The 57,496-nt window shown below is 70.4% G+C and carries 52 protein-coding genes and 1 tRNA gene (2 of these 53 running past the window's edge); 29 read left to right on the top strand and 24 right to left on the bottom strand.

The window, feature by feature from the left end:
- On the bottom strand, positions 1–15 hold the 5' portion of the coding sequence (locus tag G531_RS0103245) for a dynein light intermediate chain family protein (RefSeq protein WP_026926150.1). Its footprint begins 600 nt before the window's first position; 15 of the gene's 615 nt are visible here — the first part of the coding sequence; the start codon lies at positions 13–15; the stop codon falls past the left edge of the window.
- A complete protein-coding gene (locus G531_RS0103240) occupies positions 12–479 on the bottom strand; it encodes a GyrI-like domain-containing protein (RefSeq protein WP_051214981.1) in 468 nt (155 codons plus the stop codon). Before G531_RS0103240 ends, G531_RS0103245 begins: the two co-directional genes overlap by 4 nt.
- Positions 480–615: 136 nt before the next feature.
- Between G531_RS0103240 and G531_RS0103235 the strand changes: the two genes are divergently transcribed.
- From G531_RS0103235 to G531_RS0103225, 3 genes are all read left to right on the top strand, one after another.
- The gene (locus G531_RS0103235) at positions 616–891 is read left to right on the top strand and encodes a hypothetical protein (RefSeq protein WP_026926148.1); all 276 of its coding nucleotides are present in this window, start codon (positions 616–618) and stop codon (positions 889–891) included.
- 120 nt (positions 892–1,011) lie between these two features.
- Positions 1,012–1,593 carry a hypothetical protein gene (locus G531_RS0103230; protein ID WP_145978742.1) on the top strand — a complete coding sequence of 194 codons (582 nt, stop codon included), beginning with the start codon at positions 1,012–1,014 and terminating at the stop codon, positions 1,591–1,593.
- Between the two features lie 110 nt (positions 1,594–1,703).
- Entirely contained in the window at positions 1,704–2,327 is a 624-nt protein-coding gene (locus G531_RS0103225) for a TetR/AcrR family transcriptional regulator (RefSeq protein ID WP_026926146.1), read from the top strand.
- Positions 2,328–2,336: 9 nt separating this feature from the next.
- Here the strand turns inward: G531_RS0103225 and G531_RS0103220 are convergent, their stop codons facing one another.
- The gene (locus G531_RS0103220) at positions 2,337–3,125 is read right to left on the bottom strand and encodes an enoyl-CoA hydratase-related protein (RefSeq protein ID WP_026926145.1); all 789 of its coding nucleotides are present in this window, start codon (positions 3,123–3,125) and stop codon (positions 2,337–2,339) included.
- Between the two features lie 141 nt (positions 3,126–3,266).
- On the opposite strand from G531_RS0103220, the gene G531_RS0103215 reads away from it, so the two are divergent.
- The gene (locus tag G531_RS0103215; protein ID WP_026926144.1) at positions 3,267–4,028 is read left to right on the top strand and encodes a 3-hydroxyacyl-CoA dehydrogenase; all 762 of its coding nucleotides are present in this window, start codon (positions 3,267–3,269) and stop codon (positions 4,026–4,028) included.
- Between the two features lie 13 nt (positions 4,029–4,041).
- Complete coding sequence (locus G531_RS0103210; RefSeq protein WP_026926143.1) at positions 4,042–5,157, top strand: CaiB/BaiF CoA transferase family protein; 1,116 nt, start codon at positions 4,042–4,044, stop codon at positions 5,155–5,157.
- On the opposite strand, the gene G531_RS0103205 is transcribed toward G531_RS0103210, so the two are convergent.
- Both G531_RS0103205 and G531_RS20115 read right to left on the bottom strand, forming a co-directional pair.
- The gene (locus tag G531_RS0103205) at positions 5,154–5,486 is read right to left on the bottom strand and encodes an AzlD domain-containing protein (RefSeq protein ID WP_026926142.1); all 333 of its coding nucleotides are present in this window, start codon (positions 5,484–5,486) and stop codon (positions 5,154–5,156) included. The genes G531_RS0103210 and G531_RS0103205 overlap by 4 nt on opposite strands.
- Complete coding sequence (locus G531_RS20115) at positions 5,483–6,163, bottom strand: AzlC family ABC transporter permease (protein ID WP_051214980.1); 681 nt, start codon at positions 6,161–6,163, stop codon at positions 5,483–5,485. The genes G531_RS0103205 and G531_RS20115 overlap by 4 nt, the downstream gene beginning before the upstream one ends.
- Positions 6,164–7,521: 1,358 nt before the next feature.
- Between G531_RS20115 and G531_RS0103195 the strand changes: the two genes are divergently transcribed.
- From G531_RS0103195 to G531_RS26615, 6 genes are all read left to right on the top strand, one after another.
- Complete coding sequence (locus tag G531_RS0103195; protein WP_145978741.1) at positions 7,522–9,453, top strand: hypothetical protein; 1,932 nt, start codon at positions 7,522–7,524, stop codon at positions 9,451–9,453.
- 216 nt (positions 9,454–9,669) lie between these two features.
- A complete protein-coding gene (locus G531_RS0103190) occupies positions 9,670–11,490 on the top strand; it encodes a hypothetical protein (RefSeq protein WP_026926140.1) in 1,821 nt (606 codons plus the stop codon).
- A gap of 11 nt (positions 11,491–11,501) precedes the next feature.
- Positions 11,502–12,647: a DNA replication/repair protein RecF gene (gene recF / locus G531_RS0103185; protein ID WP_026926139.1), complete on the top strand. Its 1,146-nt coding sequence runs from the start codon at positions 11,502–11,504 to the stop codon at positions 12,645–12,647.
- A gap of 41 nt (positions 12,648–12,688) precedes the next feature.
- Positions 12,689–13,291, top strand: a complete 603-nt coding sequence (locus tag G531_RS0103180; protein WP_081683781.1) for a DciA family protein — start codon at positions 12,689–12,691, stop codon at positions 13,289–13,291.
- Positions 13,292–13,336: 45 nt separating this feature from the next.
- A complete protein-coding gene (locus G531_RS0103175; RefSeq protein ID WP_051214988.1) occupies positions 13,337–14,854 on the top strand; it encodes a CCA tRNA nucleotidyltransferase in 1,518 nt (505 codons plus the stop codon).
- Positions 14,855–14,898: 44 nt separating this feature from the next.
- The gene (locus tag G531_RS26615) at positions 14,899–17,064 is read left to right on the top strand and encodes a heavy metal-binding domain-containing protein (protein WP_169515870.1); all 2,166 of its coding nucleotides are present in this window, start codon (positions 14,899–14,901) and stop codon (positions 17,062–17,064) included.
- A 34-nt stretch (positions 17,065–17,098) separates the two neighbouring features.
- Here G531_RS26615 and G531_RS20105 read toward each other — a convergent pair whose 3' ends face one another.
- The 6 genes from G531_RS20105 to G531_RS0103135 form a co-directional block, all read right to left on the bottom strand.
- Entirely contained in the window at positions 17,099–18,448 is a 1,350-nt protein-coding gene (locus G531_RS20105) for an MFS transporter (RefSeq protein ID WP_051214979.1), read from the bottom strand.
- Positions 18,449–18,455: 7 nt separating this feature from the next.
- A complete protein-coding gene (locus G531_RS24320; protein WP_051214978.1) occupies positions 18,456–19,310 on the bottom strand; it encodes a DUF4253 domain-containing protein in 855 nt (284 codons plus the stop codon).
- A gap of 44 nt (positions 19,311–19,354) precedes the next feature.
- The gene (locus G531_RS0103150; protein ID WP_245630510.1) at positions 19,355–20,209 is read right to left on the bottom strand and encodes an ABC transporter ATP-binding protein; all 855 of its coding nucleotides are present in this window, start codon (positions 20,207–20,209) and stop codon (positions 19,355–19,357) included.
- Positions 20,184–21,071 carry an ABC transporter permease gene (locus G531_RS0103145; protein ID WP_245630509.1) on the bottom strand — a complete coding sequence of 296 codons (888 nt, stop codon included), beginning with the start codon at positions 21,069–21,071 and terminating at the stop codon, positions 20,184–20,186. Before G531_RS0103145 ends, G531_RS0103150 begins: the two co-directional genes overlap by 26 nt.
- Before the next feature lie 117 nt (positions 21,072–21,188).
- The gene (locus G531_RS0103140; protein WP_026926134.1) at positions 21,189–21,878 is read right to left on the bottom strand and encodes an RNA polymerase sigma factor; all 690 of its coding nucleotides are present in this window, start codon (positions 21,876–21,878) and stop codon (positions 21,189–21,191) included.
- 131 nt (positions 21,879–22,009) lie between these two features.
- Entirely contained in the window at positions 22,010–22,939 is a 930-nt protein-coding gene (locus G531_RS0103135) for an NAD-dependent epimerase/dehydratase family protein (RefSeq protein ID WP_026926133.1), read from the bottom strand.
- A gap of 155 nt (positions 22,940–23,094) precedes the next feature.
- Between G531_RS0103135 and G531_RS0103130 the strand changes: the two genes are divergently transcribed.
- On the top strand, positions 23,095–23,790 hold the full coding sequence (locus G531_RS0103130; protein ID WP_026926132.1) for a TetR/AcrR family transcriptional regulator: 696 nt from the start codon (positions 23,095–23,097) through the stop codon (positions 23,788–23,790).
- Positions 23,791–23,805: 15 nt separating this feature from the next.
- On the opposite strand, the gene G531_RS0103125 is transcribed toward G531_RS0103130, so the two are convergent.
- From G531_RS0103125 to G531_RS20095, 3 genes are all read right to left on the bottom strand, one after another.
- Entirely contained in the window at positions 23,806–24,744 is a 939-nt protein-coding gene (locus G531_RS0103125) for an AEC family transporter (protein ID WP_026926131.1), read from the bottom strand.
- 70 nt (positions 24,745–24,814) lie between these two features.
- Positions 24,815–25,474: a response regulator gene (locus G531_RS0103120; protein WP_026926130.1), complete on the bottom strand. Its 660-nt coding sequence runs from the start codon at positions 25,472–25,474 to the stop codon at positions 24,815–24,817.
- Entirely contained in the window at positions 25,449–26,810 is a 1,362-nt protein-coding gene (locus tag G531_RS20095; RefSeq protein WP_162143134.1) for a sensor histidine kinase, read from the bottom strand. Before G531_RS20095 ends, G531_RS0103120 begins: the two co-directional genes overlap by 26 nt.
- Positions 26,811–27,246: 436 nt before the next feature.
- Here G531_RS20095 and G531_RS0103110 point away from each other — a divergent pair, with 436 nt between their 5' ends.
- Genes G531_RS0103110 through G531_RS0103100 form a run of 3 tightly spaced genes read left to right on the top strand, consistent with a single transcriptional unit; the run spans position 27,247 to position 29,204 of the window.
- Entirely contained in the window at positions 27,247–27,759 is a 513-nt protein-coding gene (locus G531_RS0103110) for an FAS1-like dehydratase domain-containing protein (protein WP_211221755.1), read from the top strand.
- 20 nt (positions 27,760–27,779) lie between these two features.
- Positions 27,780–28,343, top strand: a complete 564-nt coding sequence (locus G531_RS24315) for a MaoC/PaaZ C-terminal domain-containing protein (protein ID WP_051214976.1) — start codon at positions 27,780–27,782, stop codon at positions 28,341–28,343.
- 9 nt (positions 28,344–28,352) lie between these two features.
- Complete coding sequence (locus tag G531_RS0103100) at positions 28,353–29,204, top strand: hypothetical protein (RefSeq protein WP_026926128.1); 852 nt, start codon at positions 28,353–28,355, stop codon at positions 29,202–29,204.
- A gap of 35 nt (positions 29,205–29,239) precedes the next feature.
- Here the strand turns inward: G531_RS0103100 and G531_RS20085 are convergent, their stop codons facing one another.
- The 4 genes from G531_RS20085 to G531_RS0103080 all read right to left on the bottom strand — a co-directional run bounded on the left by G531_RS20085 (position 29,240) and on the right by G531_RS0103080 (position 33,644).
- On the bottom strand, positions 29,240–31,096 hold the full coding sequence (locus tag G531_RS20085) for an FAD-binding oxidoreductase (RefSeq protein WP_245630508.1): 1,857 nt from the start codon (positions 31,094–31,096) through the stop codon (positions 29,240–29,242).
- Positions 31,097–31,107: 11 nt separating this feature from the next.
- Positions 31,108–31,935, bottom strand: coding sequence for a lysophospholipid acyltransferase family protein (locus G531_RS20080; RefSeq protein ID WP_035757079.1), 828 nt, complete (start codon positions 31,933–31,935; stop codon positions 31,108–31,110).
- Positions 31,936–32,044: 109 nt separating this feature from the next.
- Positions 32,045–32,815 carry an SDR family NAD(P)-dependent oxidoreductase gene (locus tag G531_RS0103085; protein WP_026926127.1) on the bottom strand — a complete coding sequence of 257 codons (771 nt, stop codon included), beginning with the start codon at positions 32,813–32,815 and terminating at the stop codon, positions 32,045–32,047.
- A 31-nt stretch (positions 32,816–32,846) separates the two neighbouring features.
- Positions 32,847–33,644, bottom strand: a complete 798-nt coding sequence (locus G531_RS0103080) for a deoxyribonuclease IV (protein WP_026926126.1) — start codon at positions 33,642–33,644, stop codon at positions 32,847–32,849.
- Between the two features lie 144 nt (positions 33,645–33,788).
- On the opposite strand from G531_RS0103080, the gene G531_RS0103075 reads away from it, so the two are divergent.
- The 4 genes from G531_RS0103075 to G531_RS0103060 all read left to right on the top strand — a co-directional run bounded on the left by G531_RS0103075 (position 33,789) and on the right by G531_RS0103060 (position 36,457).
- A complete protein-coding gene (locus G531_RS0103075) occupies positions 33,789–35,189 on the top strand; it encodes an FAD-binding oxidoreductase (RefSeq protein ID WP_145978740.1) in 1,401 nt (466 codons plus the stop codon).
- Positions 35,190–35,280: 91 nt separating this feature from the next.
- Complete coding sequence (locus G531_RS0103070) at positions 35,281–35,541, top strand: hypothetical protein (RefSeq protein ID WP_145978739.1); 261 nt, start codon at positions 35,281–35,283, stop codon at positions 35,539–35,541.
- On the top strand, positions 35,538–35,783 hold the full coding sequence (locus tag G531_RS0103065; RefSeq protein WP_026926123.1) for a hypothetical protein: 246 nt from the start codon (positions 35,538–35,540) through the stop codon (positions 35,781–35,783). The genes G531_RS0103070 and G531_RS0103065 overlap by 4 nt, the downstream gene beginning before the upstream one ends.
- A gap of 71 nt (positions 35,784–35,854) precedes the next feature.
- Positions 35,855–36,457 carry a hypothetical protein gene (locus tag G531_RS0103060; RefSeq protein WP_026926122.1) on the top strand — a complete coding sequence of 201 codons (603 nt, stop codon included), beginning with the start codon at positions 35,855–35,857 and terminating at the stop codon, positions 36,455–36,457.
- A 164-nt stretch (positions 36,458–36,621) separates the two neighbouring features.
- Here the strand turns inward: G531_RS0103060 and G531_RS0103055 are convergent, their stop codons facing one another.
- Positions 36,622–38,139, bottom strand: coding sequence for a cobyric acid synthase (locus tag G531_RS0103055; RefSeq protein ID WP_026926121.1), 1,518 nt, complete (start codon positions 38,137–38,139; stop codon positions 36,622–36,624).
- Positions 38,139–39,518: a protoporphyrinogen oxidase gene (gene hemG / locus G531_RS20075; RefSeq protein WP_035757074.1), complete on the bottom strand. Its 1,380-nt coding sequence runs from the start codon at positions 39,516–39,518 to the stop codon at positions 38,139–38,141. Before hemG ends, G531_RS0103055 begins: the two co-directional genes overlap by 1 nt.
- 101 nt (positions 39,519–39,619) lie before the next feature.
- On the opposite strand from hemG, the gene G531_RS0103045 reads away from it, so the two are divergent.
- From G531_RS0103045 to G531_RS0103035, 3 genes are read left to right on the top strand one after another with little or no spacing between them, the layout of a single operon-like run.
- Positions 39,620–40,936, top strand: coding sequence for a hypothetical protein (locus tag G531_RS0103045; RefSeq protein ID WP_026926120.1), 1,317 nt, complete (start codon positions 39,620–39,622; stop codon positions 40,934–40,936).
- Positions 40,933–41,568: a hypothetical protein gene (locus G531_RS0103040; RefSeq protein ID WP_026926119.1), complete on the top strand. Its 636-nt coding sequence runs from the start codon at positions 40,933–40,935 to the stop codon at positions 41,566–41,568. Before G531_RS0103045 ends, G531_RS0103040 begins: the two co-directional genes overlap by 4 nt.
- Positions 41,565–42,233: a hypothetical protein gene (locus G531_RS0103035; RefSeq protein WP_026926118.1), complete on the top strand. Its 669-nt coding sequence runs from the start codon at positions 41,565–41,567 to the stop codon at positions 42,231–42,233. The genes G531_RS0103040 and G531_RS0103035 overlap by 4 nt, the downstream gene beginning before the upstream one ends.
- A gap of 15 nt (positions 42,234–42,248) precedes the next feature.
- On the opposite strand, the gene G531_RS0103030 is transcribed toward G531_RS0103035, so the two are convergent.
- A complete protein-coding gene (locus G531_RS0103030; protein WP_145978738.1) occupies positions 42,249–42,944 on the bottom strand; it encodes a hypothetical protein in 696 nt (231 codons plus the stop codon).
- Positions 42,945–43,195: 251 nt separating this feature from the next.
- Here G531_RS0103030 and gyrB point away from each other — a divergent pair, with 251 nt between their 5' ends.
- From gyrB to G531_RS0102995, 7 genes are all read left to right on the top strand, one after another.
- Positions 43,196–45,253: a DNA topoisomerase (ATP-hydrolyzing) subunit B gene (gene gyrB / locus G531_RS0103025; RefSeq protein ID WP_026926116.1), complete on the top strand. Its 2,058-nt coding sequence runs from the start codon at positions 43,196–43,198 to the stop codon at positions 45,251–45,253.
- Between the two features lie 102 nt (positions 45,254–45,355).
- On the top strand, positions 45,356–48,001 hold the full coding sequence (gene gyrA, locus G531_RS0103020) for a DNA gyrase subunit A (protein WP_035757070.1): 2,646 nt from the start codon (positions 45,356–45,358) through the stop codon (positions 47,999–48,001).
- A complete protein-coding gene (locus G531_RS24310) occupies positions 47,998–49,092 on the top strand; it encodes a DUF3566 domain-containing protein (RefSeq protein ID WP_051214974.1) in 1,095 nt (364 codons plus the stop codon). The genes gyrA and G531_RS24310 overlap by 4 nt, the downstream gene beginning before the upstream one ends.
- A gap of 79 nt (positions 49,093–49,171) precedes the next feature.
- Positions 49,172–49,245: transfer RNA gene (locus G531_RS0103010), tRNA-Ile, on the top strand.
- An 86-nt stretch (positions 49,246–49,331) separates the two neighbouring features.
- On the top strand, positions 49,332–50,447 hold the full coding sequence (locus G531_RS0103005) for a hypothetical protein (protein WP_145978737.1): 1,116 nt from the start codon (positions 49,332–49,334) through the stop codon (positions 50,445–50,447).
- 267 nt (positions 50,448–50,714) lie between these two features.
- The gene (locus G531_RS0103000; protein WP_026926113.1) at positions 50,715–52,628 is read left to right on the top strand and encodes a GH25 family lysozyme; all 1,914 of its coding nucleotides are present in this window, start codon (positions 50,715–50,717) and stop codon (positions 52,626–52,628) included.
- A gap of 31 nt (positions 52,629–52,659) precedes the next feature.
- The gene (locus G531_RS0102995) at positions 52,660–53,610 is read left to right on the top strand and encodes a pirin family protein (RefSeq protein ID WP_051214973.1); all 951 of its coding nucleotides are present in this window, start codon (positions 52,660–52,662) and stop codon (positions 53,608–53,610) included.
- 84 nt (positions 53,611–53,694) lie between these two features.
- On the opposite strand, the gene G531_RS0102990 is transcribed toward G531_RS0102995, so the two are convergent.
- The 3 genes from G531_RS0102990 to murJ all read right to left on the bottom strand — a co-directional run.
- A complete protein-coding gene (locus G531_RS0102990; RefSeq protein ID WP_026926111.1) occupies positions 53,695–54,123 on the bottom strand; it encodes a hypothetical protein in 429 nt (142 codons plus the stop codon).
- A 125-nt stretch (positions 54,124–54,248) separates the two neighbouring features.
- On the bottom strand, positions 54,249–54,824 hold the full coding sequence (sigM, locus tag G531_RS20065) for an RNA polymerase sigma factor SigM (protein WP_245630507.1): 576 nt from the start codon (positions 54,822–54,824) through the stop codon (positions 54,249–54,251).
- Positions 54,825–54,913: 89 nt separating this feature from the next.
- On the bottom strand, positions 54,914–57,496 hold the 3' portion of the coding sequence (gene murJ / locus G531_RS24305) for a murein biosynthesis integral membrane protein MurJ (protein WP_145978736.1). 1,617 nt of this gene lie beyond the right edge of the window; only the last 2,583 of its 4,200 coding nucleotides appear in the window; the start codon falls outside the window, past its right edge; its stop codon occupies positions 54,914–54,916.

Here is a 57,496-nt window from a genome sequence, read left to right as displayed (position 1 = left end):
GATACCGCGGATCACGCCAGGTACCAGACCAGGTCCGTCTGCAGGGTGCTCGGGTCGCTCTCCCCGGTGGGTTCGGTGACATAGAGCTCGAGCATGTTCTCGCTCGGCTCCTGACCCTGGGTGACGATCCACTGGGCGAACTCCGGCCACGCCTGGCTCAACCCGTCGTAGGCGCCGAAATAGCTGGCCACCGCGACCTTGCCGGCCGGCAACTCGACCGGAATCACGTCACCGGAGGCCGTGCACGGGTCGGGGATCTCGAAACCCACCTCGAGGGTGACGGTCTCTCCGGGGACGCCCAGGTAGTGCCCGAAAGCGGCGCCCGAGGGGTCATGGCCCTGGGCACTGAGCACTTCGAGGACTTGGGTGAAGGCCCGGTCATAGAAGGGGCCGAGCTCGTCGCGACGGACGGTGTCCCGGACGACGGCGGCATGACTGGCAGTGCGATCGGTCACTTGCTGATTGCTCAGAACGCTCATGCAGCAATCCTAGGCAGCCCGGCCGACGGTGACCCCGCCGGTGTGACCGAAATTTGTTGTAAAGGTTCGATAAATACCCTTGACAAACTTTTGTTCGATTTGGAGTTGCCGTTTGTTGCCTTCTAGACTCAGCCGCATGCCTGCTGCTTCCTTCTCCGACGATGAATTCGATCGCTTCCTGAACGGCCTGAACGGTGGGTCGGACACGGTGCAGGTGCAGCCGCTGGAGGTCTACCCCGAAGAGATCCCGGCCCGCTACCGGCCCAAGCTGATGACCGCCGACGGCCGCCGGATCGACCCCGCCGTACTCACCGTGCAGTGGCAGGAACGGGGCCGGATGATCATGATCTCCATGCTCTCGGTCGCGACCGTCCTGCTGTTCCTGCTGATGGTGCTTGCGCTGCTGGGCTGATTCCGGCCGCTTACAGTTCGGCTCAGTGCGGCCTCCGGCCGCTTACAGTTCGGATCAGTGCGGCCTCCGGCCGCTTACAGTTCGGATCAGTGCGGCCTCCGGCCGCTTACAGTGGTCGCCATGACGCAGCCCCCCATGCAGCCCGGGCCCTATCCGCCCGGTCAACCGCAGCACTATCCCGCCCCACCGACCTATCCCGCATCTTCGGGCCATCCCCAGTGGCAGGGCTACCCCCGCCCGGGTTCGGTCGAGCCGGACGGCAACGCGTACACCATGCCGGCGGCTCCACCGATGGCTGTGCCGGGCGCCCCGGCGCCGCAGGCCCTGGGCACCCTGGTGCTGAACGTACAGGGCAGTGTGCTGACCCAGTCGTTCGTCCCGCCGACGCTGACCATCAACGGCAATCCGGTACGGATCGGCTACGGCCGCAACGTGATCCCGTGCCCGTCGGGCCGGCACCATCTGCAGGTCCACATGCAGTGGATGCGCCAGTACGGTCAGGCGGCCATGGATGTGAACATTGCCCCGGGCCAGACTGTCGAGGTCTTCTACGCCGGGCCGTACAACCAGTTCAGCACCGGCGCGATCGGCTTCCAGCAGCAGCGGCACGGGGGCGCGGGGCTGTTGGTCGGGATCCTGGTCGGCAGCCTTGCGCTGGTCATGCTGATCGTCCTGTTCGGCCTGGTGGCGGCGTCCTTCTGACCGCAGTCCCGGCACCGGCCCCCGGTCGTCATCCGGACCGGGATCATCGTCCGGAGTGAGCGTTCGCTCTATGCTGGCCCGACATGCTCGGTGAGCCGACAGGAGGGTCGATGACCGGCAGCGACCCGGATGACTGGCGGCACCAGGTACCGGCCAGCCTCAGCCCGATTCTGTCGGCGACCCTCGAGGTGCTGGTCGAGCGGGGATTCCACGGCGCCTCGGTACGCGAGATCGCCCAGCGCGCCGGCCTGACCGTACCGGCCCTCTACTACCACCACCACAGCAAGGAAGGGCTGCTGCTCGAACTGCTCCTGCAGATCGAGACGCCGATCGCGCGGTACGCCGAACTGGCCGCCGCGGACGGAGCCGATCCGGTGGAACGGCTGTCCCACGTGACCGAGTGCCTGGTGCTGTGGATGACCCGGCAGGCCTCCGCCGCGGTGGTGGACACCAGCGAATCGCGCTATCTCGGCGGCCCGGCCCGCGCCCGCTATGCCGAGGTCCGCGACCGGATCGAGATCGCCGTGCGCGGGGTGGTTGCCGACGGCGTGGCTGCCGGCGACTTCACCGTCGACGACGTGGCCACCACCGTCCGGGCCATCCTGGGCATGTTGCAGTCGATCGCTCGCTGGTACCGGACCACCGGGCCGCAGCCCCCCGAGCAGATCGCGGCCCGCTACGTCCGGCTGGTGCTGCGGATGGTCGGCGTCCGCGAAGTCGCGGCGCCGGGCTGACCGGCCCGCTCAGCCCGGAGTGTCGGTGAAGACCGCGGGCCGGCGCTCCCGGAAAGCGGTCACCCCTTCGACGAAGTCGCCGCCGCGCAGCAGCCCGAGCTGGCCGCCGCGTTCGGTCTCCAGGGCCGCCGGCAGATGCGGCAGGGTGGCCTGATTGATCGCCGCCTTGGTCCGGGCCAGGGCGGCCGCCGGGCCGCCGGCCAGGGTCGCCACCACTTCGGCCACGACCGACTCCAACTCCTCGGCCGGCGCCACCCGGGCGACCAGGCCGAGGCTCAGCGCCTCCGCTGCACTCAACCGCTCCGCGAGCAGAGCCAGTCGCAGTGCGGTACCGCGCCCGATCGAGGCGGCCACCAGAGCGGTCGCGCCCCCGTCGGGCATCAGCCCCACCCGGGCGAACGCGAGCTGGAAGTACGCCGCGGCGGAGGCCACCACCAGATCGGCGGCCAGCGCGAGGGAGACCCCGATCCCCGCACACGGGCCCTGGATGACCGAGACCACCGGCAGGGGTGAGCGGGTCAGCTCCAGCACCAGGCGATTGGCCGCATCCAGGGTCGGGGCGCCGGTATTGTCGGCGTCCGCGATCGCACCGAGGTCGGCCCCGGAGCAGAAGGCCCGGCCGCTGCCGCGCAGCACGATCACCCGATCCTCGGGATCCGGGGTGGCGACCGCCTGCGCCAGGGCGGTCAACGTTGCCTCATCGACGGCATTGAGGGTCTCGGGGGAATCGATGGTGAGCGTGCGTACGCCCCCCTCCCGCCGGATCGTCAGCCGCGCCTGTCGTACGGTCTCACCCACGGGTCCTCCTGTGTTCGGGTCGCTCGGATTCGGGTCGCAACGGTGCCCGGGAGCCCCGTTGCCGGACCCAGCGTACGTGCTAGCGTCGATCTAGCGCTCGCTAAGTGCCCAACGGGGGGCCGCGTGATGAGGGAGTTCTCGATGGATGTTTCCGGACAGGTAGCGCTGGTCACCGGAGGGGCGTCGGGCCTGGGCCTGGCCACCGCGCGGGCCCTGCAGGCCAAGGGGGCCAAGGTCGTGATCCTCGACCTGCCGACCTCGGCGGGCGCGCAGATAGCCCGGGAGAGCGGAGCAGACATCCGGTTCGCCCCGGCCGATGTGCGCCGGGAGGCCGACGTGGCCGCCGCGATCGGGGTGGCCGACGACCTCGGCGACCTGCGCGTGGTGGTCAACTGTGCCGGGGTGGGCGATGCCGCCCGGGTCGTCGGCAAGAACGGGCCGTTCCCGCTGGAGGTGTTCCAGCGGGTGCTGGAGATCAACCTGTTGGGCACCTTCAACGTCATCCGGCTGACCGCGGCCCGGATGCAGCAACTGGACGTGCTCGACGGCGAACGCGGCCTGATCGTCAACACCGCCTCGGTCGCCGCATTCGAGGGCCAGATCGGGCAGGCGGCGTACTCGGCGTCCAAGGGCGGCGTGGTGGCGATGACCCTGCCGATCGCCCGGGAGCTCGCCGCCACCCAGATCCGGGTGAACACGATCGCGCCGGGGCTGTTCGAAACCCCGATGCTGGCCGGGCTGCCCGAGGAGGCCCGGCAATCGCTCGGCCAGCAGGTGCCGCATCCCGCGCGGCTGGGCAACCCGCGGGAGTACGCGCTGCTGGTCACCCAGATCGCGGAGAACCCGATGCTCAACGGCGAGACCATTCGCCTGGACGGCGCGATCCGGATGGCGGCGCGATGACGGCCCGGGCGCGATGAACCCCGGGCCGCTGGCGGGCCTGCGGGTCGTCGAACTTGCCGGGATCGGTCCCGGCCCGCACGCGGCGATGGTGCTGGCCGATCTGGGTGCCGACGTCGTACGGATCGATCGCCCGGTACCGCCCGGGGCCGAAGCCGGGCCGGTGGACTGGCTGCTGCGCGGACGCCGGTCGGTGGCCGCCGACCTGAAGAGCCCCGCCGACCGGGACCTGGTGCTGGACCTGATCGAGCGCGCCGACGTGCTGATCGAAGGATTCCGCCCCGGGGTGGCCGAGCGGCTCGGGGTGGGCCCGGAGGACTGCCGGGTCCGCAATCCGCGGCTGATCTACGGCCGGATCACCGGCTGGGGCCAGGAGGGTCCCCGGGCGCACACCGCCGGGCACGACCTGAACTACCTGTCGCTGACCGGGGGCCTGTACGCCATCGGGCGCCGGGGCGAGCGTCCGGTTCCGCCACTGAACCTGGTCGCCGACATCGGTGGCGGATCGCTGATGCTGCTGATCGGCGTACTGGCGGCGCTGCTGGAGCGTGGCCGGACCGGTCGCGGCCAGGTGATCGATGCGGCGATGGTCGACGGGACCGCCACCGTCCTGCAACTGGTGCTGGGCTGGCGCGGGATGGGGCTGTGGGGCGATGAGCGCGGGACCAATCTGCTCGACGGCGGCGCCCCGTTCTACGACACCTACGCCTGTGCCGGGGGTGGCTATGTCGCCGTCGCGGCCCTGGAGCCCCAGTTCTACGCCGAACTGCTCGCGGGTCTCGGGCTGGCCCCCGGGGATCTCCCCGAGCGCGACGATCCGGCGAACTGGCCGGACCTGCGGGCAGTGTTCACCGCGGCGTTCGCCGCGCGGAGTCGGGAGGAGTGGACCGCGGTGTTCGCGGGCACCGATGCCTGTGTGACCCCGGTGCGCTCCTTCGCCGAGGCCGCCGAGGATCCGCATCTGGCGGCCCGGGGCAGCCTGGTCGAGTGGGGTGGGGTGTCGCAGGCCGCGGCGGCGCCCCGATTCTCCGAGCATCCCGAGCCGGCCGTGCCGACCCCGCCCCCGGCGCCGGGCGCCGACACCGCGGCCGTGCTGGCGGACTGGCTGTCCCACCCGCCGACCGATCGTTAGGCGGCGATCCCGGCCCAGCGGCCCAGCGCCGCCGCGGCGGCGCCGACGATCACCACCACCAGGTACGGGGCGCGCAGGACCAGGGCAACCGCGGCCGCCCCGACGGCGAGCAGGCGCGCATCCAGAGTGAGGTGGGTCCCGGAGACCACGGTGTTGGTGACCACCAGCGAGGTCAGCAGGCCCACGGTGAGGATCTGGCTGGCCCGCATCACCCAGGGTCGGGCCAGCCACCGGCGCGGCAACAGGTAACCGGCCAGCTTGGTGGCGTACGCGATCACGCAGGCGACTGCGATCCACAGCCAGACCTCGAGGTTGCCCAGGGCGTTCATCGGTGGGTCCGTTCGATCAGCAGCCAGCAGGCCACCGCTCCGGCCCCGGCGATCAGGATCGGTACGCCGGCCGGCACGAACGGCACGGCGAGCATGGTGAGGAAGGCGCAGACCACCGCCACCACGATCGGCTCGCGGCCCTTCAGCCGCGGCCACAGCAGCCCGAGGAAGGCGGCCGCCGCGGCCCCGTCCAGCCCCCAGACCTTGGGGTCACCCAGGGCCTCCCCGGCCAGGGCGCCGAGCAGGGTGAACAGGTTCCACAGCAGGTAGACGCCGACCCCGGCGGTCCAGAACCCGCGGCGGATCTCGGCCGGATCGGTCTGCGCGGTCGCGGTGGCCATCGATTCGTCGATGGTCAGGTGGGCCTGCAGCGGCATCAGGCGCGGCGAGGGGCGGCTCAGGGCGGACAACTGCACCCCGTAGATCGCATTGCGGACCCCGAGCAGGGAGGCCGCGGAGGTGGCCGCGGCCAACGTTCCGCCACCGGAGAGTACGCCGACGAAGGCGAACTGCGATCCGCCGGTGAACATCAGCAGGCTCAGCGCGCAGGCCTGGGCGACGCTGAGGCCGGCCGCCACCGCGAGGGCGCCGAAGGAGATGCCGTAGAGCCCGACCGCCACCGAGATGGACAGCCCCGACCGGACGGCAGGCGTGAGGCGGGTGGACGGCGAGGGCACCGCGTCACTCTAACCTGCATCGGTGGATTTGCTCGATCGGACCATATGTCTTTGTCTAAGGAAGACTCTAGAGAGGTGGATAGGACCCGATCGCGTCCGATCATCGGGAGACGATCATGGAGTCTCCCTGTTTCTGCGAACTTTTCTATACAGGGAAATAGCAGTGTCGACGGCGCGATCGTGCGGTTCGATCAAGGGTCACGTTCTGTCGGTCTTTGGGGCGTTCAGGGGGCGGCTTGCGGGTGCTCCGGGCGGTACGCGGGTTGTCCTGGCTGCTCGCGGGTTGTCCTGGCTGCTCGCGGGTTGTCCTGGCTGCTCGCGGGTTGTCCTGGCGGTACGCGGGTCCTCCTGGCTGCTGGCGGTTCCACATTGGGCCCGCGGTCCCTGCAGCGCCCGCGGACCCGAATCCAACCCGCGCCACCGAACTCGGCCCGCGTACCGATCCACCCCGATAGGGCTCTCTCAGGGTGTCTTCTGTTGATAGTAGATGTCCCTAGAAAGAGTGATCGACCGGATCCCGGTGTCTGATCCACCGGTGCCCGGACCGTGACGTGCCCGGACGCCGCGGGCGGTGCACGGGTTGTCCTGGCTGCTCGCGGTTCCACGTCTGGCCCGCGGTCCCTGCAGCGCCCGCGGACACGAATCCAACCCGCGCCGCCGAACTGGACCCGCGTACCCGGACATGACCCGCGCCGCTAAGTCTGTTGATCGCGGTGCTCCTGGCGGCGCGTGGGTGCACAGGGCGGTACGTGGGTGCACATGGCGGTACGCGGGTCCTCCTGGCTGCTCGCGGTTCCACGTATGGCGCGCGGTCCCTGCAGCGCCCGCGGACACGAATCCAGCCCGCGCCGCCGAACTGGACCCGCGTACCCGAATCAATCCGTTAGTGCCCCATCAGGACATCTTCTGTTGATAGTAGATGTCCCTAGAAAGAGTGATCGACCGGATCCCCCATGGCTGATCCACCGGTGCCCGGACCGTGTCGTGCCCGGATGCCGCGGGCGGTACGCGGGTTGTCCGGGCGGTACGCGGGTTGTCCTGGCTGCTGGCGGTTCCACGTCTGGCCCGCGGTCCCTGCAGTGCCCGCGGACACGAATCCAACCCGCGCCGTCGAACTCGGCCCGCGAACCAGTCCACCCCGATAGGGCTCTCTCAGGGTATCTTCTGTTCAAGATAGACAATCCTAGAAAAAATGATCGACCGAATCCCGGATGGATGATCCACCGGTGCCCGGACCGTGGCGTGCCCGCACACCGCGGCCGGGAGAGCGGGTCGGCGCGCAAGTTTTGCCCGAACCGGGCAGGATGGACCCGACCGTACGCCGCCGGTCCGATCGACAGTCCACTCGCAGGAGCAACATGACTGGACAAAGAGCCATCCCCGAATCCATTCGGACCGCAGACCCGACCGTGCTCGCGCTGGCGGTGGCCGCGGTTCAGGGGTCGATCCCCGACTTCTTCTGGGAGGAGTCGACCGCGGTGGGCGGGCCGCAGGCGTACCTGCGTCGCCTGGAGATCTCCGGGGTCCGGCCGATCGAGGCGCGCTCCGCGCTGGAGCTGGCCCCGGTCCCGGGGCTGCACGTGGTGCACGTGTCCGACCCGGCGATCGGCCATCTGTTCGCGACCGCGACCGACCTGGCCGTGACCGGGACCGAACACCCCAGTCCGGGGCGTACGCCGGCCGGCGCGCCGGCGAAGTCCGACCCGGCGCAGTCCGGCGCCCAGCGGGACTTTCCGCGGATCACCGTCGAACTCGACGGAGCCACCGTCTCCCGGCACGAGCTGATCGTGGAGTGGGAGCATCCCGACACCCTGGAATCCCCGCAGCGCCACGTGCACCGCGGTCGCGGCAGCAACACCGGGATCGAGGCGTTGCAGTGGGGCCACAACCCGGAACTGCGCCGCCCGGTGCTGCCCTTCCGCGACGAGCGGGAGAGCCGCGACCGGGTCGCCGCGGGGATCGAGCTGCTCACCCGCCTGCTCGATGAGCACAGCACCCAGATCCGGACCGAGGAGGCCGTCCGCACGCGGTTGACCACCGTCCTCACCGAGGACGGCCAGCCCCAGTGGCAGCTGCTGGCCGATCTGCTGCCGGCCCAGCTCGGCGACGACATCGACGATCGCTCCTTCGATCGGGTGCGCACGATGCACGAGGGGCAGCCGCGCACCGCTGAGGGCATCGCCGCGATCGAATTGCCCCGTGACACGGTCGTGGACCAGGCGGCCACCGAACTGGAGCGAGTGGCGGCCGAAATGGAGCGGGATCCCGCGGCGTCGCTGCAGCTGCCCCAGGCGTTGGCGTCCGCGTGGCGGGTGGTGGGCACCCCGCCGCGCTATCTCGGGCAGACCGACCTGGCATTGGCGAGCCAACCGGCGGCGGCCGAGGCCTGGCGGGAGTGGCTGGTGCCCGAGACCGATCCCGGCGTCCTCGCGCAGAAGCTGCGCACCCAGTATCCGGTGCTGGTGGAGACCACCCGGGCCTGGCAGGAGGAGGCCGCGCGGGTCGAGGCGGGCCGCGGCACGGTGCGCCACGAGGTCGACACCTGGCGAGAGAGCTACCGGCGTACCCGCGGACTCAATGCGCATCGCCCGCAGTTGCAGGCGGCCACCGAGCTGTTGACCGAACTGGCCGCGCTGCCCGACGTCGACCTGGCGTATGCGCTGGTGGCCCTGCAGGTACGCAATGCCGCCCAGCCGTCCCCGTTCGGCTTCATCGTGATCGAGGACCCGCTGCAGACCGCGAATCTGGATGAGTGCCAGCAGGCCCTGACCGCGCTGAAGCCGGTCGGGCAACGGGCCCAGGTGGTGTTGCTGACCTGTTCGGACCGGCTCGCCGACCTGGCCGGCGCCCAGGGGGCGACCACGCTGGGCCTGGTCCCCGCCGAGGGCCGATCGGTGGTCACCCGCGCCTGGATCGACCCGGTGCAGCGCTGCCTGGATCGGGCCTGGCTGGTCTGCGACGACTCCGAGCTGGACCCGATGGAACGGGGGCAGCAGGCCGCCGCGATCCTGACCGAGGCCCTCGACACCGCGGCCCTGGTCCGGTTCCTCACCGAGGGGCTGCAGCTGGGCCGGGGCGGGAAGTACCTCGAGCAGCGCTGGGCCGATGCCAGCACCACCGCCGAGCGGGTCCGGCTGGCGCTGAACCTGACCGACGTCGACGCCTGGGCCGCGGTCACCCAGGACCGGCGCTACGCCCTGGATCTGTCGGTCTCCGACATGATCGAACCGAGCTATATCCGGCCGGCGATCCTGTCGGTGTCCCGCGCGGTGGAGCACATCCGCGGCTGACCGTCCCAGCGGCCCGGGGGGAGGGTCGGGTCCGGAGGAAAGATGAGGGCCGCTACCGCAGTATTGGCTCGTCTAGGACACGGTCAAGAGTCCCGGATATCTCCACAGCGGGTGGTAGCGTGCGCTCGACGATCCGGACGGGGCAAGATGGTCCGTACAGTCCCGAATTCGGCGTGCGCCCCGCCGAAGCACGACCCGCAGAGGGAGTCCTGAGCCATGCAGCCACCCGCTCAGCCGACCGTTGATCAGCAGGCCGCGCGGATTGCGTTGGCTGCCCTGCGCGGGCCCGAGGCGCTGGACGCGGTGCTGTCCGCGGTCGGCGTCCCGACCGTCGCCGGGCCCGCGGTCCGGCTGCGTCGGATCGACCTGCGAAATATCGCCGGGTTCGGGCCGCGGTGCAACCTGGAACTCGACGCGCACCCCGGCCTGACGGTGCTGACCGTCCCGGATCCGACCCTGCGCGACCGGCTCACCCAACTGATCGAGAGCGGCCTGACCGGGGCGGCGTACGCCGGCGAGCAGTCGACCGCGCAGGTGGTGCTGGATCTGGCCGCAAGCACCGGACGGGTGGAGATCCGCACCGACTGGCCCGACCCGGACAATCCCGAGCCGCGCCGCACGATCCACGCGCCCGGCCTCCCGACCGCGGGGGAGCGGGGCGAGCGCCCGGCCTGGCTGCGTCCGGACCGGCGGGTGGTGGTCACCGCACCCGAGATCGACGTCGCCGGCGTCCCCGAGGCGGTACCGGGCGACCTCCTGACCACCCGGATCGAGCAGATCGACCGGGTGCTGGCCACCGAACAGGACCTCCGCGAGGAGGTCCGCTCGGCCCTGCTCGGCCTGGGCGACAAGGGTGCGGCCGCCGCGAGCCTGCTGCCCGGCGACTACGAGCACACCGTCGATTTCGGCACGATGACCGATCTGGTCGCCGACCACTACGAGCGTGTCGAAATGCTCCAGGCGATCCTGCGGCTGCGGGTGCCCGACGCCCACGAGGCCGGCCGGCTCGCGGACCTGCTGGAGACCGCGCCGACCCACCGCCTGGTGGCTGAGGCCTGGGCGTACATCGGGGCGCCGCCGGCGCTGCTGGCCCAGCGCACGGTCCGGCTGCAGCGCCAGTCCGCCGCGCTGGCTGCCTGGCACGAGTGGACGATGGTCAGCGACGACCCGGCCGAGTTGGCCGCCCACCTGCGTACCCAGCCCGCCCTGGCCGAGGCGACCTGGCTGTGGCAGGACGAGGCCGAGGACACCCTGGCCGTGGAGGAGGTCTGGACCCAGGTCGAGTACTGGGCGAGTGCTTACCGGGCCGGCCGGCGTGGCCTGCGGCTGCGGCAACTGCTGTGCCGGGCCGGCGAACTGCTGGACTCCCTGCAGCGCTTCTCGGTGCGCAACGCCGCGGTGCTGATGATCGACCTGGTGATCGCCCGGGCCGTGGTCGAGGCCCCCGGCTTCCTGGTGCTCGAGCTGCCGCCGCCGATCCCCGGGGCGGGCCCGGCGAAGGCCGAGATCTCCCAGATGCTGTCGCGGTTGCTGCAGCTGGCCCAGCGTGAGCAGGTGATCGTGCTCACCTCCGGCGACGACCTGGCCGCGGCGGTACGCCGGCGCGACGCCCGGGCGCAACTGCTGCTGGTCGCCGCCGACGAACACCGGCGGGTGCTCCCGCAGCCGTGGACCGACCCGGCCCAGCGCGCGATCGATCGCGCCTGGGCGGTGACCGACGACCCCGCGCTGGATCCGGGGGTGAAGTCGGAGGAGCTCGCGGCCCTGCTGCGGCAGGCCCTCGAGCGCGCGGCCGAGGAACGATTCCTGGCCGGCAACGGGATCCGCAGCGAGTGGGAGCAGTCGGGGGACCTGGGCAGCCGGCTCGAACTGGCCCTGGGGGTGAGCGACCTGAGCGACTGGGCGCTCGCCAGCGCCGATCGCCGCCAGGCCCTGGACCTGATCGGCTGCGAAGTCGTCGAACCGCGGGCCCACCGCGGCGCGATCCTGGCGGTGAGCCGGACGGTGGATCACATCCGGACCGGTGCCCCTGCGTGAGGCACCGCTAGATGTACGTGGACCATCTGACGCTGGCCGACTACCGCTCCTACGAGTCGGTCGACCTGCCGCTGACCGCCGGGGTGACGCTGTTCGTCGGGGCGAACGGGCAGGGCAAGACCAACCTGGTGGAGGCGATCGAATACCTGTCGGTGCTCGGCTCGCACCGGGTGTCCTCGGAGGTTCCGCTGGTCCGCGCCGGCGCGGAGCGCGCGATCGTCCGCGCCCAGGTCCGGGCCGGGCTGGACGACCCCCGCGCGTTGCAGCTGGAGGTCGAGATCAACCCGGGCCGGGCGAACCGGGCCCGACTGAACAGGTCCCCGCTGAGCCGTCCCCGGGAACTGCTCGGGATCCTGCGGACGGTGCTGTTCTCCCCGGAGGACCTGGCGATCATCAAGGGGGATCCGGCCCAGCGACGCGCCTTCCTGGACGGCCTGGTGGTCACCCGCTGGCCGCGGATGGCCGGGGTGAAGGCCGACTACGACAAGACCCTGAAACAGCGCAACAGTCTGCTCAAGGACCTGGCCGGCAAGGGTACGCGTCGCCCCGATCCGTACGCCGCTTCCACCCTGGAGGTCTGGGACGGCCAACTGGCCCGCTTCGGCGCCGAACTCCTGGCTGCCCGGCTGGATACCCTGGCCGATCTGATGCCGCTGGCCGCCACGGCGTACGCCGAGATCGCGCCGACCAATAATGAGGCCACCGCGCAGTACCGGACCACCGTGGAACTGCCGGCCGAGCACAGCGACGCCGCCCTGGAACAGGCCCTGCTCGCAGCGCTCGCCGCCCAGCGCACCGACGAACTGGCCCGCGGCCTCACCCTGATCGGCCCGCACCGCGATGACATCGCCTTCGAGCTCGGCGCGCTGCCCGCCAAGGGATATGCCTCGCACGGGGAGTCCTGGTCCTACGCGCTGGCGCTCAAGCTGGGGGCCTTCGCCCTGCTGCAGGCTGACGGGATCGAACCGGTGCTGGTCCTCGACGACGTGTTCGCCGAGCTCGACGCGACCCGGCGGCAGCGGCTGGCCGAACGGGTGCACGGTGCCGAACAGGTCCTGGTCACCGCCGCCGTCGGGGAGGACGTGCCGGCCTCCCTGGTCGGGGTCCGCTACCGGGTCAGCCGAACGGACGGGGTGAGCCGGCAGGAGCCCGCATAGGATGGGCACGCACAGGCAGGGCTCGGACGGGAGGTGCGCGCATGGGAACCGACGACGGGCTGCCCGAGCCGACCGATCCGGAGTTCGGCGAGGATGCGGATCAGGGCTGGTCCCTGGACCGCGAGGGGGCCGAGACCGCCGCGCAGCAGGCCGCCCGGCGGCACGATCCGACCGGGGTCGACCTGGCCCGGGCGATCGCGGCGCAGGCCGGCGCGGCCAGTCAGGGCGTACGCCGGCGGCGCCGCAAGCCGAAACGCACCGGCGGCGTGGAGCACACCTACACCAACGACCGAGACCCGCAACTGCTCGGCAGTGCCCTCGACTCGGTGATGGCGGCCAAGGGCTGGCTCACCCAGGTCAACGTCCACATGCTGCTGGCGAACTGGCCCAAGCTGGTCGGGCAGGTGAATGCCGATCACTCCAGCCCGGAGTCCTACGACGGCGAGGTGCTCACCGTGCGCGCCGAATCGACCACCTGGGCGACCCAGCTGCGGCTGTTCGCGCCGCAACTGGTGGCGCTGCTGAACGCGGAACTGGGGGACGGGGCGGTCACTCGGGTGGTGGTGAAGGGCCCGGATGCGCCGAGCTGGAAGCATGGGCGTCGCTCGGTCCCCGGACGTGGACCACGCGACACCTACGGCTGAGCGATAGGATGGCTGATTGTGCCCGAAGCGAATGACGCCCTCAGCCTGGCCCAGCGCAACGCGGTCACCGAGCTGTTGCGGATCGCCCCGGTGGTCGATCGGCTCGGTGACCTGTTCGTCGCCGCCGGCTTCGAGTTGTACCTGGTCGGTGGTTCGGTCCGCGACGCCCTGCGCGGCGAACTGGGCCACGACCTGGATTTCACCACCTCGGCGCGCCCGGACGATATCGAGGCGTTGCTGCGGCAGTTCACCCGGGGCGTACCTGGGGCCGCGGTGTGGGACATCGGCAAGGAGTACGGCACCATCGGGGCCCGGGTCCCGCTGTCCTGGCCGGGGTCGGCGGCCGAACCGGGACCGGTGGGGGATCCGGGCGATTCCGCGGCCGACTGGGCGTACTGGCTGATCGAGATCACCACCTTCCGCTCCGACGTCTACCGCAGCGACTCGCGCAAACCGGAGGTGGCCTTCGGCGACACGATCGAGGGGGACCTGGTCCGGCGCGACTTCACCGTCAATGCGATGGCGATCCGGCTGCCGGATCGCGAATTCGTCGACCCCCATCACGGCCTGGCCGACCTGTCCGCGGGGATCCTGCGTACGCCGGGCACCCCCGAGCAGTCCTTCTCCGACGATCCGTTGCGGATGATGCGGGCGGCCCGGTTCACCTCGCAGCTGAGCGGCCCCGGGCTCCGGTTCGCCCCGCACCCCGAGGTGGTCGCGGCGATGCTGGCGATGGCCCCGCGGATCGAGATCATCTCCGCCGAGCGGGTCCGCGACGAGCTGTCCAAGCTGGTGCTCACCGATCGGCCCCGGCCGGGACTGAACCTGCTGGTGGAGACCGGAATCGCCGACCACGTGCTGCCCGAACTGCCGGCGCTGCGCCTGGAGGTCGACGAGCACCACCGGCACAAGGATGTCTACGATCACTCGCTGACCGTGCTCGAGCAGTCGATCGAACTGGAGCGGCGACGCGGGCATGCCCCCGATCTGGTCGGCCGCCTGGCCGCGCTGCTGCACGACATCGGCAAACCGGCGACCCGGCGGTTCGAGGAGGGCGGCAAGGTCTCCTTCCATCAACACGACGTGGTCGGCGCGAAGCTGGTGAAAAAGCGGCTGCGGGAACTGCGCTTCTCGGCCGAGGAGATCAAGCACATCGCCCGGCTGGTGGAACTGCACCTGCGCTTCCACGGCTACGGCGAGGGGCAGTGGACCGATTCCGCGGTGCGGCGCTATGTCCGCGACGCCGGGGACCAGCTGGAGCGACTGCACATCCTGACCCGGGCCGACTGCACCACCCGCAATCAGCGCAAGGCGCGCCGGCTGCGCCAGGCCTACGACGACCTCGAGAAACGCATCGCCACCCTGGCCGAGCAGGAGGAGCTGGCCGCGATCCGGCCGGACCTCAACGGGGACCAGGTGATGGAGCTGCTCGGGATCGGGCCCTCGCGGACCGTCGGGGAGGCGTACCAGTTCCTGCTCAATGCGCGGATGGAACACGGACCCCTCGGCGAGGAGCGCGCCACCGAACTGCTGCTGCAGTGGTGGGCCGACCGAAACGCCTGACCCCTGCGCCGCCGGCGGCCCCGCGGGCGGGAATACTGGGGCGCATGTTGATCGTGACCAGCAATGGAATCCCCGGGTACCGGATCGAGGCGGTGCTCGGCGAGGTAATGGGCATGACGGTACGCAGCACGAACCTCGGGGCGAACCTGTCGGCCAGCCTGCGCAGCATGAGCGGCGGTGAGCAGGAGAAGTTCACCAAGCTGGCCTATGACTCCCGCAATGAGGTCATGAACCGGATGTGGGCCGAGTGCGCCAAGCGGGGCGGGAACGCGATCGTGGCGATGAAGTTCGACACCGGCGAGATGGCCGGGTCCTTCACCGAGGTGTGCGCCTACGGAACCGCGGTGATCGCGGTCCCGCTGGATGAGGGCGAGCCGGGGGCCACCCCGCAGTCGATCGAGCGGTGTCGGCAGGCGCGTGAGTACGCCGAAAAGAATCAACCCGGTCCGGGCAACTGGCCGACGATGCCGTTGGGGCCGGATGCCGCCACCCAGCAGGCGACCATCGATGAGACCCTGTGGGAGGACGGGGACCGGCCCGGCCGGGCGCCCGGGGCGGGCACCCAGCAGGACTCCTCGGCAGCCGCCGGCGAGGCCGCGCCGGTCAGCGTGATCGACTCCGACGACCTGGCGGTGTCGTCGGCGCAGGCCGAGCAGCCGGCCTGGGTCCCGCCGCACGAACGTCCGGGGTACGCCGGCTCCGATGCCGGGAGCGCCGAGGCCGTCAGCGCCGGGGGCGTGAGTGCCGGGGGCGCGCGCACTGAGGCTGCGAGCAGCGACGTGGCGGGTACCGAAGAGGACACTGCTGCCGAGACCCCGGGGTCCGGCGCCGGGGCCACCGAGCCGCGACCCGGTGCCACCGACTCCGGCCCGGCGCCCGAGGGGAGCAGTGCTTACCAGGGCAGTGAGGCCCCTCGGGAGAGTGGGGCGTACCGGGGCGCTGGGGTCGACCAGGAAGAGTCCGCCGACGATGCCTTCGGTGCCGATGCCTTCGGGATTGCGGTCGGCGAGGAGCCCCGGGCGAGCGCGGCCGAGCCGGTCCGGCAGACGTACGCCTACGACCCCACCCAGGCGGAGCCGACCCAACCGCTGCAGATCCCGGACAACCGCCCGGCCGAGCGGGGCACCGGGGCGCAGCCGGGTGCGGAGGAGCCCACCGCGGGACACGATCTGTCCGGGGCCGGGCAGCCGACCGGCGCAGCCGCTGTCGGCCGCGCCGAGGGGGAGGCACCCGAGCATCGCGCGGACAGCCGCTCCGGCGGGCGGGATACCGAAGCGACCTGGGCACCGGTGAACGGGCCGGGCGCCGAGCCGCAACCCAGCCCGGGCCGGAGTCAGACCCCGGCGCCGGGACAGCCAGCGCCGGGACAGCCGGGACCGGGACAGACCGGCCCCTGGGCGCCGCGCGAGTCGGGCCAGGGCGGGTCCTGGGGTCAGCCGGTGCCCGCAGCGCCGCAGCCGTGGAACCAGCAGCCCCCCGCGCCGCAACCGGGTCAGCCGCAGCCGGGTCAGCCGCAACCGGGTCAGCCGCAACCGGGCCAGCCGCAACCGGGCCAGCCGCAACCGGGTCAACCGCAGCCGGGTCAACCGCAACCGTGGAACCCGGGCGCCGGGGCCCCGACCGGTCGGCCCGAGCAGGAGTTCACCGGTGGCTGGCCGCAGGCACCGTTCCAGCGCTCCGGAGAGAATCCGCCACCGCCGCCGGCGTACGGGCAGCAGGGGTACCCCGCGCCGGATCCCGGCGCGTACGCGCGACCCGAGGCAGCGGGCAGCGGGCAGGGGCCGGTACCGAAGGCATCCCAGTACGGTCGCCCACCCCAGCAGACCCCGGGCCAGGGCTCGCCCGGTCAGCCCTACCCGGCCGGCGGGCAACCCGGCAGCCGTCCGCAGCCCAGTCCGTCCCCGCAGGTGGCGCCGCGTCCCCCGCAGCAGGCCGGGCAACCCCCGCAGCAGGCCGGGCGACCCCCGCAGGGCGGACCTGCCCAGCCGGGGGAGCAGGGCGACTTCGGCACCCAGGCTCGCGGTTTCTTCCGCAATCTACGCAATGAGGTAGAAGGCGCCTTCGGCGGCCGGGACCGCACCGACAAGCCGGAGCAGCAGCAGCCCCGCCCGACCCGGCCGGAGCAGCAGCGTCCCGGCGAGGAGGGGTCCTGGCTGGACCTGGGCAACAATCCGCAGCAGTCCGACGGGGAGCCGCCGCAGGGCCGCTGACCCGGCGCGGCAGCCCCGGCCCGAGCGGGTGCGCCTACTCGACCTCGGCCGGGGCGTTCTCCGCCCCGGCCTGGAAGGTCCGGGCACTGATCCGTCGACTGATCAGGCCGAACCACAGCCCGATCAGCGCGAACGCCACCGCGATTGCGACGAACCCCAGGTAGGAGTGCGCATCCAGGGGGAACAACACCGCGACGATCACCGCCGCCAGCGGCATCGCAGCATTGAAGATCATGTCGTAGATGGTGAACACCCGCCCCTTGAAATCGTCGGCCACATGGGCCTGGACGACGTTGTCGACACAGATCTTGCAGGCCTGGGCGCACATGCCGATCAGCAGGCCGCTCAGCATCAGCGACCAGGGCCGGAACTGCGCCAGCGGCACGATCAGGATGAACGGAGCGCCGGCGAGCAGGGCCGCCACGATGGTGCGGCGTACCCCGATCCGATGCGCGATCAGCGGAGTGAGCGGGGCCGCGATCAGGTAGCCCGCCCCGGTGAATCCGGCCCAGACCGCCAGATCCGCGGTGGCGGCGGCCACATCGGCGACCGGATGGAAATAGTTGCGGAACAGCAGGATCGTGGCCACCTGCACCATGCCGACCAGGATCTTCTGCAGCCCGATCCCGATGATGCTGAGGCCGGCGGGCTTGCGCTCGACCAGGTGGCCGAGGGCGTGCCACAGACCCCGGGCGACATCGACCGCCTTGGTGCTGCGGGCCTCCGCCGAGGTGAGGTCCGGGCCGAGCTCGCCCACCCGGATCCGCAGCGACAGCAGCACGGTGATCCCGAAACCGATCGCGGCCACGAGGAAGATCAGCGCGTCGGCCTGATAGCTGGCCAACTGCCCGCTCAACCCCAGCCGGATCGCGAAGGCCAGACCGCCGCCGATCAGGACCCCCACCGGCCCGATCACCGGCATGATCGAGGACGCGGTCAGATACTCATCAGAGTCCACCGTGTGCGGCACGGCGGCCTGCAACCCGGCCAGCAGGTACCGGTTCAGACTCATCGCGACCAGGGCCAGCGCGAAGAACAGCCCGTAGGTCCAGTGGTCCCGCAGGCCGGGGTTCAGCACCAGGGCGCCCAGGCCGAGGGCGATCACCGCGCGTACGGCATCGGTGGACACCGCGACGTTGCGTCGATCGAAGCGGTCCAGGGTCAGTGACACGAACGGCCCGACCACCGAGTACGGCAGCAGGGTGATCGCCAGCACCGCCGCGACCGCCCAGGCGTCGGGGGCGGTGTTCGGGGTCAGCAGCACGTACGCCGCCATGCCGACCTGCAGCATGCCGTCGGAGGTCTGGGTGGCGAGCCGAACCGCAATGAGCTTGCGGAACAGGGGATGTCGCCACAGGTGCCGTACACTGCGGACGAGGTTCATCCGCGGCTCAGTTCCACCAGAACTCCCACTCCTTGTGATGCGGCAACTCGCGGGCGTAGTCGGTCAGGTCCCGGTTGGTGTCGTTCAGGATGTCGGGGGCGAAGGCGTAGTGCTCGCGGGCCAGCAGATCGCAGGTCTTCTCATCCTGCGGCGGGCGCTCCACCGAGAGCCGGATCGAGTCGGTGGACACCCCGACCAGGACCGCACCGAAGCGCTGCTGCCAGGAGTACAGCACCTCCGACAGCTCCGAGCCGTGGAATTCCCAGCCCTGCGCCCCGTTCCAGCCGATCACCCCGAGGGCGTCGGCGGGTACGCCGGTGCGGACCAGCAGCAGGCGGTACTCCCCGTCCAGCGGCTGCACCCGGACCCGGGACGCGTCGGTGGTCCGCTCGGCGCGGGCCAGGCCGAGCCAGCTGGTCCGCCACGCCTCGGTCTCACCCAGTTGCGCGGCGGTGTCGAAGGTGCGGCGCAGGAACTCCTCGGCGCCGAGTTCGTTGGTGTGGTACCAGCCGACCAGCTCGGTGCCCAGCCACGCCTCGAGATCGCCGCGTACCGCCAACGGCCAGACTCCGGTCTGCGGGTACACCTGCGCGACCCGATACCACAACTCGCTCAGCTCGCCGGACTCGGTGCTGATCCACCCGGTCGGCCGGTCGTCGTCGGTGGGGATGCCCAGGCCGTCGGGCAGCTCCGGCATCGGTTCGGGATCCGGCGTGCCGGTGGCCTCGACCTGCAGGGTCACCCACTCGTTCTGATTCAGTCCGTCGAAACCAAGATCGTTGAGATCGAGTCCGCCCTCGCTGGCGCCGTCGACCCGATCCTCGGTACGCATCAGCTTGCTGATCGCATTCTTGATTCCCATGGTTTCACCCTTGGCACAGTCGGGCCCAGCGGTCGCTGGGCGGTTCAGTATTCCTCCGCGTTCATCCCGGTTTCCTTGACGTGCAGAAATTCCAGGTACGCGGCGGTCACTTCGTCGGGGTGCCCGCGCATGACCAGACGGCCATGATCGAGCCAAATACAGTCATTGCACAACTCGCGCACCGAGTTCAGGCCATGACTGACGAACAGCATGGCCCGGGCCTGGGCGCGCAACTCTTCCAGCTTGTGGGCGGCCCGTTCCCGGAAGCCGGCGTCACCGGTGGACAGCGCCTCATCGACCATCAGGATGTCCGGATCCATGTGCACGCCGACGGAGAACCCCACCCGGGCATTCTGTCCCGAGGAGTAGGTCCGCATCGGCCGGTCGATGAACCGATCGGAACCCTCCTCGGCCCAGTCGGCAATCTGCTGGGTCCGGTCCAGCACCTGCTTCTTGGTGAGGCCGGCGGCCAGCCCCCCGAGCAGGATGTTCTCCCGGCCGGTGAGGGCGGCGTTGAACCCGACCCCGAGGGCCAGCATCGTGGAGGCCCGTCCCCAGGTCTCCACGTTGCCCTCGCTCGGCGGGATGATCCCGGCCAGCACCCGCAACAGGGTCGACTTGCCGGCCCCGTTGGACCCGATCACGCCCAGGGTGGTCCCGTTCTTGACGTCGAAGGAGACCCCCTTCAGCGCCTCGACGGTCTGGGTGGCCCGGACGCCGCGCCCGAAGCGGACCAGCGCCTGCTTGAGCGTGGGACGCTTCTCGAAGGTGGTCTTGTAGGTGACGTGCAGGTCGCGTACCCGGACGGCCAGATCGGTCCGCTCGGGTTCGGGGACGTACCCGTCCTTGCGGGCGCGGATCTTCAGTCGCGGCTCAGAAGATTCGGACAGCGAAATCACGCTCCCTCCAGATGAAGAACAGGGTTCCGAGCAGGAATACCGCAATCGACCATACCGCTGCGGTCAGCCACACCGTCGGTCCGGGGATGGTCCCGTGCAGCAGCAGGGAGGTGTAGCCGGTGAGCAGCGAGTACGCCGGATTCACGATCTGGGCGATCGGCTGCAGCGCGTTCCCGGCGATGTCATTGGGCACCCACAACACCGGGGACAGGTAGAGCCAGATCCGGATGAAGTAGGGCAGGAAGTTCACCGTGTCGCGGAAATAGACCTGGCAGGTTGCGAAGAAACTCGCGATCCCGGTTCCCAACAGCACCATCAGCAGCACGAACACCACCGCCAGCAGCATCGTCGGACTCCAGTGGGTGCTCGGCGTCACGATCAGCAGGATCAGCGTCACCACCAGCGTCGGCAGGAACCGCATCACCGCGGTGATCACCGCTGCCAGCGGGATCAGCAGCCGGGGGAACGCGGTGTTCAGAATCAGCTTGCCCGCGGTGGTGACCGAAGTGGTTCCGGTATTGGCGCACGTGGTGATCAGGGTGAACACGAACAGGCTCGTGGTCAGGTGGACGAAGTACTCCGGATTGCTCCGACCACGGCTGGTGAGGATGTTGACCAGCAGGAAATAGACCCCCGCCATCAGGATCGGGTTCAGCACCAGCCAGATGGTGCCGAACACGGTCGCAGAGTTGTCCGCGCGCATGTTGGCCCGGGACAACTCGTAGGCGAAGTCGCGGCGCTGCCACAGTTCCTTGAGGTAGGTCCCCATCGGCGGCAGGCCGTTGTGATGGGGCGCGTAGTGGAAGTAGCGCACCTGTGGGGTCGCTCCGGCCTCGCTCGTGGAGGAGGGATCACTGGTCACTGGCACCATCCGGGTCGGCTGTTCGGGCTCAGGTCAGTTTGCCACGGTCGGCCCGACACGCCGGTGCCGAACGGCCGGGGAGACGCTCATCACCGGGCCGGGTCAGCACTGGCCGGCTCAGGCTGCCGCCAGTAGTCGATCGGCGTGCCGGGCCAGGTGGCGTACGCCCCGGGAGCACCGATACCGGATCGCGGTGGGACTGGTGGCATGCCGCTGCGCCGCCTCGGTGCCGGTCAGCCCGTCGGCGTACACGCTGGTGAGCACTCGGGTGGTCGCGGCATCCAGCAGACCGAGCTCCCGGGCGGCACGTAGCACCCGGCGCGCGTTCAGCGCGTCCGGCCGCGGCTCGGGCAGTTGGCCCAGGTCGGTCGGATCGGTCGGGTCCGCGCCGGAGACGGTGGAACCGCGCTCGTGCTGCACCGCCTTCAGCGTGTCCAGGGCCAGATTTGCCGCCAGATTGCGCCGGTGCGGATTCATCCGGTCGAGTTGCAGCCACAGCGCGGTGGCGTACTCGCTCAGCCGGGACCGGGGATCCACCCGGGCCATCCGGAACAGCTTGGGCAGCATGGTCTGCCACAGCGTCCGGCGGGCCAGGGGGCAGCCGGCCCGGCTGCGCACCAGCAGCCAGCGCAACACCGGGTCCGGATTGTGCCGGATTGCGATCAGCACATGATCCAGCCCGGTGGCGCCGGCCAGGCCCGGACAGCCGGACCAGTCGGAGATATCGGCGTGCGCGGCCAGGGCGCGCCATTCGGCGTTGCTGCGGTCGAGGAAGACGGCGTCCTGGGCCTGTTCGGGGGTGGTCATCGGGAGCTCCTGTCGTCGAGGTGCTTCGATCCTCTCGACCGGGTGTTGTCCGAAACGTTTCCCGAGAACCGCAGGTGTTGTCCGCAGCAAACAAGTGTTGTCCGGGGGTTGCCCGGGCACGTCCGCTTCGCTCAGCCGTTCCCGGTGGCCGTGCGCTGCAGCACCTGGTCCCACGGCGTCGGGGTGACGCCGAGCTCCCGCTCGGTGGCGGTGGAGTCGATCACCCACGGTGCGGTGAACTGGTAGCCGACCCCACGGACCTCCCGCAGCATCGGCACGAACCAACCGGCCACCGCCAGCACCCAGTCGGGCATCGTCGACATCGGTACCGACGGCTTGCCGGCACTGGCCAGGACTTCGCTGAGCAGTTCGCGCTGGGTCCGTGGCGGATTGGTGGCGGCGAACCAGACCCGGCCGTGGGCGGTCGGGTCCGCCGCGGCCGCGACCAGGGTGGCCGCCACGTCCTGGACGTCGGTCCAGGAGTGCGGCAGATCGGGCTTGCCGAGGAAGGTCACTCGCTTCCCGGCCAGGGCCGTGGCCACCAATCGGGTGCCCATGCTGTTCTCGCGGATGCCGGCGCCCACATAGTCCGAGGACCGAACGATCACCGCCCGGATCCGCCCCGCCCGGTGGGCCGCCAGAATCTCCGCATCGAGCGCCCCGCGCAGTTGTCCCTTGTGGTCGGGGGACCCCTCCGGGGACTCCGGAGTCAGGACGGTGCCGGCTGCCGGGGGCCGGTACATGTACAGATTGGACGCCACCGCCAGGACGGCGCCGCTGGACTCGGCGGCAGCCAGCAGCGCGCGGTGCATCGGCGGCCAGTGGTCCTCCCACTGGGTGTAATCGCCAGGATTGAGGCAGTTGTAGATGACCGCGGTATCGGCGGCGGCCGCGGTCACGGCTGCGACGTCGGTGGCGTCGAGGGCCCGGCGCTCGACGCCGGGCACGTCGGGTCCGGTGCCGGAGCGGCTGGCCAGGACAACCCGCTGGCCCTGCTCGGCCAGCAGGGCGGCGGTCGCCCGCCCGACCGGGCCGGCGCCGAGAACGAGATGCGTGGACATGATTCCTCCCTGAGTTGTCGAGAGCACTGCTCTCAGTATTAAGTCTGCCACTCTGTGGAGCTCTGGACAAGAGCGGTGCTCTCGAATCTGATCAGTGCTCACAAAAGTGCCGTACGCCGGTGGACACCGGCGACTGCCTGGGGCACGCTGGAGCAATGCCGGACTCCGCCCCGAACGCCCGTGAACTCGCCCATCGGGAGATGGAGCGGCGGATTCTCGACGCGGCGCGCCGGCACCTGGCGGAGGTGGGGCCGGCCCAGTTGTCGCTGCGGGCGGTCGCCCGGGACCTCGGGCTCGCCTCGTCGGCGGTCTATCGCTATGTCAGCAGCCGGGAGGACCTGATCACCCGGCTCATCCTGCAGTCTTATGCCGAGTTGGCCGAGGCGGCCGAGCAGGCGACGGCGGCGGCGGACCCGGCGCCCATCGCCCAGTGGACCGCGTGGGCGCTGACGATGCGCGAATGGGCGCTGGCACGCCCCTACGACTGGGCGCTCATCTACGGCACCCCCATCCCCGGGTACGCGGCGCCGCAGGACACCGTGGAACCGGCCACCCGGGTGGTCGCGCCGGTGCTGCGGGTGGTCGCCGCGACGGTGCCCGAGCTCGGCCCGGAGGACGCGCAGACCGCCGCTGCGCTGAGCCCGTTGGTGACAGCCGTGGGGCAGTTCGACGGTGGTGTCGAGCTCGGTCGGGGCGCGGCGTACGCGATGATGGCGGCCTGGTCGGCGGTCCACGGCTTCATCAATCTGGAACTGGGTGGGCACTTCGTCGGCGTCCTCAGCGATCCCGCCCCGGTGTACCGGACCCTGGTCCGCCGGACGGCGCAGGACCTGGGCCTGGCTCCGGCCTGAGGTGGGGCCGGGCGCCTAGTGCAGGAAGGCGATCAGCGCCGACAGGGTGAAGAACGACATGATCGTGGAGACCGCCACCGCCGCCGACGCTCCCTCGGCCAGGCCGTGTTTGGAGGCGTAGATCGGTCCGGCCATGAAACACGGCAGCGCCGCGGTGATCAGCAGGGCCGTACGCATCTGCGGCTCCAGGGCCGGCATCCCCAGCGTGGTGAGCAGCCACAGCACGCCCATCGCCAGCGCCGGGTGCAGCAGCAGCTTCATCGCCGAGATGACCGCGGCCCGGCCCAGTTCCTTGCGCGGATTCAGCCCGACCAGCATCCCGCCGCAGTAGATCAGCGCCACCGGGCTGGTCGCGGCCCCGACCAGCAGCAGGGTGCTGTTCAGCACCCCCGGCAGCTCGAACGGCGTGAATGACCAGATCAGGCCCAGGAACACGCCGATCAGGATCGGGTTCTTGAACAGGCCGATGGCGGCCCGGCGCAGCGCCGTCCAGCCCGACCCCGCGGCGCCGAGATCGGCCAGCAACAGGATCAGCGGGATCAGGATGATCATCTCGATCATCGCGTTCATGCCCAGCGACAGTCCGGCCGCTTGCGGGACGATGCTCAGCGCGATCGGGTACCCCATGAAGGCCGAGTTCGACCCGCCGGCCCCCATCCCCACGAAGGCGGCCGGGGTCAGTTTCAGCTTCCAGATCAGCATCGCCACCGCGACCCCGGCACCGAAGGCCGCCAGGCTGGCCAGCCCGTAGGTGGTCAGATACGTGGGATTGAGGACCTTCCGCGGATCACTGCGGGCCAGGGTGCCGCCGATCAGGCAGGGCAGGGCCACCTTGGAGATGAACAGGCCCAAGGCCATGATCTGGGCCCGGTGGAAGACTCCGGTCCGGGTCAGGACGAAGCCCAGGGCAACCAACAGGTAGATCGGACCGGTGGCGTTGAGGACCTGGAGCACGGTCTCAATCTATGCCCGGCCCGCGGGTGCGGGCAGGTCTTGCCGAGTGTTGCCGTTGTTGCCGGTGGGCTCAGCGGCCGACCACGCCGGTTTCGTACGCGAACAGCACCAGCGACACCCGGTCCCGGCAGCGCAGCTTCGACAGCAGGCGGCCGATATGGGTCTTCACGGTGCCCTCGGCCATGTACAGCCGGGCACCGATCTCGGCGTTGGTGGCCCCGTGCGCGATTTCGGTGAGCACTTCCAGCTCGCGTTCGGTCAACACCTCCAGGCGCGGGTCCGGCCCGGACTGGCCCGGTTGGCTGGGCAGCGAGGAGACCACGTGGTCCAGCAGCCGTCGGGTCGCGCTGGGGGCCACCACGGCATCGCCGGCAGCGACGTTGCGGATCGCCGACAGCAGTTCCTCGGGGCGGGCGTCCTTGAGCAGGAACCCCGACGCCCCGGCTTTCAGCGCGGAGAAGACGTACTCATCCAGATCGAAGGTGGTCAGCACCAGCACCCGGATGCCCAGATCCGCCGCAATCAGTCGCCGGGTGGCCTCGACCCCGTCCATGTTGGGCATCCGGATGTCCATCAGCACGACGTCGGCCGGATCCTTCAGCAGTTGTTCCACCGCCTCGGCCCCGTCGGAGGCTTCCCCGATGATCTCCAGGTCGTCCTCGGCCTCGATCAGCATCCGAAAGCCGCTGCGTACCAAAGACTGGTCATCGACCAGGAAGACCCGGATCATGGAGTTCCCTTCGAGCGGAATCGGACGGCCCCGAATGGGGTGTGCGCGACTTTACCCGGTCGGCATCGATCGGCAGGTCGGCCCGGACGCAGAAACCCCCGTCGGGGTGCGGACCGGTGACCAGGGTGCCGCCCATTGCGTGGACGCGTTCGCGCATCCCGCGCAGGCCGTTGCCGTGGCCGTCGTCGGTGGCCGTGGCGCCGGCGCCGTTGTCGCGGACCTCGAGGTGGATCCGGTGCGGCAGATAGTGCAGGTGCACCGTGGCGTGCGCGGCGGGACCGGCGTGCTTGAGAAAGTTGGTCAGCGCCTCCTGAACCACGCGATAGGTGGTCAGCGCCAGCGAGCTGCCCACTTCCGGCGGGGTGCCGCGGACATCGAGGCTGACCCGGCTCCCGGTGCGCTCTACCATGCCCGGGATATCGGCCAGGCGTGGCGCGGGCACGTACTCGGGCTCTTCGTTGGGATCCGAGCGCAGCACCCCGACGATCCGGCGCATCTCGGTCAGCGCCTCGCGCCCGGTACTGGCGATCGTTTCCAGGACCTCGGCGGCCCGCTCGGGCTTCTTGGCTGCCAGGGCGCGGCCGCCCTCGGCCTGGACCACCATCACCGAGACCGAGTGGGCGACCACATCGTGCAGTTCGCGGGCGATCTGCTGCCGGGCCCGGACCTCGCTGAGCCGGGCCGCCTGCTCCCGCTCGGCCATGGCCCGGGCAAGTTGATCCTCGGCGGCCTGCTCGGCGTCCAACCGGGCCCGAGTGGCTTCGCGGACCCGGCGTCCCACCAGGTAGGGGGTGAACACCGAGCCGGCGCAGACCAGCACGGCCAGCACGAACACGTTCACCGTCCAGCCGGGCTCCTCGCCCAGCGCCCAACTCAGCGGCCCGGCGATCGAGCCGGCTGCCCCCACGATCACTGCCAGGCGGGACTTGCGGGAGTCCTCGACCCAGCGCGCCACCGAATAGACCTGGATCGGCACCACGACCAGCGCCGGCAGCGGCTGGTCCAGGAAGATTATGTGGGCGATCCCGCCGATGGTGCTGAGCGCGAGCATCACCATCGGATAGTGCGTGCGCAACGCCAGCGGCAGCACCAGCAGGAGTCCGACCAGCAACTGGGACCAGTGCTCCTGCCACCCGAAGAAGCCCAGGGAACTGAGGAAGAAGTAGGGGATGACCGTGGCGACCAGGAAAAATCCGGCCATGCCGACATCGGCCACCCAACTCCGGGGTGGCTCGATGGTGCTGGCCGAGGACCAAGCACCGAGGGCATCCAGCCGGGGATGCCCGGACGTGCCGGTGGACCTGGCGCCGGACCGAGAGGCGGCTGAATCGTTCATCCCCACCAGCCTAATCAGCGCCCGGCGTCCACACATCCGACCCGGGACCGAAACCTGTCCTGGCGCGCTGTGCCCCGGGGTGGGTGACCCCGGGCCGATGGTCCGATCCTGCCACTGTCGGGCCGGAATCGGGCTCCGGAGCCGGTTTCGGGGCCACTGGTGGCAGGATCGGGACACCGCGGCCGCCGCACCGGGCCGCTGCGCCGGCGCCGGACCCAGGCGGGCGGCACCCAGGGCGCCACGTTCCCGACAATGGTGGTTCAGCATGATTGCGTGCGGGCCAGTACCTCGTCATGCGCAGTCGGTGCCACAGGCCGGCACTTATCAGTGATGTTACACTTATGTTACTGTGGTGATAGCTGTGCGGGGTCGATTCCCGCACCGGAACACGTCACCGACCCCGAGGCAGGCAATGACGCACCGATCACCGAGCACGATGCGCAGCCACATCTCTGAGGCCATGCGCGCCGTGGTGGGCAGACTGGCCGAATGGCGGGTTTCCTTCCCCGTGAATGAGTCCGACATCCGACGCTGGGCGATCGCGACTTACTATCCGAGCCCGCCGCCGCGGGAGTACCTCGACGCGGAGTTTGCCGAAGCCGAACGTGGTGGTTACGTCGCGCCGGATGAGTTCAACCCCTTCGCGTGGCTGCTGGCCGATCATTCGGTGCCGCTCATCACACCGAAGCACCGCGACCCCGACCGGGTCGAGAAGGCGCTCGGCATCCGGGGGCCGGGCCTGTCGGTGCAGCTGAATGGCGGCACGGCGGCCACCTATGGGGTACCGATGCGGGTGGGTGACGTGATTCGTTCGGAACTGCGCGTCATCGGGTACCGGGAGCGCGCGGGACGCCACGGCCTGATGCTGTTCACCCTGAGTGAGCAGGTGTGGACGAACCAGCGTGGCGACCACGTGCGCAGCGAAATCAACACATCGATTCGGTACTGACCGAACCAATGACGACGAGAATGCAATGGCCGGTGCTCGGTGCCCAGGTGCGGCCCGGCGCCGCGCAGGTGGGCGACACCATTTCCTCGGGGCGACGCGCCTCGGGCCCGGCCGAATGGAACCGCTACGCGGCGGTGAACGATGAGTTCGTTCCGATCCACATGGACGACGCCGCCGGACGCGCCGCCGGGTACCCGGGCGCCATCGGTATGGGGCGGCTGCAGTGGTCATACGTGCACGTGTTCCTACGCGAGTGGCTCGCGGGCGCCGGCCGGATCCGCGAGTTGTCGCTGCAGTACCGCAGGCCCGCCCTCAAGGATGCCGAATTCGAAGTCGTGGCGACGGTTACCCGGGCTACTTCCGGCGAGGGCCTGAGCGCCAACTCGCGCTCGACCTGCGCGTGGTGGACGCCGCCGGGGCGGTGCTGGCGCCCGGCACTGCCGTGCTGTCCCTGCGGTCCCCGGTTGAGTGATCGCCGAGACCCGGGGCCGATGGTCCGATCCTGCCACCATCGGGCCGGAATCGGGCCGCGGAGCCGGTTTCGGGGCGACTGGTGGCAGGATCGGGACGCCACCGCCGCCTAGGATCGGTTCGTGACCTGGAACGCCCCGTCGCCCGGCAACATGCCGCCCGCACCGACCCCGGCCGGCCGTGCGCTGCCCGTCGGCGTCCTGGTGCTGATCGGGGTGCTGCTGGGTGCGCTGGTGGTCGGGGGCACGATCGTGATCCGACCGATCCTGGCCCCCGCGCCCACACCGAGTCCGACTCCCGTCGGGTCAGCGGCGCCGCCGGCCTACGATGCCTGCCACCCACCGGCGCAGGGCTCGAGCGCGCCGGCCGAACCCGACCCGACCCCGGCGGCGGACGACCCGGTACAGACCGGGACCGTCCGGGACGGGGCGCCTGCGGTGTTCACCGGTCACGGGAACGCGGTCCTCGAATACACCCGCGCGGGGGACTTCGCCACCGTCGTCGACTTCCACTGCGCGAACTGCACCGGACCGTTGACGGTGTGGAACACGAACACCGCCACCGCAATCCTGTCCGGGCGCACCGGCGGTGAGGTGCTGGATCGCCGGTGGCTGATCGACCAGGATCACGGCCGGCCGGTCCCGCAGCGCAACCGCATCCTGGTGCACGCCGAGGGGGACTGGCAGATCACCCTGACCAGTTGGAACGACCTGCCCGACGCGCCCAGCCCGGTCACCGGGAGCGGCCCGGCGGTGCTCACCTTCGCCGGCACCCCGACCGACGCCCTGCGCATCGGCTACCGGCCCACCGGGACGAGCGACGCGCTGCACGTCTACGTCTATGACCGGGCCACTCGGCGCTACCGCGCCGAATACTGCACCACCGGGCAGACCCCCCTGGAAATCAGTGGGCTGGTCTACCCGGCAGTGATTCTGCTGCGCGGCTACGGGGAGTGGCGCCTGGAAAAGGCCTGAGCCCGGCCCCGCCGCCGATCCGGCCCGCGCTCCGATCAGGCCTGGGGAGCGGGAGCCTCGGCGTCCTGAGCCACCGGCGCCGACCCGTTGCCGGCAGCCTTCTCGGCCGGCTTCGGGGTCTGGGCCGACCGGCCCTCGACGACCCGGCGATGGGTGATCGGCTGCGCCACATGGTCGCTGGACACCACCGAGACGCCGGGCAGGCCGTCGTGAACGACCTTCCCGGGGTTCAGGTTGTTGCCCGGATCGACGCCCTCGAACAGGGTCCGGATCATGTCGGCACCGGCCTGGGAGATGTCCTCCACCAGCCACGGGCTGTGCTCCACCCCCACGCCGTGGTGATGGGACAACGTGCCATGGCTGTCGATGAATGCCTGCTGAATCGCACGCTTGACCTCGTCGTACTTGTCCAGCACATCCTCGGACATGTCGCGGATCGCGAAGGTGAAGTACAGGCAGGCACCGGAGTGATAGTTGTGCGACAGGTGACACATGATGTAGCCCTGCACACCCAGGCGCTCCATCGCCTGCTCCGCCGCCTCCACGGTGTTGTCGTACAGCGCCTGCAGCCGGGAGTACGGCGCCGCGGTCTCGGACACGTCGGCGGCGGCACCGCGGTCCAGCAGAAAGTCCCGGATGTAGGGGGTGTCGAACTTCTTCTGGTCATACATCGCGCCCGGACCGGTGCCGACCACGACACCGCCGTGCCTGGTGACGATGTCCTTGACCAGGTCCTTCTGCAGCGCGACGTGCTTCTTGGATCCCTCGTAGCCGATGTAGCTGATGCACAGGTCGTCGAGGTTCCAGCCCTTGCGCTGGAGGACCTTGAAGAAGGCGTCGTTGACGAACTTCGAGGCCCGGGACTTCTTCTTCTGCGTGGCCAGGGAGAACGCGGTCTCGCGGGCATCGGAGACGCGGGCGACCAGCACCTCGGCCTCGCTCTTGGCGATGTCGTGCATGCACTTCAATCCCGCCGACCAGGTCGGGAAGAAGTACGCGATGACGGTGCGTTCCTCGGCCTGCTGGCGTACGTTCACCGTGACCTCGGTGATGATCCCCAGTCGGCCCTCGGAGCCCAGCACCATCTCCCGGACGCTCGGCCCGGTCGAGGTGGCCGGCAGCGGACGCAGTGCGAGCACCTCGGCGCTGTCCCCGGCCCGGCTCGGGGTGACCATTCGCAGCCCGCGGGTGATCTCGCCGATGTCGCCGTACTTGTCCGACTGCATCCCCGAGGAGCGGGTCGCGACCCAGCCGCCGAGGGTGGAGTGGGTGAAGGAGTCGGGGAAGTGCCCCATCGTCCAGCCGCGCCGGTTCAGCTGTTCCTCCAGGTGTGGGCCGAGCACGCCGGCCTGGATCCGGGCCAGCCCGGATTCGGCGTCGAGGTCGAGCACCTTGTTCATCCGGCCCATGTCGATCGACAGGATCGGTCGGGTCTCGCCCTTCTCCGGGGTGAGCGATCCGACGATATTGGAGCCGCCGCCGAACGGGATCAGCACCGCGTCCTCGCTCAGCGCGAAGTTCATGATGGCGATGACCTGACTCTCATCGGCGGGGTACAAGACCGCGTCCGGCACCCGGGGCAGGTCCCCGCGACGCAACCGGATCAGGTCGCGCACCGACTTCCCGTACGCATGCACCACCCGATCCTGGTCGTCGAGCACCACGTACGAATCACCGACCAGCCGACGCAGCTTGGTGACCGACTCCTCGCTGAGCAGCGACGCCGGAACCTCGATCTCCTCGAAGGCCGGCGGCTTCATCTGCGGGGTCTCGTGCAGATCAATCCCGACCACCTTCTGTACAAAGGGAGCAAAAGCCGGCTTGTTCTCGTGGTTGAAAGCGATCCCCTCGACTCCCCAACCCCACCACTTCATGTGCTTGACGCCGTTCACGTTGTGTCCCTTCACTTCCTTGGCTCGTCGAAGCCGTCGAATTCCTGGTCGTTGTCGTCGGAGTCCGCGCCGGCGGCGGGACCATTGTCGGCGGCATCGCTGGGCTCGCTGGTACTGGGCGGCGGACCTGGCTCGATCGCCGCCTGCTCGAAGTCCTTCATGGTCGGGAAGCCGTACTCCAGCGCCGTACTGTCGTGCAGTTCGCGGACCGCGGCGGCCAGCCGGTCGGAGAACTCGTGGGCGTTCTCCCCGGGCTCGGCCCGCATCGGGTCACCGAAGGTCACATGCACCGGCGGCCGGCCGGGCTTGGGCCAGTTCGCCCCGCGCGGCATGGCCAGCGAGGCGCCGACGATCCCGGTGGGGATCGCGGGGCAGTCCCGGGAAATGCACAGCGAGGCCACGCCCGGCTTGAACGAGCCCATGGCCTTGGTCCGCGAGCGGGTTCCCTCGGGGAAGATGAGCAGCGGTACGCCGTCGCTGAGCAGGTGTCCGGCCATCCCGCGGTACTTGGTGCCCCGGCCGCGTTCCACGGGGAACGCATTGAAGAACAGGGTCATCGGGGGCGACTTCCACTTGCGGTCGAACCAGTAATCGGCGGCCGCGCCGGTAGCCAGGTTCTTCGACAGCCGGTTGGGCAGGGCGTCGAAGATCAGCGGTGTGTCCAGGTGGCTGGAATGGTTACCCAGCACGATGAACGGGGCCTCCACGTCCTTCAGCCGCTCGGTCCCGTGCACCGAGATCCGCACCAGCGAGTGCAACAGCGATTTGAGCAACACGTTCTGCGCCACAAAGCGCCCGCGGGCTGCGCCGCGGGCCGTGTACCGCTCTCGACCTGTCACCGACCCAGCCTAAGCGCGCGGTCGAGCGAAGTCGCATCGGACCGAAACCGACTGTGCGGCACGGCCAACCGAACCCGGACGATCTTGTGGAGAATGCACAAATCTCGTGTCACTTCTTCCGGCTGGAGGTGAGTTTGCGGGAGAACCAGTAGATCGTCGAGCGTGGGGCGTGCCGGGCCGCGATGATGGCGGTACGCCACAGCCGGGTCGGGATCGAGATGATCCGTCCGCGATCGGCATCCACCAGACATTCGCGGACCAGGCGGTCGGCGTCGATCCAGGCGATATCGGGAATCGAGGACGCGTTGATCCCCGCTCGGTCGTGGAATTCGGTACGCACCCAGCCCGGGCACAGCGCGGTCGCGGTGACTCCGGTGCCCCGCAACTGCAGCGCCAGCGACTCGGTGTACACCAGCACCCACGATTTCAGTGCCGAGTAGTGGCCCTGGGTGATGAAGGCCGCGGTGGAGGCAATGTTGATGATCCGGCCGTTCCCGCGGGACTTCATCGCGCGGGCGGCCGCATTCGACAGCAGCAGCACCGCCCGACACATCACGTTCAGCGCCTGCTCATCGGGCGCGGTCGAGTCCTCCACCATGGAGGAATGCAGTCCGAAGCCGGCGTTGTTGACCACCAGATCGATCGGGTGCTCGGCGTCGAGCACCCGTTGGACCACCCGTTCGGTCTGCTCCCGATTGTTCAGATCGGCGGTGAGTACCTCGACGGTGACCCCGTAGGCCGCACTCAACTCGGCTGCGGACCGGTTCAGCCGCTCGGTGTCGCGCGCCACCAGGACCAGATCGTCGCCGCGGGCGGCCAGGTGCCGCGCGAAGGTCGCCCCGATGCCGGCGGTTCCGCCGGTGACCAATGCTGTCGCCATGAGGGTCAGCGTAGCGGGCACCTCGGCATCTTCAGTGGGCCACATGCTCCTTGAGCCACTGCACATCGCGGGCGTAGTCAAGGCCGGTCCCGGGGGTCTCCAGCAGCAACGGGGCGTCCGCCGCGGTGGCGACCGCGACCAGATCCTCGACCGCGATGTGGCCGGTGCCCAGGTTCGCGTGCCGGTCGGCGCCGGAGTCGAAGGCGTCCCGGGAATCATTGAAGTGCACCAGGTCGATCCGCCCGGTGATCGCGCGCACCCGCTCGACCAGGCCGGCCATCTCGTTGCCGCCGGCGTGGGCGTGACAGGTGTCCAGACAGAAGCCGACGTTCTCCGACCCGTTCGCCGCGGCGATGGCGGCCCACAACTGCTCGAGCCGATCCAGCGTCCGGGCCATCGCGTTCTCCCCGCCGGCGGTGTTCTCGATCAGAACCGGAATCGGCATCTCCAGCCGGTCCACGGCCTTGTACCAGTTCTCGAACCCGGATCGGGGGTCGGCACCGGAACCGACATGGCCCCCGTGGACGACCAGCCCGGCGGCGCCGATCTCGGCGGCGGCATTGACCTGGCGCTGAAACAGGTCGCGGCTCGGGACGCGGATCTTGTTGTCGGTGGAGGCCACGTTGATCCGGTACGGCGCATGTACGTAAAGGGTCAGGCCCGCCTCGCCGGCGTCATTGCGCAGCGCCTCGGCACCCCCGGGATAGGCCACCTGCGGGTTCTTGTCCCACTTCTGCGGGTGGCCGATGAACAACTGGGCGGCGCTCACCCCCAGCTCGGCCGCGACGGGGATCAAATTGTCGGGATCCAGGTGAGCACCGATACGCATGGCGGCGAGCTTACCGAGCCGTAGTGACAAGGAGGCGACATCGGTGCGCCGCGGACCACCCTGGAAGGGGTCTGGGCCCAACCGATGTCGGCTCCCTGTCAATATCCGCAGGTGGGCCCCGGGGCGACCCGTAGGCTGGACGGCATGTCAGAACCGACCGACCCCCCGGGTGCCGCGGCCCTGCTGGCGGACCTGGCCGAGGTGCTGCCCGCCGACGTGCTCACCAGTGATCCGGACATCCTCGCGTCCTATGCGGTGGACCGGGCCATGTTCGTCGAGCCGGGCCGGGCCGCCGCTCTGGTCCGGGCCCGCAACACCGCACAGGTCCAGCAGGTGATGCGCATCGCCACTCGGCACCGGGTCCCGGTCGTCCCCCAGGGGGCCCGCAGTGGACTCTCCGGGGCCGCGATCGCGATCGACGGCTGCATCCTGCTCAACGTGGAACGGATGAACCGGATCCTGGAGATCGATCCGGCCAACCGGCTGGTGGTCACCCAACCCGGCATCTTCAACGCCGACCTGTCCCGGGCCGTCGCCGAGTTCGGCCTCTACTACCCACCCGACCCGGCCTCCTGGGAGTTCTGCTCGATCGGCGGCAACCTGTCCACCAACTCCGGTGGGCTGTGCTGCGTGAAGTACGGGGTCACCACCGACTACGTGCTCGGCCTGGAACTGGTGCTGGCCGATGGGCGCCTGCTGCGGACCGGCCGACGCACGGTCAAGGGGGTGGCCGGCTACGACCTGACCAAACTGATCGTCGGGTCCGAAGGCACCCTGGGCGTGATCACCGAGGCCACCTTGATGCTGCGCCCCCGGGCCGAGCAGCCGCTGACCCTGGCCGGCCTGTACCCCTCCACCGAGGCGGCCGCCGCCGCGGTGTCGGCCGTCGTGGCGGCGGGGATGGTGCCCTCGCTGCTGGAGTTCATGGACCGGGCCAGCATCGACGCGGTCAACCAGACGTTCAAGATGGGTTTCGAGGATCACGTCCAGGCCGTGCTGCTCGCCCAGTCCGATGCCGGAGGGGAGCGTACCCGCAACGATATCGCCCAACTGGCACAGATCTTCGAGGCCGCCGGGGGTGAGGTGGTGCTCGCCGAGGACCCGGCCGAGGGAGAGGCGCTGCTGGTGGCGCGTCGGCAGGTGCTGACCGCCTTCGAGCAGTTCGGCACCACGATGATCGACGACGTGTGCGTCCCCCGCGACCGCCTGGTCGACCTGGTCCGGGGCACCCAGGCGCTGGCCGCGAAGTACTCCCTCAAGGTCGGTGTCGTCGGACATGCCGGGGACGGGAACTTCCACCCGACGGTCTGCTTCGATCCCACCGACGCCGAAGAGGCGCTGCGGGCCAAGGAACTGTTCGACGCGATCATGGAGCTCAGCCTCGACCTGGGCGGCACGATCACCGGGGAACACGGGGTCGGCACGATGAAGATCGACCTGTTGGAGCGCGAGATCGGCGATGTCGCCCTCGACCTGCACCGGCGAATCAAACAGGCTTTCGACCCGTTCGGAATTCTGAATCCCGGAAAGGTATTCCGGGCCTGAAGGGTCGCTTTCGGTACGCTGGAAAGCCCTCGATCCGGGTCCCCCGGATGCGCGACTCCCCGTCCCGCCCGCGTCGCCGTAGCGTTGAACCATGCCGGAATTGAAACATTACTGGACCGATAATTCGGTGTACCAGCAGGCGGGAACAACCCTCCAATGGGACTGGGTCAAGGGTGAGAATGAGCATTACTGGGGCTTTTCCGTTCGGCCCTGGCAGTTCAACAGCGACACCGAAATCGTGCGTCAGTTCACCACGACCGACAACGGGAGAGCCTGGACCGAGCATTTCGTGGTGCGGACCACCAGAGGCGGGCTGATGCGATTCAGCGCGATCAAGGTGGTCGGATCATGAGGATCCGGGCCGTGTACGACGCCGAGGGCGTGATCGTGGCGGCGGTGGAACTCGAGAACGGGCACGCCGGACCGGTGCCGGTGGCCACCGAGCCGGGGCATGGCATGGGGACCTTCGACGTGCCGATTGGTACGCAGGAGGCGGACGCCGAGCTGACCCTGGAGCAGGTGTGCCGGCAGTTGCGCGTCGACACCGCCTCCGGGGGCTCGGAGCTGGTCGAACCCGGACGCTCCGCCGACTGAGGCCCGGCCCGGGTGCGGGGGCGGCAGCTTCGGGGCTACCGGGCCTTGCCCGGGCGGCGTACGCTCGCCGGGTGAATCCAACACCCCGACCCCACCGCCCCGTCGTCCGCGACCCCGGCGTACTGGAGGCGATGGGGGCCGGCTCCGACCCGATCGCCGAGATCCACGCCGCCCACGAATCGGCCGCGGCACTGCTGCATGCCGGCCGGGCAGCCGACGACCCGGCGGTGACCGAGCGGCTGATCGCGCTGGTCGATGACATCGGGATCTCCACCCTGGCCGACCTGTGGGCCGACCGCCCGGCCCGCTCCCTCCCGGGGGCGCTGTGGCGGCTGTACCTGCTGCGGGAATGGATCTCGCACGACCCGGCCCGGGTCGCCCGCGACTACGCCGCCGGGATCCGCTTCACCGAACCGCACAATGTCGTCGCCGGGGTCGGCTATCCCGGTCCCGACGAGGTCCAGCGCGCCGCCGACGAGATTCTGCGCGGCGTCTTCGACGGCGACTTCGCGGTCGCCCTGGAGCGGGCCGCGGCCTTCTGCCATGTGGTCAGCGCCGGTCGGGCCGATCTGGCCCGCGACACCGACGAGTTCGAACGCGCGGGCCGACTCACCGGGATGGCCGCGGACCTGACCGCCTGCGCCCACCTGTGGCGGCTCAACCAACTCGCCTGACCGCGGCCGGTGAGATTTTCGCTCGCCGCGATTGGTCCGGGCGCGCGGAGCAACTATGATCGAGGCCGCGCCGGGCTGCGGTAGCCCCGGGCTCCACCTATAGCCGCTACGAGCGGCCACGCGCCGAGAGGCGCTCCCGGCCCGGCGCTCTCACTTCTCCCGGCTCAGCGGGCCAGGGCGAACAACTCGTCCACGGCCACATGCTCGGCCAGGGCCGCGGCGACCCGATCCAGCATCGCCTCCCGGCGTTCCCCGTACGCCGGGGCGCCCGGCCGCGGTCGCCACGGCGAGCCGGCCGCCTCGGCCACCCGGGTCAGCCACGCCCGCCGGAAGCCGTCGTTCTCCATGATCCCGTGCCACAGGGTGCCCCAGGTCTGCCCGTGGACCACGCCGTCCAGGAAGGGGTCCGGGGTGCCGGCGCCCGGGGCGGGCGTCACCCGCCCGTGATGGATCTCGTAGCCGCGTACCGGCTGCCCGGCCCAGGAACCGAGCGGACGGCCCAGCACCTTTTCCGCCGCGAACCGGGTGGTCACCGGCAGCAGGCCGAGCCCCGGAACCGGCGCCGCCCCCGGAACCGCGCCGGGAGCCTCGATCTCGTCGCTGATCGTCGCGCCCAGCATCTGATAGCCGCCACAGATCCCCAGCACCGGCCGACCCAGCCGATGCCGCTGGGTCAACACCTCCGCCAGCCCGCGCCCGCGCAGCCAGGCCAGATCGGTCAGCGTGGACCGGGAGCCGGGCAGCACCACCAGATCGGCGGCCGCACACACCGCCGGATCGGTCGTCACCTCCACCCGTACGCCGGGTTCGGCAGCCAGCGCGTCGACGTCGGTGGCATTGGACAGCCGGGGAAAGCGCACCACCGCCACCCGGAGCACGTCCGCCCCATCGGCCCCATCGACCCCGCCCGCCCCGGCCGCGCCGTCGACCCCGACGGCCCCAGCGGCGTCCCGCCCCCAGCGGCCGACCTCGAGGGTGTCCTCCCCATCCAGCCAGACGTCCGCCAACCAGGGGATCACCCCCCGGACGGGGACCCCGGTGCGGCGGGTGAGTTCGGTCAGGCCGGGGGTGAGCACCGCCTCATCGCCGCGGAACTTGTTGATCAGGAAGGCCGCCAGGAGGTTCCGGTCGGCCGGCTCGACCAGCGCCCAGGTGCCGTACAGCGCGGCCAGTACCCCGCCGCGGTCGATGTCGCCGAGCAGCACGACCGGCAGGTCGAAGCGGCGGGCCAGGCCGAAGTTCACATAGTCCCCGGCGCGCAGGTTGATCTCGGCCGGGGAGCCGGCCCCCTCGCACAGCACCAGATCGTGCGCGGCGGCGAGTTCGGCGTACGCCTCGAACGCGGCGGCAGCCAGCGCGGCCCGGCCGTGGGCGTACTCGCCGGACTCCAGGGTCCCGGCCGGCCGGCCGCGGACCACGATGAAGGAGCGCCGATCCGAGCCCGGCTTGAGCAGGACCGGGTTCATCGCCGAGGACGGTTCCACCCCCGCCGCGATCGCCTGCAGGTACTGCGCGCGGCCGATCTCGGAGCCGTCGGCGCACACCATCGAGTTGTTCGACATGTTCTGCGCCTTGAACGGTGCGACCGACAGTCCCCGGTCCCGGGCCAGCCGACACAGCCCGGCGGTGATCAGCGACTTCCCGGCGTCGGAGGAGGTACCGGCCAGCAGCAGCCCGACCATCAGGGGGTCCGCCGGTCGGCGGCGTCGGTGGCAGCCTGTTCGGCCGACTTCACCACCGAGGCCAGCCCCAACCCGTCGTACGCCGCCCCGGCCAGGTGCAGGCCCGACCCGGCCAGGGCCACCCGGACCCGGCCGATCCGGTCCAGGTGGCCGACCTCCAACTGCGGCACCGTGCTCGGCCAGCGTTGGACCAGCGTCTGCACCGGGGGCTCGGCCCACCCGGTCAGGGCGGCCAGTTCGGTGTGCACCGCGGCAGTCAGTTCGGCGTCGGACAGCCCGGAGAACCGATCCTGACCGACCCGCCCCACCGACGCCCGGACCACGTAGCAGGAGGCGTCAGCCAGGTGGGCCCACTTGGTGCTCAGGAAGGTCGCCGCCTTCATCAGCCCGGCCCGGCCGGAGTTGAGCAGGACGCCGTTGCCGCCGGCGAAGACCCGGGACCGCGCCGCCGCGGGTGCATAACCGAGCACCACGGTCGCCACACTCGCGGTCCGGCCGACCCGCAGGTCGGTGGCCACCTCCGGCCACAGCGGCGCCAGCAGGTCCGCGGCCACCGCGGCGGGAACCGCGAGCACGACCTCATCGGCGGACCGGGTCCCGGTGGCGGTACGCACCGCCCACCCCGATCCCGCGCGCCGCAGCTCCAGCACCGGCTGGTTCAGGCTGATGTCCAGGGAGCCGGCCAACGCATCGGGGAGGGTACGCAGGCCCGCCGGCCAACTGGCGAACGCCGGCACCGCCGGCCCACTCGAGCCCGCCCCACCGGCCGCGCCCGCGGCCCGGGCCCCACCGATCAGGGACTGACCGGCCTGCGCCTTGGCGACCAACTGGGGTGCGGTCGCCCGCAGGCTGAGCCGGTCGATGTCCCCGGAGTGGAGATTGCCCAACAGCGGATCGACGAAGGTGTCGGCCACCGCATCACCGAAGCGACCCCGGATGAAACTGCCGACCGAGACGTCGCCGGCCCCGAGCCGACGGCGGGCGAGCACCGGTTCCAGCCCGGCCCGGGCCAGGGCGCGCGGACCGAGCAGACCGGAGACCAGGACCGGCCGCAGCCGCGTCGGCCCCGTCGGCCCCACCCCGGCCGGCAGCGGCCGCAGCCCGTGCGGGCCGACCAGATAGGACGATCCCGGCCGGGCCCCGACCACACTGTCCAGCCGGCCGACATCCTGTACCAGGGCGCGCAGGGCCGGCGCGGCCAGATGCATGGCCTCGGCCCCCACGTCCACCGGCAGACCGGCAAAGTCCACGGTCCGGATCTGGCCGCCGACCCGGTCGGTGGCCTCCAACACGCTCACCCGATGCCCGGCCGCGGTCAGTCGATAGGCACTGGTGAGGCCGGCGAGGCCGCCGCCCACGACAACGATCTGCTTGCTCACCGGGGGGACTCTACTCGCGGCAGCTGGGCCCGGTGACCGGTAACCTACGTCGGGACCTGCCCGGTGCACCCACGGTGAGGAACCGAGAATGAACCCACAGCATGCTTGCCGCGCTGCGTGATTTCGCGGGCTACCTGGGGGAGTTGGCCCGGGACACCGTGCAGATCTGGTGGGCGCTGTTCCCCCAGTTGATGACGCTGCACCTGGTGGGCTGGCTGGGCTATCACCTGACCTTCGCCGTGGCGGTCACCGTCGCCGACACCCAGCTGTGGCCGGCGGTGGCCCTGTTCTCCACCGCCTTCGTCTGGATCCTCGCCTCGATCCTGCTGCAATTGCGCCTGCTCGGGGACGCCCTGGGCGTACCCGGCCTGGTGCAGTCCGCCGGCGCCGACCCCAGCGACGAGCCCAACGACCTCGGCCGCCTGCTCGCGGTGACCCTGCTGCCCTTCCTGGGCATCTACGCCGCCTTCGGATACGTCGACAAGGCGGTCAACACGTTCTCGGTGACCTCCATCGGCCAGACCGGAGTGCTGTTCGAGGGCAACATCTTCGTCGGTCTGGTCCCGGCCGGCTGGGCGGGGTCGCTACTGGTCTTCGGCATCATCGTGGTCACCTATTGCGTACGCCGGGGCCTGGATCTGCTGCACGAGAAGTTCGAGCGACGCTTCCTCGGCATCCTGGCCGCGCTGGTCGAATGCTTCTTCCTGCTGACGGTGGTGCTCACCGGGTCCCGCACGATCGGCCGGATCCAACAGTGGTGGGCCACCCGGCGGTTCAGCGAATGGATCGACTCCTTCGTCGACGGCATCGGGGTCACCCTCGCCCACCTGCACATCGACCTCGGCTGGCTGCTGCGCGGGTGGGACTTCATCTGGAGCCAGATCCTGCCGCTGCTGGCCAAGGCGGTCGTCGAACCGGTGGTCTGGTTGGCGGTCGCGGCCCTGGTCTTCGGGACCCATGTGCTGTCGGTGGCCGACCTGTGGCGGCGCGGGGAGCGACCCTCCGACGCCCTGTCCCAGCTCACCGCGCGCCGGCTGCGGCGGGCCGGCGGCCGCTCGGTACACGGCCGCCGCGCCTGGCTGGAGTTCCAGGAGGCTTTCCTCGGCGACGTCGACGACAAATACGTGCCCACCTTCCAGGCGCTGCGGCTGGTGCTGCACGTGGGGCTGCTGTTCCTGGCCGCCTTCATCGTCCTGCATGCGGTGATCACCTCCGGCCAGATCCTGTTGAACCGCGGGGTGATGGTCGCCATGGGCGGGCACAGCTACTCCTTCTGGAGCACCTTCCGGCCGCTGCTGGATCTGATCGGCACCCTGCTGGAACCCCTGCGGCTGGCCCTGCTCGCGGTGACGTTCCATCGCTGCCTGCTGCTGTTGCGGGCGCGGACGCAGGCCCGCCGGATGGCGGTGGTCGGATGAGCACCTCGACGGGGGTTCCCGGCAGCGACAGCCCGACCCGACCCGGCCGGCTGCAGCAGGTGCGTCGGCACTGGGCCCCGCTGGTCCTGACGCTGGCCATCCTGCTGCTGGTCGGGGCCGCGACCACCGCCCTGGACCGGGCCGAGGTCGAGTTCGAGGACGTTTCGGTGCGGGTCGGCCAGGCGGCCTCGGTGAACGGCTTCGTGGTCAGCGTCGACCGCGTCCGGGCCACGCGTACGCTCGACTACGACGGTCCGGGCCGCAAGAAATCCGCCACCTCGGCGAACCTGATCCTGGTCCTCGACGTCCGGGCCGAACTGCCCGGCCCCAGCGAGACCCGGAACCTGGACAACGTGCGCCTGATGACCGCCCGGGGAATCCGGTTCGCGCCGGCGCGGGAATCGATGCGCGTGGGCACCGAACTCGGCTACCGGACCACGGGCTACCTGTGGTTCGAGATCCCCGAGACCGACCTCGCCGGAGCCCGGGTCACCTTCGTGGAGGGGGAGATCCTGACCACGTATCGCAAGCGGGTCGTGGTCGACCTCGGCCTCGATCCGGCCACCGCCGATCGGCTCCGGGCCGCCCGGGAACCGCTGAGTGTGTCCCGGGAGGAGGTGAGCGGACTGTGACCGGCCCCGGCTTCGATCCCCGCGACGCGCCCCGGGTGCTGGCCGGGCACCCCGGCACGCCCTGGGTCCGCGGCACCGCCGAGGAGATCCTCCAGGAACAGGGCACACCCACCCGGCCCGCCCCGCACACCCCCGCGGCCGGGCAGGGCCGGGCCCATCGCCGGGCCGCCCGGATCCGCTCCTGGCTGGTGCTGTGGTCGGCGCTGATGCTGGTCGGCAGCTTCTGTCTGGGCTGGTTCACCTGGTCCGATACGCACTACCACGATCGGTACCAGGAACTGGCGGCCGGTGCCTGGGCGCCCACCTCCGGCGGCGGTCGGGTCCGACTGACCGGGCTCAGCACCACCGACCGGATCGCGTCCTACAGCAACGAGACCGCCCCGCCGGGGAGCACCTATCTGGTGCTGGAGTTCGACGCCGAGGTGCACCGGGCCGACGACTACTGCGTGATGCACGTGGTCGGCCGGGGCGGGCGGCAGTGGAAGGAATCGCCGGGGGACCTCACCCGCGACGACCTCGACTGCGGCAGCGATGCCCCACTGAACCAGGTGTTCGCCGCCCGCCGCGTGATCGAGGTACCCACCAGCGAGATCGGCCGGATCTACGGGATCGCGGTGGAGGACTACAACTGGCGCCGCAGTCCGCTGCTGCGCCCGCCCGGATAGGTCCGCGCGTCGGGCTCAGTTGTCCGGAACCACGACCCGCGCCGGCAGCCACGACCCGGCGTACGCATGGTCGCTGGGGCGCAGACTGTCCCCGACGAGCCGATAGGTCGGGAACGCGACATAGAGCTGATCGGTGGGTTCCCAGTCGGCCGGATAGTTCACCGTCACCGTCAGGGTGACCGGGCCGAGCGCGGGCGGGACGGCGTTGCCGGCGAGCAGTTCCGCATCGGTCTGGATCGCCACGCGGTCGACCGCCCCGGTCACGGTGACCGCCCCGGGACCGGCCGAGGTCCGGGCGAAGCTCACCCCGTCGGTGGTCGGCAGGATCGTCGGGCGGTCGGTCAGGTTCTCCACGCTCCCGTACGCGGTGACCGCCCAGCCCTTGTCGGCGGAGAACCGGCTCCGGTTGCTCGGCGACACAATTTCGGCATGGGTGAGGACGACCCGGATCGCGCCCAGTTCCACCGGCAGCCCCGGAGCGATCGAGGTGTACTGGTCGGCCCGCTCCTCAAGGCCGCCGGCCGCCCACACCGTCCCGCCGACCAGCAGCAGCGCGGCGAGCACGGTCAGTACGGCGGTGCCGAGGCGGGACTGGGTCCTGCGGGGCCGCGGCGCCGGCCAGCGCGGATCCAGCGGGGTGGGATCCAGATACGGCCGCGGACCGGGTGGCGCCGGGGGCGGCGGGGCACTGCCGGCGGGCGGAGAACTCACCCGCCGCAGTCTACCGAGCCCGGGGTCGGCCGCCGGGGACCGGCGAACGGAGAGTGCCGGTCCCAGAATGTGCCTCACGGCCGCTGGGGGCCCGTAGGACATACGGCCCCCTCACTACTACCCCGCTAATCGCTCAGGAGGCCCAATCCAAGCCAGTGAACGCCATTTGTGCCGACGTCTCGGCGTCAAATAGTGCGGGAATTGGATTCAGGCGACTAGACTTGCCCCGCTAGTGCATCAGAAGGAGTCAGATGACCGACGTGGAGACCTCCGAGCAGTTGCTGTCCCAGCCGGTCGACCCGGGTGGGGAGGCCGCCGCCACCATTCGGGTCGACGATCACAGCCCGCAGGGACACCGGGTTGCCGAAGGCGTCTACGACGCGTCGAAGATCACCGTACTCGAGGGTCTGGAAGCAGTCCGCAAGCGTCCGGGGATGTACATCGGCTCCACCGGTGAGCGCGGCCTGCACCACCTGGTGTACGAGATCGTCGACAACTCCGTGGACGAGGCGCTGGCCGGCTACTGCGACACCATCGAGGTCACCCTGCTCGCCGACGGCGGCGTGGCGGTGTCCGACAACGGCCGCGGCATCCCGGTGGAGGAGCATCCGACCAAGCTGATCCCGACGGTCACCCTGGTGCTCACCGAGTTGCACGCCGGTGGCAAGTTCGGCGACGGCGGGTACAAGGTCTCCGGTGGTCTGCACGGGGTGGGCGCCTCGGTGGTGAACGCGCTGTCCACCCGCCTCAAGGTGGAGGTACGCCGCGACGGCTACCTGTGGACCCAGGAATTCCACCTCGGCGAACCGGTCACCGAACTGGTCCGAGGCGAGTCCCGGGAGCAGACCGGCACCCGGGTCAGCTTCTGGCCGTCGGCGGAGATCTTCGAGACCACCGAGTTCTCCTACGAGACGCTGTCGGCGCGGTTCCGCGAAATGGCCTTCCTGAACAAGGGCCTGACCATCAAGATCACCGACGAGCGGCCCGATCGCGTCGACGACGCCGGCAACCAGCACTCGGAGACCTTCCTCTACACCGAGGGCCTGCGCGACTACGTGGCGTACCTGAACAAGACCAAGGAGCCGATCTCCCCGATCATCTCGGTGGAGACCGAGTCCTCGGAGGAGAAGATGTCGGTCGAGCTGGCGATGCAGTGGACCACCTCCTACAACGAGTCGGTGCACACCTTCGCCAACACGATCAACACCCATGAGGGCGGCACCCACGAGGAGGGCTTCCGCACCGCCCTGACCAACACGGTCAACCGGTGGGGGGAGACCTGGGGGATGATCAAGAAGAAGGAGGATCGGGCCACCGGCGACGACATCCGCGAGGGACTCACCGCCATCGTCTCGGTCAAGCTGTCCGAGCCGCAGTTCGAGGGACAGACCAAGACCAAGCTCGGCAACACCGAGGCCAAGGGCTACGTCCAGAAGGTCGTCAACGACAAGCTCGGCCACTGGTTCGAATCCAACCCCGGCGAGGGCAAGGACATCGTCCGCAAGGCGCAGTCGGCGGCCCAGGCTCGGGTGGCCGCGCGCAAGGCGCGTGACCTGGCGCGCAACCGCAAGGGCCTGCTGGGTGGCGGGTCGCTGCCGGGCAAGTTGTCGGACTGCCAGTCCACCAACCCCGACGAGTGCGAGGTGTTCATCGTCGAGGGCGACTCCGCCGGCGGCTCGGCCAAGGGCGGCCGGGATCCCCGGATCCAGGCGATTCTCCCGCTGCGCGGCAAGATCCTGAACGTGGAGAAGGCCCGGCTGGACCGGATCCTGCAGAACAAGGAGGTCGAAGCCATCATCAACGCCCTCGGCACCGGGGTGCACGAGGAGTTCGACATTGCCAAGCTGCGCTACGGCAAGATCATCCTGATGGCCGACGCCGACGTGGACGGCGCCCACATCCGGACGCTGCTGCTGACCCTGCTGTTCCGGTTCATGAAGCCGCTGATCGATGCCGGGCACGTCTACCTGGCCCAGCCGCCGCTGTACCGGTTGCGCTGGACCAACGCCGAGGACGAGCTGGCCTACAGCGATGCCGAGCGCGACGCCCTGTACGCCGCCGGCAAGGAGGCGGGCAAGAAGCTGCCGCAGGTCAATCCGATCCAGCGGTACAAGGGTCTGGGTGAGATGAACGCCGACGACCTGTGGAAGACCACGATGGACCCGGAGAACCGGCTGCTGCTGCAGGTCGGGCTGGACGACGCGGCCCGGGCCGACGAGCTGTTCTCGATCCTGATGGGGGAGGACGTCGAGATGCGGCGCACCTTCATCCAGCGCAACGCCAAGGATGTCCGGTTCCTGGACATCTGATCCCACCGACCCCCGTCCGGGCATGCGGCGCCACCGGCGTACCCCGGGCACCAGAAGTTCGAACCCGCCGCGCCGGCGGTCGCGAAGTAAGGAACCCAGCCGATGACTGATACCCCCCAGGGGCCCGCGGAGCCGGAGGGCAGCGACGCGATCGTGCCCCCCGCCAAGGGGACCACCGAACTGGTCGAGCTGCAGGAGGAGATCCAGAAGTCCTACCTCGACTACGCGATGAGCGTGATCGTGGGCCGGGCCCTGCCGGATGTACGCGACGGCATGAAGCCGGTGCACCGGCGGGTGATCTACGCGATGTACGACGGCGGCTACCGCCCCGACCGGGGCTGGAACAAGTGCTCCCGGGTCGTGGGCGAGGTGATGGGTCTGTACCACCCGCACGGTGACTCCGCGATCTACGACACCCTGGTCCGGCTGGCCCAGCCGTGGGTGATGCGGCATCCGCTGGTCAACGGGCAGGGAAACTTCGGCTCCCCGGGCAACGACCCGGCCGCGGCGATGCGGTACACCGAGTGCAAGATGGCGCCGCTGGCGATGGAGATGGTGCGCGATATCGACGAGGACACCGTCGACTTCCGGCCCAACTACGACAACCGCGATTCCGAACCGGTCGTGCTGCCGGCGCGCTTCCCGAACCTGCTGGTCAACGGCTCCACCGGGATCGCGGTCGGGATGGCGACCAACATTCCCACGCACAACCTGCGCGAGGTCGCCGAGGCGGTCCAGTGGGCCCTGGAGCACCCCGAGGCGACTGACGAGGAACTCCTCGAGGCCTCGATGCAGCGGGTCAAGGGCCCGGATTTCCCCACCGGTGCCACCATCGTCGGCCGCTCCGGGATCGAGCAGGCGTACCGCACCGGGCGCGGCTCGGTCACCATGCGCGCGGTGGTCGACATCGAGGAGGACAAGAACGGCCGCCAACAGCTGGTGGTCACCCAGTTGCCGTACATGTGCAACCCGGACAACCTGGCCCAGAAGATCGCCGAGCTGGTCAACAACGGCAAGATCCAGGGCATTGCCGACATCAAGGACGACACCTCCGCGCGGACCGGACAGCGCCTGGTCATCGTGCTCAAGCGCGACGCCCAGCCGCGGGTGGTGCTGAACAACCTGTACAAGCACACCCAGTTGCAGGACAACTTCTCCTGCAACATGCTGGCGCTGGTCGACGACGTGCCGCGGACGCTGCGGCTGGACCAGTTCATCAGCCTGTGGGTGAAGCACCAGGTCGAGGTCATCCAGCGCCGCACCCGGTTCCGGCTGCAGAAGGCCGAGGAGCAGGCCCACATCTACCGCGGTCTGGCCAAGGCGCTGGACGCCCTCGATGAGGTCATTGCGCTGATCCGCCGCTCGGCGAACACCGACGCCGCGCGCGAGGGCCTGAAGGAACTGCTCGAGATCGACGACATCCAGGCCACCGCGATCCTGGACATGCAGCTGCGCCGGCTGGCCGCCCTGGAACGGCAGAAGATCCTCGACACCCTGGCCGAGATCGAGGCCCGGATCGCCGACCTGAAGGACATCCTGGCCTCCCCGGAGCGGCAGCGGACCATCATCTCCGAGGAACTCGGCGAGATCGTCGCCAAGTACGGCGATGACCGGCGTACGCAGATCGTGGCGGCCGACGGGGACATGTCCGATGAGGACTTCATCCCCGATGACGACGTGGTGGTCACCATCACCTACGGCGGGTACGTCAAGCGCACCCGGACCGATCTGTACCGGGTCCAGAAGCGCGGCGGCAAGGGCGTACGCGGGGCATCGCTGCGCGCCGACGACGAGGTGCAACACCTGTTCGCGACCTCCAACCACCACTGGCTGCTGTTCTTCACCAACATGGGCCGGGTGTACCGGATCAAGGCGTGGCAGATTCCCGAGGCCGGCCGGGACGCCCGCGGCGCGCACGTGGCCGGGTTGCTCAGCTTCCTGCCCGACGAGCGGATCGCGCAGGTGCTGGCGATCACCGGCTACGACGATGCGCAATACCTGCTGCTGGCGACCAACCAGGGCCTGGTCAAGAAGACCGAACTGTCCGCCTACGACTCGCCGCGGGCGGCCGGGGTGATCGCGATCAACTTCCGCGCCGAGGAGGATCGCCTGGTCGGGGCCCAACTGGTCAACGCCGAGGACGACGTGCTGCTGATCTCCCGCAAGGGGCAGGCGATCCGGTTCGCCGCCGACGATGCCCAGTTGCGCCCGATGGGTCGGGCCACCTCCGGGGTCACCGGGATGAAGTTCCGCGAGGACGACGAGTTGCTGTCGATGTCGATCATCCGGCAGGAGACCGAGGAGTCCGAGCTGTACGTGTTCACCGTCACCGACGGGGGGTACGCCAAGCGGACCGCGGTCGAGGAATATCGGGTCCAGGGCCGCGGCGGGCTGGGCATCAAGGCCATGCGGCTCAACGATCAGCGCGGCTCCCTGGTCGGTGGCATCGTGGTCGTCGCCGGCGATGAAATCCTGGCGATCAAGCAGTCCGGACAGGTCACCCGATCGCTGGTCAGCGAGGTTCCGGTCAAGGGGCGCGACACGATGGGCGTCAAGTTTGTCGGGGTAAATTCGGACGACGCCGTATCGTTGATCGCGGTGAACCCGGAAGCTGCGATGGACGACGAGGATGAGGCCCCCGAGGTGTCGGGGTCGACCGACGAGGCGGACGTGCAGCATGATGGGGAGCCGAGCACTGATCCGGGAGCGGGTCAGGAAGCCGACGAGGCCGAGGAGAATGAGCGGTGACCGAGCAGAAGAACTCAGGTACGCCCCTGGACCAGACTGCTATCCGTAACTCCGGATTCAAAGAATCCGCCAAGTCGCGTGCCGACCGGATCATGGGTCGCAGCAGTGGAACCAAGCCGAACAGCGAATCCGCTGCCGAGGGCACGCGCCCGTCGTTCGCCGAGACCCCGCGGGGGACCGCCCCGGTTGCTCAGCCCACCAACGCCCAGCCCACCAACGCGCAACCGACCAGCGCGCAACCGGCCACAGGGCAGCCTGCCGGCGTCGGGAACGGGACCGCCCCGCGCCCGATGCCCACTGGGGCGCCGAAGGCGTCCGCGGTCAGTGCCCCGAAGGCGAGCCAGGTCAGCCAGCGCCAGCCGGGCAGCCCGATGCCGGGGCAGCAGAGCGGCCCCCGGCCCGGGGCGCAGCAGCCGGTCGCCCCGGTGGCCGGTGGCGGCGCTCAGGGTACCGTCGTGCCCCCGCCGGGTCAGCAGACCTCGCATCGGGCCGTGGCGCCGGTTCCGCCCAGTGCTCCCGCTGAGGCCCGGTCCGGCGAGGCGACCCGGCCCAGTGCGGTGGCCGGGGTGGCCGGGGTGGCGCGCTCGGCCGGGGACAAGGCCTCGGGTCTGGCCGCCAAGCTGAAGGAGCATACGGCCAAGGTGCTCGCCTCGGCGGAGATGACTCCGGTCAAGGAGGACACCGCCGAGCCGGAGACCCGCAAGCTGGGGGCGCCGCGGCGTACCCGCAAGGCCCGGCTGCGGATCTCCCAGGTCGATCCCTGGTCGGTGCTGAAGACGTCCTTCCTGTTCTCGATTGCTGCCGGCGTGGTGCTGTGGGTGGCGGTGCTGGTCGTGTGGACGGTGATCGGTCAGTCCGGCCTGTTCGACGCGATGAACAAGCTGATCGGTGACATCGTCCAGGTGCCGGGTGACACCACCCAGTTCCGGATCCAGGACTACGTCCCGACCTCCAAGGTGCTCGGCACCGCGGCGATCATCGCGTTCGTGGACGTGATCATCTTCACCGCGCTGGCAACGCTGGCGGCCTTCCTGTACAACCTGGCTTCGGCGATGATCGGCGGCCTCGAGGTCACCCTCGCCGAGGACTGAGCGAGGTCCCGGTCTCGATTTGGCACCGGGGGGATCTTCCAGTAATGTTTTCCCTCGGTGCTGATCGATGATCGGCCCCGCGCCCATAGCTCAGGCGGTTAGAGCGCTGCCCTGATAAGGCAGAGGTCGCTGGTTCAAGTCCAGCTGGGCGCACCCTCCGAAATCCCTCCCGGGCCTGGTACCGGGAGGGATTTTCTGGTTCCGGAGCCGTTTCGGTCCGTCGACTAGGCTGCTGGATCGTGCGGAGATTTCGAGGAGCGTTGGTTCCGGCGGTGCTGGTCCTGATCAGCCTGCTGATCCTCGGACTCGGCGTCGGGCTCTACCTCCAGCACCAACAGGGGCGCCGGACCCCGAGCCCGTGGCCGGAGGGCAAGCCGGTGGCGGCGCTGGCGACCAGCGATCCCACCGTGGCCTCGGTGGCGCGGACCCGCCAGTACGTGGAGGCCTGGCAACTGACCGATCCCGGCGACCCGTGGCTGACCCCGCTGTACACCGTGGATCCCGGTACCCGCGCGGACCCGCCCCAGAATGCCCCGGCCGGCCTGCGGGCCGGGTTCCGGACCACGGTCAACGAAACCTCCGCGGTCTGGCCCGCGGCCGGGCGGGGGCTGTTCGACCGCACCACCCACCCGCTGCAGGTGATCGAGTGGGCTGCCCCCGATCGGCTCGGGACGTTCTGGCAGGGCTACGCGGCCAATCCGGTGCTGGCGCGGGAGACGCTGCCCGGTGCCGATGAGGTGCTCTGGTACGCCGGGACGAACGCGCAGGGTTGTCGTGTTCCGGACCCGGTCTTTCTCAGCGTGGTGGCCCGGATCGGGCAGACCACCCTGGAGGCGAGCTTCGGCTGCCTGCCCCGGGCCGATGCCGACAGTGCCCGGGAGAAGCTGCGCCCGCTGCTGCAACAGACCATTACCGCGATGGCCCGGGTCACCGGGACCCCCCTGCCGGCGACCTATCCGTCGCTGGCCGATCGGGTGCCCCTGATCGCCGGGCGGGACTGGGCGCCGGAGCAGATCCAGGTGGCCGGGCGAACCGATGGAGTGGATGCCACGGCGCTGATCGCCCCTGAGTTCCGCGACCGGGACCTGCAGGCGCAGCTGCGCGGACGGAACACCGTGCTGGCCTATGCCGATGCGACGGCGGTGGACCGGATCCTGACGGTGGATCCGACCGCCTCGTATCAGTTCCCGCCGCGGGAGACCCGGATCAATGCGCACCGGGCGGTCTGCCAACGCGTCTCGGTCGAGGACAAGAAGGAGCGGTGTCTGATCGGGGTGGGCCGCTTCCTGGTCGTGGCGTCGGCCGACGCGGGGGACAGCGCGGACCAGGTCAAGGCCCTGGAGGGCGTCGGCTGAGCCGGAGCGCCGGGGCGGGTCAGGCGGGGCCGGAGTCGAGAGCCGGGGCCGGTTGCGGTGTCCGGGTGGGCCAAAACTGACTCCAGCAGCTTCGAATCGGCCGTGCGGGGCCTGATTTCGCCGACTGGAGTCAGGATCGGGACACGATCGTCGGCTGCCCGGAAACTTCCCTGCCCCGAGGCTGGGTGTGCGCTCCGCCCGCTGCCTAGGGTGGGCCCTGTTCTTGGGTCAATCGCGGGCTCGCGAGCCTGCCGGAGGGAATCGATCGTGAAGCTGTCGACCAAGCGCCTGGCCGCCGGAGTCGTTGCCGTGGGCATCGGCCTTTCCGGTTTCGGGGTGAGCCTTGCCGGCGCTGCCGACTACCGCTCCGGTCCCCAGGGCCCCGACATCTCCCGGCTGCAGGGGGACTTCGACTGGGGCAGGGCGAAGCAACAGCAGTGGTCCTTCGCCCTGATCCGGGCCACCACGGGTAAGGACACCGACGCGAAGTTCGCACGCAACTGGCGCGGAGCCGGTGAGGCCGGCCTGATCCGGGGCGCCTCCCACCTCGCCCGCCCGGACCAGAGTGACGGCGCGACCCAGGCCGGTCAGTTCCTCGCCAACGGCGGTGCCTGGCACAACGATGGGCGTACCCTTCCCGGGACCGTCGAACTCGCCGATCAACCGGAACTGAACCAGCAGTGCTTCGGAAAGTCCCGGGCCGAGCTGGGCACCTGGCTGAGCGAGTTCGCGACCGCATATCAGCACCAGAGCGGCCGCTACCCGATGCTGCACGCCAGCAAGAGCTACCTGGAGAAGTGCGTCGGCACCGATCATCCGGTGCTGCAGCAGATGCCGCTGTGGATCGCGCGCTGGGAGGTGCGCAACCCGGAGGTGCCGAAGCCGTGGAGCGACTTCACCTTCCACCAGTACCGCAACACCGAGCAGAAGCTCGGGATCAACGTTTTCAACGGGACCGGGGCCCAACTCGCCGCGTTCGCGAAGGATCCGAACAGCACGCAGCCGGGGCCGCCGGTGGCGGCGACGCCGTCGCCGAGCGCGGCACCCGGCCGGACCGCGACGGCCTCGCCCACCTCGACGGCCAAGCCCAGTCCGACGGCGAAACCGAGCTCGACGGCGAAACCGAGCTCGACGGTCAAACCCAGCTCGCCGGCCTCGCCGACTTCTGCTTTTCCCTCGGCGACCGAAAGCAGTCCGGTCGGCACCCCGCGGGTCTCGCCCAAGGCATCGCCCTCGCTGACCACCGTCACGCTGCCGCCGACCCTGCCGCCGGTCGAAAAGGCTGAACCGAAGCCGCCGTCGGAGCAGCCGAAGACGCAGCCGAAGTCCCAGCAGCCGGCCCCGGCCCAGGAACAACCGAAGACCCAGCAGCCCGCCCCGGCCCAGGAACAGCCGAAGACTCAGCAGCCGGCTCCGGCGCAGGAGCAGCCGAAGAAGACCCAGCAGCCGGCCCCGGCCCAGGAGCAGCCGAAGACGCAGCAGGCTCCGCAGGGCCGGACCGAGTCCCGCACCGACGGCGGCAACCAGCCCGCCCCGCAGCCCTCCTCTGCCCCCCAGCGCACGTCAGCCCCCCAGCGCACGTCAGCCCCGGAACCCACGTTGCCGGCAGATCCCGGCGGGCAACAGCCGATGCCGCCGGTCGAACCGCAGTCGGGGCCCGCGCAGGATCCCGGGACCCAGGTACCGCCCCCGGCCGACGGATCCCAGCCGAGCGACCCCAGTGCCCCGCAGGACCCCGGTGCCCCGCAGGACCCGGGTGCCGGCCAGCCCGAAACGGTCCCGGCGCCGCCGGTGACCCAGGGCGATACCGCCCCGGCCGATGCGCCCAATGGCGCTCCCGCGGACACCGGGGGCGACCCCGGGACCACCGGGGGGCAGCCGGCGCCGGACCAGAATGCCGAACCCGGCATCCAACTCGGCGACCCGGGCAACCCGGACGCCGCGGGCACCAATGACCGTGAGGTTGCCTCGCAAGGCATCAACCTGAGTACGCCGCTGGCCGGCCGCACCAGCGCTCCGGTGATCATCCTCGGCGCCATCGCCTCCCTGGCCCTGGCCGGCGGTGGGGTGGCCCTGATCGTGGGCCGATCCCGGCAGGCGAAGCCGCAGCGGGTGGCGGCGTACGGTCCCGGCCCGCAGGGGAAGCTGCCGCCCGCCCGCCCGAGGTCTCCCCGACGCTGAACCGCCGGCCTCGCCGGGTACAGTCCCAGGGGTGAGCGAAATCCAGATCCTGTCCGCCCGTGAGGTGCCGCTCGGCGGCGTACGCGCCCTGAACGTGCGGCGGACCATCCCGCACCGCGACCGCTCGTTCGTCGGGGCCTGGTGCTTCTGCGACCACTACGGCCCGACCCCGGTGAAGGCGGGCAACGAGGGCGGCATGGACGTCCCGCCGCACCCGCACACCGGCCTGCAGACGGTCTCCTGGCTCTTCGAGGGTGAGATCGAGCACCGCGACACCGGCGGCGTGATCGCCAAGGTCCGCCCCGGCGAGATGAACCTGATGTCGGCCGGCGCCGGGATCGCGCACTCCGAGGTCAGCACCGCGGCGACCAGCATCCTGCACGGAGTTCAGCTGTGGGTGGTTCTGCCGGACGCCGACCGGCACGGGGAACGCGGCTTCCAGCACCACGTTCCCGAACCGGCACCGCTGCCCGGTGCCGCGGGCACGGCCCTGGTCTTCGTCGGTTCCCTGGCCGGGGTCGACGCGGCGCCGGTGCACAGTTTCACCCCGCTGCTGGGGGCCCAGCTCGATCTGGTGCCGGGGGCCACCTGCGTACTGGAGATCGATCCGTCCTTCGAGTACGGCATTCTGCTCGACCGTGGCGAGCTGAGCGTCAACGGGACCGCCCTGGCGTACGCGGACCTCGCCTGTCTCGAGCCCGGCGAGCGCACCCTCACCCTGACCGCGGGGCCGGGGCCGGTACGCCTGATCCTGCTCGGCGGGGAGCCGTTCACCGAGGAGATCGTGATGTGGTGGAACTTCGTCGGCCGCACCCACGACGAGATCGTCGCTTTCCGGGAGGAGTGGCAGGCCCACGGCGACCGCTTCGGCGAGGTGCCCGGGTATGTCGGGACGACCGATCGGATCCCCGCGCCGCAGCTGCCGAACGTACGCCTGAAGACCCGCAATCGGCGCGGCAGTAGCTACGGCGAGCGGCGCTGACGCCCGCCCGCAGGCCCACAACCACGACATGAAGCACCCGGCGACACTCGGTCGCCGGGTGCTTCGGTGTTCCCCGGCGGGGGCTCAGCGCTCGGTCGTGCCGGGCTGGAACTGCCGCATCGACTTGCGCCCGTAGGAGGGGTTCTCCCCGAAGCTGCCGAGCGCGGTGCGCTTGGCCGCCTGCGTCCGGGACGCCTGCTCCTCGGCCGACAGCAGCCCCGAGCGGCGGCGAGCCGACTCGGCCCGGACCACCTCGGACAACCGCTCGAAGACCGCATCGGGCATCGCCGGCGCCGGATCGGCGGCCACCGCCGCGCAGGTCTCGGCGAGAATCGCGGCAATCGCGGCACACTCGGGGCAGCCGATCAGATGCCGCCGTACCCGGGCCGCCCGTTCCGGGGTCGGCAGATCTTCGTCGGCATCGGCGATCGCGTCCAGATCGACATGGTCGGTGTCGGGGAGTTGCTCGGGATGAGCGGAGTCGTGCGCAGAACCGGGGGAATCAACGGTCACGGTCAGTCCTTCCGGGGGAAGCCACGGCTGTGGCTCGTATCTGACGAGGCGGACCCGTCGGACGGTTCCGCCCGCCGCGTCACTTTTTGCGCGGTCACCGAGCGCGGTCGGTCGGCCACGATCGGCTACCGGCCGGTCCCGGCGGGTCGCATGTGCTGCAGCAGCGGAACGAGCTTGGCCCGGCCCCGTGCGCAACGACTCTTTACCGTACCCGTCGCGCAGCCCAGAATCGTGGCGGCCTCCTCGACGCTGTAGCCCTCCATGTCGACCAGCACGATCGCGGCGCGCTGGTCGGGATTGATCCGGCTCAGCGCGTTGAGCACATCGGTGTGGGTTTCCTTGGCGTCGATCGCGTCCTGGGTGTTCGAGGTGGCGGTCAGTTCGGCCAGCCGATCCGGCTGCTCGGGCAGCGGGTCGGTGCTGCGTGCCTTGTTGCGCCGGATCCGGTCCAGGCAGGCATTGACCACGATGCGATGCATCCAGGTGGTGAACTTGGCATCGCCGCGGAAGGTGTGCGCGCGCCGAAAGGCCGAGATGTACGCCTCCTGCAACGCATCGGCGGCGTCCTCCGGATTGCGCATGGTCCGCAGCGCCACCGCCCACAGCCGATCGCGGTGGCGGGCGAGCAACACCTCGAAGGCGTGCGGATCACCGGCCACGTGATCCTTGAGCAACGTGGTGTCGTCACGCGGGTCGGTCACCGGCATCCTTCCCGTCGGGCGCGCTGCGCGGAGTTGGCTGATCCCCGGGGGATCGGAGCGGCCGGCGGGGCTCCGGTCACCCGGCGACCTTATCCGATGAACTCGACTTCGGCGATTCCGCCCTGATAGTTGCCGGGCGTACCGGGAATCGAGGTGAGCCAGACCAGCACGTACCGGGTGCTCACCTGGCTGACCGCGATCTCGGTGGTCTCCTGCGTCCGGTCGGCCTCCCCGACAGTGCGCCACTGGGTGGCGGAATCGGTCGGCACGGCGTCCCCCGCCCGGTCCGGGACCCGGATCTGCACGTTGGTCCCGGTGCCCACCAGGGTCAGCCGGACCTGGGACACGGCGACCTCGCGGCCGAGGTCGTAATACACCCCGACCCCGGACTTCCCGGAGAGGTTCGCGGCGTTGTAGACGACGGTGTGCCAGGCGGTGCTCGGGTTGCCGTCATGGGACAGGGCCACCTGGTCCGGGTTCTCCTCGCGGGTGGCGCCCTCGGGATCGAAGTCCTTGGCTCCGGTGATCGACAGTACGACCGGCCCGGTGGCCGCCTTTGGCGCCGTGGTGCCGGATCGGTTCCGGTTCAGCGTCACCGCGACCACGATCAGCGAGCAGATCAGGATGCCGATCACCACCGCGACCAGGATCCGCAGCCACGGGCGCCAGGTCTGGTGGCGGCCGCTGGGGGGCCGGTGGACCGGACGGGTCGGGTCGGTGACCGGTTCGGGCTCATAGTCGGGCCCGGCCAGGTCGATCGGTTGCTGGGGGGCGGTGGCGTCCGCATCGATCTCGCCGGGACCGTAGCCCGGGACCGACCCGGCAGGGGTGTGCGGGCTGCGGGCCGAGCGGGCCGGGACCGCCGGTTCCCCGAAGGTGACCACCTGGACCGGGTAGCGCAGCCGACGCTCCAGATCGTGGGAGGCGTCCGCGGTCCCGAGGACCGCGCTCAGTTCGGCGGCCACGTCCTTCGCCGAGGTGATCGGGCGGCCGTGCTGGCGCGGCGACAGGGACAGGATCCGGTCGCAGATTCCGTCCAGCGCCGGCGAGACGCCCGCCCGGACCTGACGCGGGGTCAGGCAGGTCCCGTCCGAACCGGTCGGTGCCGCGGCCAGCCCGTACGCCGGTCCGCCCGGCCAGCGGGAGACCAGGGTGGCGTACAGCAACCGGCCGAGGTCGGTGGTGTCCTGCTCCGCGGAATCCTGATCGACGGTGCCGGGCTCCTCGATCGCCGCCTCCAGGAGGAAGCCGACGATCTTCACCCCACCGGCGGCGGTGATCACCACCGTGTCCGGCGAGATCCGGCGGTGATAGAGGCCTTGGGCGTGCATCCCGGCCAGCGCATCGGCGACCTCGCGGACCACCCAGGCGCCCTCCAGGGCACTCAGCGGCCCGGCGGTGAGCAGGGTGGCCAGATTCTCCCCGGGGACGAACTCGCAGACCACGAACGGACCGGCGGGGTCCTCCTCGATCACGTCGAGCACGCGCAGGAACCGGGCGTCGGTCGCGGCGGCTGCCCGGCGCGCGGCGTTCATGATCAGCGGGTTGTTGGGATCCTCGGGCGCCAGCCGGTGGATCAGCACCGACCGGGACAAGATGTCGTCCAGCGCCCGCCAGGTCTCGCTGGTGGGCCGGCGGACCAGCAGTTCCTGCAGTTGGTACCGATTGCCGAGGGTGTCGCCGACCCGGCCGCCGATCGGGTGGAAGTCCTCGTCGGCCGCGTCGCCGACCTCCAGCGGATTCGTCTCCTCGGTGTCGGGATCCTCACCCGCCGACGCGGCACTCGCGGGGCGATCGGCGTACATCGGCATAGCGTAGCGCGGCTGCGGGGTCGCCGCCGGGGCCACGGGGTACGCCGGGCTGGGGCCCGGATCGGTCGGCGGTCCCGGATCCAGGGTGTCCTCCCCGGCCGGGTTCCCGGCGTACTCGTCGGTGCCATCCGCGCCGGTGTCGCGCGGCAGGGGCAGGGTGCCCGAGTCGGCCTCCGGGAGTCCCGGAGCGGCGGCCGATTGCCCTGATCCGAGTTCGGTCGCGGCGGTGCTGAGGGCGCGGGTCTCGGCCTCGGCATCGGGATCGGCGGCGGGGCCGGTCCCGGGGTCGTCCCCGTCCGGTCCCGGCGGCCCCTCGGGTCCGCCCGAACCGCCCGAATCACCCGAATCACCCGAACCGCCCGAACCGCCACCGCGGCGGCGGACCCGGCGCAGGACCGCGTCGAGCATGCTGGTGACCTCGGTGATCCGGATCAGGCGGGCCAGCGCGAAGAAGACCACCAGGGCGACCACCGCGGCCAGCAGCAGCACGGCCGCCTCGATCAGCACCGAGTCGCTGGCCAGCAGCGTGGTGATCCCCCAGGCGAGCAGCCCGGCCGGGGCCACCGCCAGGAACACCCGCAGCAGATGCTTGGCGACCACGGCGAAGCGCAGGTCCGGCAGCTTGCGGCTCAACTGGTGGAAGGAGATGGCCAGGCCCACCACATAGGACAGGGAGTACGCCAGGGCCAGGCTCGGTGCCACCCAGGCGGGGTCGCCCACGGCGTACACGATCCCCACCCCGGCGATCACGTTCACCGCGCCGATCGCGATCTGGATGAAGAAGGTCGAGCGGGTGTCCTCCAGGGCGTAGAAGGCCCGCAGACAGATGTATTGCACGGTGAACGGGACCAGGCCGATCGC

Origin of the sequence: Granulicoccus phenolivorans DSM 17626 = NBRC 107789 = JCM 15570, assembly GCF_000423085.1 — a bacterium.
Taxonomy (GTDB): Bacteria; Actinomycetota; Actinomycetes; order Propionibacteriales; family Propionibacteriaceae; genus Granulicoccus; species Granulicoccus phenolivorans.
This window is presented reverse-complemented; position numbering and strand designations above follow the sequence as displayed.

Bases quoted from the DNA above. Each gene is read 5' to 3' on its own strand.
- G531_RS0103240 (WP_051214981.1), bottom strand. From the start codon at position 479: ATGAGCGTTCTGAGCAATCAGCAAGTGACCGATCGCACTGCCAGTCAT.
- G531_RS0103235 (WP_026926148.1), top strand. From the start codon at position 616: ATGCCTGCTGCTTCCTTCTCCGACGATGAATTCGATCGCTTCCTGAAC.
- G531_RS0103230 (WP_145978742.1), top strand. From the start codon at position 1,012: ATGACGCAGCCCCCCATGCAGCCCGGGCCCTATCCGCCCGGTCAACCG.
- G531_RS0103225 (WP_026926146.1), top strand. From the start codon at position 1,704: ATGACCGGCAGCGACCCGGATGACTGGCGGCACCAGGTACCGGCCAGC.
- G531_RS0103215 (WP_026926144.1), top strand. From the start codon at position 3,267: ATGGATGTTTCCGGACAGGTAGCGCTGGTCACCGGAGGGGCGTCGGGC.
- G531_RS0103210 (WP_026926143.1), top strand. From the start codon at position 4,042: ATGAACCCCGGGCCGCTGGCGGGCCTGCGGGTCGTCGAACTTGCCGGG.
- G531_RS0103205 (WP_026926142.1), bottom strand. From the start codon at position 5,486: ATGAACGCCCTGGGCAACCTCGAGGTCTGGCTGTGGATCGCAGTCGCC.
- G531_RS0103195 (WP_145978741.1), top strand. From the start codon at position 7,522: ATGACTGGACAAAGAGCCATCCCCGAATCCATTCGGACCGCAGACCCG.
- G531_RS0103190 (WP_026926140.1), top strand. From the start codon at position 9,670: ATGCAGCCACCCGCTCAGCCGACCGTTGATCAGCAGGCCGCGCGGATT.
- recF (WP_026926139.1), top strand. From the start codon at position 11,502: ATGTACGTGGACCATCTGACGCTGGCCGACTACCGCTCCTACGAGTCG.
- G531_RS0103180 (WP_081683781.1), top strand. From the start codon at position 12,689: ATGGGAACCGACGACGGGCTGCCCGAGCCGACCGATCCGGAGTTCGGC.
- G531_RS26615 (WP_169515870.1), top strand. From the start codon at position 14,899: ATGTTGATCGTGACCAGCAATGGAATCCCCGGGTACCGGATCGAGGCG.
- G531_RS20105 (WP_051214979.1), bottom strand. From the start codon at position 18,448: ATGAACCTCGTCCGCAGTGTACGGCACCTGTGGCGACATCCCCTGTTC.
- G531_RS24320 (WP_051214978.1), bottom strand. From the start codon at position 19,310: ATGGGAATCAAGAATGCGATCAGCAAGCTGATGCGTACCGAGGATCGG.
- G531_RS0103140 (WP_026926134.1), bottom strand. From the start codon at position 21,878: ATGACCACCCCCGAACAGGCCCAGGACGCCGTCTTCCTCGACCGCAGC.
- G531_RS0103135 (WP_026926133.1), bottom strand. From the start codon at position 22,939: ATGTCCACGCATCTCGTTCTCGGCGCCGGCCCGGTCGGGCGGGCGACC.
- G531_RS0103130 (WP_026926132.1), top strand. From the start codon at position 23,095: ATGCCGGACTCCGCCCCGAACGCCCGTGAACTCGCCCATCGGGAGATG.
- G531_RS0103120 (WP_026926130.1), bottom strand. From the start codon at position 25,474: ATGATCCGGGTCTTCCTGGTCGATGACCAGTCTTTGGTACGCAGCGGC.
- G531_RS20095 (WP_162143134.1), bottom strand. From the start codon at position 26,810: ATGAACGATTCAGCCGCCTCTCGGTCCGGCGCCAGGTCCACCGGCACG.
- G531_RS0103110 (WP_211221755.1), top strand. From the start codon at position 27,247: ATGCGCAGCCACATCTCTGAGGCCATGCGCGCCGTGGTGGGCAGACTG.
- G531_RS24315 (WP_051214976.1), top strand. From the start codon at position 27,780: ATGCAATGGCCGGTGCTCGGTGCCCAGGTGCGGCCCGGCGCCGCGCAG.
- G531_RS0103085 (WP_026926127.1), bottom strand. From the start codon at position 32,815: ATGGCGACAGCATTGGTCACCGGCGGAACCGCCGGCATCGGGGCGACC.
- G531_RS0103080 (WP_026926126.1), bottom strand. From the start codon at position 33,644: ATGCGTATCGGTGCTCACCTGGATCCCGACAATTTGATCCCCGTCGCG.
- G531_RS0103075 (WP_145978740.1), top strand. From the start codon at position 33,789: ATGTCAGAACCGACCGACCCCCCGGGTGCCGCGGCCCTGCTGGCGGAC.
- G531_RS0103070 (WP_145978739.1), top strand. From the start codon at position 35,281: ATGCCGGAATTGAAACATTACTGGACCGATAATTCGGTGTACCAGCAG.
- G531_RS0103065 (WP_026926123.1), top strand. From the start codon at position 35,538: ATGAGGATCCGGGCCGTGTACGACGCCGAGGGCGTGATCGTGGCGGCG.
- G531_RS0103055 (WP_026926121.1), bottom strand. From the start codon at position 38,139: ATGGTCGGGCTGCTGCTGGCCGGTACCTCCTCCGACGCCGGGAAGTCG.
- G531_RS0103045 (WP_026926120.1), top strand. From the start codon at position 39,620: ATGCTTGCCGCGCTGCGTGATTTCGCGGGCTACCTGGGGGAGTTGGCC.
- G531_RS0103040 (WP_026926119.1), top strand. From the start codon at position 40,933: ATGAGCACCTCGACGGGGGTTCCCGGCAGCGACAGCCCGACCCGACCC.
- gyrB (WP_026926116.1), top strand. From the start codon at position 43,196: ATGACCGACGTGGAGACCTCCGAGCAGTTGCTGTCCCAGCCGGTCGAC.
- gyrA (WP_035757070.1), top strand. From the start codon at position 45,356: ATGACTGATACCCCCCAGGGGCCCGCGGAGCCGGAGGGCAGCGACGCG.